Raw genomic sequence first — 45,789 nt, 5'->3', positions numbered from 1 at the left:
GCGCAGCGACCGTGCGGCGCAGCCGCATGCATCGAGAGGAGGTGCAGCGAAGCAAACCGTAGGCGATGCCCCCGGATGAATCCCGGAACGAAGGAACACCGAGCCAAAGCGAGGTGCCGAACGCCGGGGCCAAGACCTTTTGGTTCCTTTGGGCTGGGCCGGCATTCCGGCGTTTGCCAAAAGGGACTCGCCGTAAGGGCGAAACCATAAGCCGCCGTTACCGCAGCAACGGATATTCACCCAACCCAAACCGAGAACAACAAAAAACCCGCTGAAATCACTCTCAGCGGGTTTTCCCGTTCCAGCAGCAAGGAAGATTAAAAATCCTCCAACCGCCAAACCTCATAAGCCGGCGTCTCGTAAGGATGGCTAGCCTTCAAAGCCTCCACCACCTCACGAATCAACTCATCGCCAACAACAAGCTCAACCTTCCACTCCTCGACCCGCTCAACCTGCCCCGCCTGACCAATAAACGGCTGACTCCCGTCCAAAGGCCGAAACTGACCAGATCCAAGCACCTGCCAAGCACAGTGGTCATAGTCACCGATCCGCCCACCACCGGCAGCGAATACAGCGTCCTTGACCACCTCGACATGGCTGTCGGGAACAAAAAACGCGAGCTTGTACACAGCGCTTAGTTCACCCACACACGAGCGTTACGGAACATACGCATCCAAGGAGCGTCTTCGTTCCACTCTTCCGAACGCCACGAGTTCTGCACGGCACGGAACACACGCTCCGGGTGCGGCATCATGATCGTTACGCGACCGTCGCGGCTGGTGAGGCCGGTGATCCCGCGCGGCGAGCCGTTCGGGTTGGCCGGATAGGCTTCGGTGACCTTGCCGTGGTTGTCGACGAAACGCATCGCCACGCAACCGGACAGATCGGCTTCGAGCAGTGCCTCTTCGCTTTCGAATTCGGCATGGCCTTCACCGTGAGCGATGGCGATCGGCATGCGCGAACCGGCCATGCCCTGCAGGAAGATCGAGTTCGATTCCTGAACCTGAACCATCGCCACGCGCGCTTCGAACTGCTCGGAGCGGTTGCGCACGAAGTGCGGCCAGAACTCGCTGCCCGGGATCAGTTCGTGGAGGTTGGACATCATCTGGCAACCGTTGCACACGCCGAGGGTGAAGCTGTCGTTACGCTCGAAGAAGCCCTGGAACGCATCGCGGGCACGGCTGTTGAACAGTGCGGACTTGGCCCAGCCTTCACCGGCGCCGAGTACGTCGCCGTAGGAGAAACCACCACACGCCACCAGACCTTTGAACTCGTTCAGGTCGACACGGCCGGCCAGAATGTCGCTCATGTGCACGTCGATCGCGTTGAAACCGGCGCGGTCGAACGCCGCCGCCATTTCCACCTGACCGTTGACGCCCTGCTCACGCAGCACGGCAACCTGTGGGCGAATGCCTTTCTTGATGTAAGGCGCGGCGATGTCCTGGTTGACGTCGTAGCTCAGCTTGACGCTCAGGCCCGGATTGTCTTCTTCCAGCAGGACGTCGAATTCCTGCTGGGCGCAGTCGGCGTTGTCACGCAGACGCTGGATCTGGTAGCTGGTCTCGGCCCACTGACGTTGCAGCAGACGACGCTGGCCTTCGAACACAGTGTCACCGTTGAAGGTGATGTTGATCTGGCCGTTGTTGATCGGCTGACCGATCACGGAAACGCAGTCGCCCAGACCGGCAGCGCTGAATTGCGCGAGGATGTCCGGGGTGGCGTCCTGGCGAACCTGGATCACGGCACCCAGTTCTTCGTTGAACAGGATGGCGGCGATTTCAGCGGAGCTTTCGGCAACGCTGTCCAGATTCAGGCTCAGACCGCAGTGGCCGGCGAAGGCCATTTCCACCACGGAGGTCAGCAGACCACCGTCGGAACGGTCGTGGTAAGCCAGCAGGTGACCGTCGGCGTTGAGGCCCTGGATCACTGCGAAGAAGGCTTTCAGGTCTTCGGCGTCGTCGACGTCCGGAGCCTGCTTGCCGAGCTTGCCGTGAACCTGAGCCAGGATCGAGGCGCCCATGCGGTTCTGGCCACGACCGAGGTCGATCAGGATCAGATCGGTGGTGCCTTTGTCCATGCGCAGTTCCGGGGTCAGGGTCTGACGGATGTCAGCCACTGGCGCGAAACCGGTCACGATCAGGGACATCGGCGAGGTGACAGTTTTGTCTTCACCGTTGTCGTTCCAGCGGGTGGCCATGGACATCGAGTCCTTGCCCACCGGGATGGTGATGCCCAGCTCAGGGCACAGTTCCATACCGACCGCTTTCACGGTGTCGTACAGACGCGCGTCTTCGCCCGGGTGGCCGGCAGCGGACATCCAGTTCGCCGACAGTTTGATGTCGGAGAGCTTGTTGATGCGCGAAGCGGCAATGTTGGTCAGGGTTTCGCCGATGGCCATGCGGCCCGACGCCGGAGCGTCCAGCAGCGCCAGCGGAGTGCGCTCGCCCATCGCCATCGCTTCACCGGTGTAGACATCGAAACTGGTGGCGGTGACGGCCACGTCGGCCACCGGAACCTGCCATGGGCCGACCATTTGGTCACGGGCCACGAGGCCGGTGATGGTGCGGTCGCCGATGGTGATCAGGAAGCTTTTGCTCGCCACGGCCGGGTGGTGCAGAACGCGTTCGATGCTTTCGCTGATGTCGAGGTTCGACGGATCGAAGTCATCGCCCAGCTCGGCTTCGCGAACCACCGAACGGTGCATGCGCGGTGCCTTGCCCAGCAACACTTCCAGTGGCATGTCCACCGGGTTGTTGCCGAAGTGGCTGTCGGTCACGGTCAGTTGAGGCTCGGCGGTGGCTTCACCGACAACGGCGAACGGGCAACGCTCACGTTCACAGATGGCCTTGAAGCGCTCGAAGTCGGCCGGGCCGACTGCCAGAACGTAACGTTCCTGGGATTCGTTGGACCAGATTTCGTGCGGGGCCATGCCCGGCTCGTCGTTTGGAATGTTGCGCAGTTCGAAACGGCCACCGCGGTCGCCGTCGTTGACCAGTTCCGGGAAGGCGTTGGACAGACCGCCCGCACCCACGTCGTGGATGAAGCTGATCGGGTTCTTGTCACCCAGCTGCCAGCAACGGTCGATGACTTCCTGGCAGCGACGTTCCATTTCAGGGTTTTCGCGCTGAACCGATGCGAAGTCCAGATCCGCCGAGCTGGTGCCGGTCGCCATTGAGGACGCTGCACCGCCACCCAGACCGATCAGCATCGCCGGACCGCCGAGAACGATCAGCTTCGAGCCGACCAGAATCTCGCCTTTCTTGACGTGCTCTTCACGGATGTTGCCCATGCCGCCAGCCAGCATGATCGGCTTGTGGTAACCGCGAACTTCATCACCGTGCGGGGTGGTGATCGACTGTTCGAAGGTACGGAAGTAACCGGTCAGGGCCGGACGACCGAATTCGTTGTTGAACGCAGCGCCGCCCAGCGGGCCTTCGATCATGATGTCCAGCGCGGTGACGATGCGCTCAGGCTTGCCGTACGGCACTTCCCACGGCTGTTCGAAACCCGGGATCTGCAGGTTCGACACGGTGAAACCGGTCAGGCCAGCCTTCGGCTTGGCGCCACGGCCGGTTGCACCTTCGTCGCGGATCTCGCCACCGGAACCGGTAGATGCGCCCGGGAACGGTGCGATCGCGGTCGGGTGGTTATGGGTTTCAACCTTCATCAGGATGTGCACCGGCTCCTGCACCGCGCCGTACTGGCGGGTTTCCGGATCCGGGAAGAAGCGGCCGGCAACGTTGCCGACGATCACCGAAGCGTTGTCCTTATAAGCGGACAGCACGCCTTCGCTGTGCATCTGATAGGTGTTCTTGATCATGCCGAACAGGCTTTTTTCCTGGCTCTCGCCGTCAATATCCCAACTGGCGTTGAAGATCTTGTGGCGGCAGTGCTCGGAGTTGGCCTGGGCGAACATCATCAGCTCGATGTCGTGCGGGTTGCGCTTGAGACCGTTGAAGGCGTTGACCAGGTAATCGATCTCGTCTTCGGCCAGGGCCAGGCCCAGCTCGACGTTGGCCTTTTCCAGCGCGGCGCGACCACCGCCGAGGATGTCGATGGCGGTCAGCGGCTTCGGTTCGGCGTGACTGAACAGACCGGCGGCCTGCTCGAGGTTGGCCAGAACGATCTGCGTCATGCGGTCATGCAGTACATCGGCAATCTGCTGTGCTTCGGCTTCGCTGAACTGACCGGCCACGTAGAACGCGATGCCGCGCTCCAGGCGCTGGATCTTGCTCAGGCCGCAGTTTCGGGCGATGTCGCTGGCCTTGCTCGACCATGGCGAGATGGTGCCGAAACGCGGCAACACCAGGAACAGACGACCGGTCGGCTCTTGAACCGGAACGCTTGGACCGTACTTCAGAAGGCGCGCAAGCACCTGCTGTTCGTCGCCGGTCAGGACGCCGGTGACTTCGGCGAAGTGAGCGAATTCAGCATACAAGCCACTGACAGCCGAAACCTTCTGGCTCAGTTGCTCAAGGAGTTTGCTGTGGCGAAAGGCAGAAAGGGCAGGAGCGCCGCGCAGGATCAACATCTTCGGGACAGCCTCGGGAAGGGGTGTGCTTTGAGGCCGTGCATTCTAGCCTAAACCGCCCTCAACATCACCCGAAACGCTACGCACGGTTGCACCCGGATGTCGAGTGGTGTTCTTGCCTCGAAGGTCAAATTTATCGGGTGTTGGAACGCGGGTTATTTTTTCTGTCACAAAATGCCTTTCGGGCCCATTCCTGCGGGGTTTCGAGCGGTTTTGTGATCCCTAGCAGACAAGCCCTCGACTGTCGAGATATGGCGCCCGTTGTCCTTTGCGTATACTGCGCACATGTTTTCCCCAACGGCTTTGCGTCCGCGGTACGCCAAATGGCTGATCGCAACCGGACTCTTCCTGATGCTCAGTGGCTGTGTTGATAAACCCAACACCCTCGAGCGCGTAAAGGAGGATGGTGTGCTGCGGGTGATCACCCGTAACAGCCCCGCCACCTACTTTCAGGATCGCAGCGGCGAAACCGGCTTCGAATACGAGCTGGTGAAGCGCTTCGCCGACGATTTGGGGGTGGAGCTGAAGATCGAGACCGCCGACAACCTCGACGACCTGTTCGACCAGGTCGGCAAACCCAACGGTCCGGTACTGGCCGCCGCCGGCCTGGTCAGCAGCGATCAGCGCAAGAAGCAGGTTCGGTTCTCCCACGCCTATCTCGAAGTCACCCCGCAGATCATCTATCGCAACGGTCAGTCCCGCCCGACCGACGCCAGTGAACTGGTCGGCAAGAAGATCATGGTGCTCAAGGGCAGCACCCACGCCGAGCAACTCGCCGAGCTGAAACAGAAATATCCCGGGATCGAATACGAAGAATCCGACGCCGTTGAAGTAGTCGACCTGCTGCGCATGGTCGATGAAGGCCAGATCGACCTGACCCTGGTCGACTCCAATGAAGTGGCGATGAACCAGGTGTACTTCACCAATATCCGCGTGGCCTTCGACCTCGGCGATGCGCGCAGCCAGAGCTGGGCAGTGGCCGCCGGTGAAGACAACAGCCTGCTCAACGAGATCAACAGTTATCTGGACAAGGTGCAGAAGAACGGCACCCTGCAACGCCTGAAAGACCGCTACTACGGCCACGTCGACGTCCTCGGCTACATGGGCGCCACCACCTTCGCCCAGCATTTGCAGCAGCGGTTGCCCAAATACGAACAGCACTTCAAGACTTACGCCAAGAAAGAGAAAGTCGACTGGCGCCTGCTCGCGGCCATCGGTTATCAGGAATCGCTGTGGCAACCGGCCGTCACTTCGAAGACCGGCGTGCGCGGCCTGATGATGCTGACCCAGAACACCGCCCAGGCCATGGGCGTGTCCAACCGCCTCGATCCGAAGCAGAGCATCATGGGCGGCGCGAAGTACCTGGCTTACATGAAGGATCAACTCGACGACTCGATCCAGGAGCCGGATCGTACGTGGTTTGCACTGGCCGCCTACAACGTTGGCAGCGGCCACCTGGATGACGCGCGCAAACTGGCGTCCCGGGAAGGCCTGAACCCGGACAAGTGGCTGGATGTGAAGAAGATGCTGCCGCGCCTGTCGCAGAAGCAGTGGTACAGCAAGACCCGCTATGGCTACGCCCGTGGCGGCGAACCGGTGCATTTCGTGGCGAACATCCGTCGCTACTACGACATCCTGACCTGGGTGACCCAGCCACAACTCGAGGGCGATCAGGTCGCCGAAGGCAATCTGCATGTGCCGGGGATCGACAAATCCAAGCCAGCGCAGGAAAACCCGCCGCTCTGATAAATACTGTGGGAGCGAGCTCCCACAGGATCTGCGTTGATGCTTAGGCCTTTGCAGCCGCCAGGATCAGCGCCTTCATCTCCGACACTGCCGACTTGAAGCCGACAAACAAGGCATGCGCCACCAGCGCATGACCAATGTTCAGTTCGTTGATGCCCTTGATCGCGGCCACAGCTTCAACGTTGTGGTAGTGCAGACCGTGACCGGCATTGACGATCAGGCCCTGGGCCAGACCGAATGCCACGCCGTCCGCCACACGCTTGAGCTCTTCAGCCACTTCGGTCGGTGTTTCGGCATCTGCGTAGCGCCCGGTGTGCAGCTCGATGGCCGGTGCGCCGACTCGTTTCGAAGCAGCGATCTGCCGCTCGTCAGCGTCGATGAACAGCGACACTTCGCTGCCGATCTTCGACAGACGCTCCACCGCCGCCCTGATGCGCTCTTCCTGCCCCGCCACGTCCAGACCGCCTTCGGTGGTCAGTTCCTGACGCGTCTCCGGCACCAGACAGATGTGGGCCGGACGGATGCGCTCGGCGAACGCCATCATTTCTTCGGTGACGCCCATTTCGAAGTTCATGCGGGTTTGCAGCACATCCTTGAGCAACAGTACGTCGCGCTCCTGAATGTGGCGACGGTCCTCGCGCAGGTGCACGGTGATGCCGTCGGCGCCCGCCTCTTCCGCGTCCAGCGCGGCCTTGACCGGATCCGGATAGCGCGTGCCCCGAGCCTGACGCAGGGTGGCGACGTGGTCGATGTTCACGCCAAGAAGAATGCGATTGCTGGTGGTCACGGATGCGCTCCTGAAGGGAAAGATTCGGCGCACAGCATACACGGTGAAGGGTCTGTTGACGTCTGGGCGCGGCGGCGACGGGATGCTCACTGAGCACAGGGCAAGGCGCGAGGAACGAAGTTTGGTTTCCCCAAATGAGTTCCGAGCAACGCAGCCCTGGGCGCAGTGAGCGCCCGTCGCGCCGTGCCCAGACGTCAACAGACCCTTAGGGCTTGCGAAACAGCTCGCGACTGACAAGGGGACGACCGCCCAGGTGAACAGCCAGTGCCTGACGCATCAAGCGTTTGGCGGCGGACAACGCGCCTGGGGCCGACCAGTCCGCTTCGGCCATGGCCAGCAGCTCGGTGCCGTTGAACAGACCGGGTTGCAGCAGGTAGACCCGCTCAAGTCCGGCATCCACCTGCAAGCGATAGAGGCCGTCCGGAGCAATGGGCTCGTCATTGATGTCGGTGTCCAGGGAGAAGCCGTAACCGAGGTCGTCAAGCAGGCGCCATTCGAAGGAACGCAGCAACGGTTCCAGTGGCCGGCCTTCAGCCAAGGCCAGCAAGGTGGCCGCGTAATGATCGAACACCGCGGGGTGCGGGTCTTCGGCTGGCAGCAGGCGGATCAGCAACTCGTTGAGATAGAGGCCACTGAACAGCGCCTCGCCGACCATCCACGTCGCATTGCCGGCACTTTCCATTCGCCCGACATTCTTCAACTCACCCTTGCCACGGAATTCCACTTCCAGCGGCACGAACGGACGCGCCAGCGTCCCGGCCTTGCCCCGCGCGCTGCGCAACACCGCCCGCAACCGACCTTGCGGCGTGAGGAAGTCCACCAACGCGCTGGTTTCGCGATAGGCGCGGGAGTGCAGGACGTAGGCGGGTTGGGCGGGAGGCATTTGAGACATGGATTTCTCGTTGAGGGAAACGCGGTTTTACTCATCACCCAAAACCAATGTGGGAGCGAGCTTGCTCGCGAAAGCGGTGCAACAGTCAACATCAATGCTGAATGTTACATCGTCTTCGCGAGCACGCTCGCTCCCACAATGGATCGATGTAATGCCAGACGCTTTACAGGTCGCCGTAACCCAGCGAACGCAGCGCACGTTCGTCGTCGGACCAGCCGCCCTTAACCTTCACCCACAGGTTGAGCATGATCTTGGAGTCGAACAGCAGCTCCATGTCCTTGCGCGCCTCGGTGCCGATGCGCTTGATGCGCTCGCCCTTGTCGCCAATGATGATTTTCTTCTGGCCGTCACGCTCGACGAGGATCAGCGCGTGGATGTGCAGAGTCTTGCCCTGTTGCTTGAACTCTTCGATTTCCACGGTGATCTGGTACGGCAGCTCGGCGCCCATCTGGCGCATGATTTTCTCGCGCACCAGTTCGGCGGCGAGGAAACGGCTGCTGCGGTCGGTGATCTGGTCTTCCGGGAAGAAGTGATCGTTCTCCGGCAGATGGTCAGCGATGACCTTTTCCAGTGCATCGAGGTTATGCCCGTGCTGCGCCGAGATCGGAATGATCTGCGCATTCGGCAGCTGTTCCTGCAACCAGGACAGGTGCGGCATCAGCTCGGCCTTGTCCTCGATGCGGTCGGTCTTGTTCAGAGCGACGATCAGCGGGCCGGTCACGTACTGCACACGCTCCAGCACCATCTGGTCTTCTTCGGTCCACTTGGTGCGGTCGACCACGAAGATCACCACGTCGACGTCTTTCAACGCCGCCGAAGCGGTTTTGTTCATGTAACGGTTCAGGGCCTTTTCGCCACCCTTGTGCATGCCCGGGGTGTCGACGTAGATCGCCTGCACGTCGCCCTCGGTCTTGATCCCGAGCATGTTGTGGCGAGTGGTCTGCGGCTTGCGCGAAGTGATCGCGAGCTTCTGGCCGAGGATGTGGTTCAGCAGCGTGGACTTGCCCACGTTGGGACGGCCGACGATGGCAACATAGCCACAGCGAGTTGCGTTTGTATCAGTCATTGCCATTCTCCACACCCAGGGCAATCAGTGCTGCGGCGGCCGCTACCTGTTCGGCAATGCGACGGCTCACACCTTGACCCCGGCTTTTTTCATTCAATAGGACAACTTCGCACTCGACGAAGAACGTACGGCAGTGCGGCTCACCCTGGATATCCACCACTTCATAGCGTGGCAGGTCGCAACCGCGCGATTGCAGGAATTCCTGCAGGCGGGTCTTGGGATCCTTGTTGGTGTCGACCAGTGTCAGACCTTCGAACTCGCCAGCCAGCCAGGCCAGAACGCGCTCGCGGGCGACTTCCATGCCGGCGTCGAGGTAGATCGCGCCGATCAGCGCTTCGAGGGCATCGGCCAGAATCGATTCGCGACGGAAACCGCCGCTTTTCAGCTCACCGGAACCCAGGCGCAGGTATTCGCCCAGATCGAAACCACGGGCCAATACCGCCAGGGTCTCACCTTTCACCAGACGTGCACGCAAACGCGACAACTGGCCTTCGCGGGCCAGCGGGAAGCGGTCGAAGAGTGCCTCGCCGGCGACGAAGTTGAGGATCGCATCGCCGAGGAATTCCAGACGCTCGTTGTTGCGTCCGGCAAAGCTGCGGTGCGTGAGGGCCAGGACCATCAGTTCCTGGTCCTTGAAGGTGTAACCGAGCTGACGCTCGAGACGGCTTAGAGAAACGCTCACGGTTTACCCACGCTGAGTTCGTGGCTGGATTCCACTGCCATCGCCGGGATACGGCGCAGGCCTGGGACAATTAACGCTGTGTTCAAAAATGACGTCCTGAATATCGTGGCTTCATGCCCCGGAGCCGGTTGTGCCGACGCCAGAAATGCATTCGGCGCTGTGGTCAACAGCGCCGTGATTGTTTACTTGATCAGGCCGACCCGCGAGAAATTCGGCAGGTGGCTGAGTTTCGGTTCCGGCCAGCTCATCCAGACCGCGAAGGCCTTGCCGACGATGTTCTGGTCGGGAACCATGCCCAGCAGATCCTTGGGAATGTTCGGATCATCCCAGTAGCGACTGTCGTTCGAGTTGTCGCGGTTGTCGCCCATCATGAAGTAGTGCCCGGCCGGCACGGTCCAGGTATGGTCCGGCGTGGCGCGGTAGCGGCTCATTTCCTTGCGGATCAGGTGCTCGGCGGCGCCGAGTTTTTCCTTGTAGAGCTCGGCGCTGCCAAGGGTGCCCGGTTCGGAACCGACCAGTTGCTCGGCAATCGACTCGCCATTGACGAACAGACGCTTGTCGGAGGTGTAACGCACCGTGTCACCCGGCAGACCCACCACACGCTTGATGTAGTTGACGTTCGGGTCGCTCGGGTAGCGGAACACCATCACATCGCCGCGTTGCGGATCACCGACTTCGATGACTTTCTTGTCGATCACCGGCAGGCGGATCCCGTAAGAAAACTTGTTCACCAGAATGAAGTCGCCAACGTCCAGGGTCGGCTTCATCGAACCGGACGGAATCTGGAACGGCTCCACCAGGAACGAACGCAGCACCAGCACGATGAACAGCACCGGGAAGAACGACTTGCCGTATTCGACCAGCAGCGGTTCCTTGTTCAGCTTCTCGACCACCACCACGTCAGGCTGGCTGACGCTGCCCTGATAGGAAGTGATGGCGGCGCGCCGACGCGGTGCCAGGATCAACAGATCGAGCAACGCCAACAGGCCGCAGACGAACACGGCGATAACCAGCAACAGCGGGAAATTTAGTGACATAGGACCTGACTATTCCAACCTGAGCACGGCAAGGAAGGCTTCTTGTGGAATTTCCACGTTGCCGACCTGCTTCATGCGTTTCTTACCGGCCTTTTGCTTCTCGAGCAGTTTCTTCTTACGACTGACGTCACCGCCGTAGCATTTGGCCAATACGTTCTTTCTGAGCGCCTTGACGGTTGTCCGGGCGACGATCTGACCGCCAATGGCAGCCTGGATGGCCACGTCGAACATCTGACGAGGAATCAGTTCTTTCATCTTCTCGGTCAACTGGCGACCTTTGAAGTGCGAATTGTCACGGTGCACGATCAGCGCCAGGGCGTCGACCTTGTCGCCGTTGATCAGCACGTCCAGTTTCACCAGATTAGCCGATTGGTAACGATCGAAATGGTAATCCAGCGAAGCATAGCCGCGGCTGGTGGATTTCAGACGGTCGAAGAAGTCCAGGACCACTTCGTTCATCGGCAGGTCGTAGGTCACCTGGACCTGGTTGCCGAGGAACAGCATGTCGACCTGAACACCGCGTTTTTCGATGCACAGGGTGATGACGTTGCCCAGGTGCTCCTGCGGTACCAGGATGTTGGCACGCACGATTGGCTCGCGCATGTCTTCGATCGCGGACACGTCCGGCAGCTTCGACGGGTTGTCGACGTAAATCGTTTCACCGGTTTTCAGCACCAGTTCGAAGATTACGGTCGGTGCCGTGGTGATCAGGTCCAGGTCGTATTCGCGCTCCAGGCGCTCCTGGATGATCTCCATGTGCAGCATGCCGAGGAAGCCGCAACGGAAGCCGAAGCCCAGGGCGTCGGAGCTTTCCGGGGTGTACTGCAGCGACGAGTCGTTCAGGGTCAGTTTCTGCAGCGCTTCGCGGAAGTCCTCGAAGTCGTCGGAGCTGACCGGGAACAGACCGGCGTAAACCTGTGGCTGAATGCGTTTGAAACCCGGCAGCACCGGAACATCCGGCGTCGAGCTCAAGGTCAGGGTGTCACCGACCGGTGCACCGTGAATGTCCTTGATGCTGGCGATGATGAAGCCCACTTCGCCGGCCTTCAGGTCAGCGGTGGCGGTGTGTTTCGGGTTGAAAACACCGACACTGTCGACCAGGTGGACCTTGCCGGTGGATTTCACCAGGATCTTGTCGCCCTTCTTCACGCGGCCATGACGCACGCGCACCAGGGAGACAACGCCCAGGTAGTTGTCGAACCAGGAGTCGATGATCAACGCTTGCAGCGGATCTTCGATGTTGCCGGTCGGCGCAGGAATGGTCGCGACCAGACGCTCGAGCACTTCGTCGACACCCAGGCCGGTCTTGGCGCTGCAGGTGACGGCGTCGGTGGCGTCGATGCCGATGATCTTCTCGATCTCGTCCTTGACGCGGTCGGGCTCGGCCTGCGGCAGGTCGATCTTGTTCAGTACCGGCATGACCTCGAGGCCCTGCTCGATGGCGGTGTAGCAGTTGGCCACGGACTGGGCTTCAACACCCTGACCCGCGTCGACCACCAGCAAGGCACCTTCACACGCGGCCAGGGAACGGCTGACTTCGTAGGTGAAGTCGACGTGGCCCGGGGTGTCAATGAAGTTCAGCTGGTAGGTGACGCCGTCTTTGGCTTTGTAATAGAGGGTAACGCTGTGGGCCTTGATGGTGATCCCGCGTTCGCGCTCCAGATCCATGGAATCCAGTACCTGGGCTTCCATTTCACGCTCGGCCAGGCCACCGCACATCTGGATGAAACGGTCAGCCAGCGTCGACTTGCCATGGTCAATGTGGGCGATGATGGAGAAATTGCGGATATGACTCAAATCACTCACGGATCAACACTCAAAAAGGCTGCAGGCTTGGCCCGCCGAAAAATAGCCGGGAATTGTACCTGATACACGGCGCAAGCGTCACGTTCGCCTGTCACCCGGATTGCATGCAAAAACGCCCCGGTCTTGCGACCGGGGCGTTTTCAAGGCTGGAGCAAGGGTGAAACCTTGTTCATCAACCGGCTCGACGCAGCAACCAGACACCCGCCAGGGCACAGACACCTGCAGGTACCAGCACCGCGAACAGCGGCGAGAAGCCGAATACCAGACTGGACGGACCGAGCAGATCCTGAACGATGCGGAAGGTGAACCCCACCAGCACACCGGTAAACACCCGCTGACCGAGGGTTACCGAGCGCAGCGGGCCGAAAATGAAGGAGATCGCCATCAGCACCAGCGCGGCGGTCACCAGTGGCTGCAACACCTTGACCCAAAAGGCCAGCCAGTAACGGCCGTTGCTCAGACCTTGATCGGCCAGGTAGTGGATGTAGCCCCACAACCCGGTAATCGACAGCGCTTCCGGCGCCATGACCACGGTATTCAGCAGCTGCGGGCTGATGGACACATCCCAATCTTCGGTCGGTTTGTTGACAACTTCGGTGCTGCGCTCATGGAACAGCGTGGTGGTCACGTCGGTGAGCTGCCAGCGAGTGCCATCGAACTCGGCGCGCTTGGCGAAGCTCGAGCTCAGCAGGTGGCGCTCCTTGTCGAAGTGATAGCGGGTCACGCCATACAACAGGCCATCGGGTTGCACGGCGTTGATATGGATGAATTCCTCACCCTGACGGTGCCACATACCGTGCTTGGCGCTTTGCGCGTCACCACTGCCTTGAGCCAGCGAACGATTGGCCTGAGCCATGCTCTCGGTAGCCGGCGCAACGTACTCGCCGATCAGCACGCCGGCCAGCATCAGCACCAGCATCGGCTTCATGACCGCCCAGACGATGCGCCCGATGGACACACCCGCCGCACGCATCACCGTCAGCTCACTGCTGCTCGCCAGACTGCCGAGGCCGATCAGACAGCCGATCAGTGCTGCCATCGGCAACATGTCATAAAGCCGGCGCGGTGCGGTCAGCAGTACAAAACTCAGCACATCAGCCAGGGTGTAGGTATCGCTGACGTCGCTCATCTCGTCGATGAAGGCAAACAACGTAGCCAGGCCAAGGATGATCACCAGCACGGCGATGATCGCCATGAACACGCTGCTGCCGATGTAGCGGTCGAGTTTAACCACGAGCCACCTCCAGCGCAGCGCTGCGACGGCTGGCCATTTTCAGGCGCAGCGGTTCCCAGTACAGCAGGCCGATACCGATGACCAGGAAGATCCCGTGTACCCACCACAGACCCAGGCTCGCCGGAATCTTGCCTTTTTCGAGGGCGCCGCGAGCGGCAATCAGGATGGTCAGGTAAGCCATATAAAGAAGAATCGCCGGCAGCAACTTGAGGAAGCGCCCCTGGCGCGGATTGACCCGCGACAGCGGCACCGCCATCAGAGTCACGATAAATACCAGCAGCGGCAGCGACAGGCGCCATTGCAGTTCGGTCTTGGCGCGGATGTCATCACTGGCCATCAGGGTCGACGTCGGCATGGCGTCACGGTCGGTGACTTCCTCGCTGACATCGGGCTTGGGCAGCAGAACACCATAGGTTTCGTAGTGGATGGCGCGGTAGTTGGCCAGTCCCGGGCTGCCGTCGTAGCGGTAGCCGTTGTGCAGGATCAGGTAACGGTTGCCGTCAGGACGGACTTCCTGCCGGCCTTTCTCGGCCACCAGCACGGAAATCCCGCGATCCGCCTGGTTGGCACCGAGGTTTTTCTGCGAGATGAACACGCTGCCCAGGTTGACCCGGTCGTCGCTCAGGTTTTCGGTGTAGGTCACCCGCGTGCCATCGCGCAACGCCTGGAAGCGGCCCGGCTCAAGGGTGTCGAATTCGGTCAGGGCGTCCTGCTTGTTCAGCAGCAGCTGGAACTGGTTGGCACCTTGCGGGGCCAGACTCAGGCTGAGCCATGCCACCACCAGTGCCACCAGCGTGGCAGGGAACAGGGTCATGCGGAACAGGCGCTGTTGGCTCATGCCTGTGGCCGACAGCACGGTCATTTCACTTTCGAGATACAACCGGCCGTACGCCAGAAGAATTCCGAGGAACAGGCCCAGCGGCAGAATCAACTGCATGAAGCCCGGCAGACGGTAGCCCATGATCAGGAACAGCGATCCCGGATCGAGCTGGCCCGCAGCGGCCTGGGCAAGGTATTTGATGAAGCGACCGCTCATGATGATGACCAGCAGTACGGCACTCACCGCACTCAGGGTCAACAGGACTTCGCGGGACAGATAACGGAAGACGATCAAACCAGACACTCCAGGGTTGTCAGGCTAAGGCGGCCAAACAAGCAAACGTATCGACAGGCCCGCCAGGCAGAGCCGTCGAAAAAAGATGCGGCATTATCCTGTGATTGAGGGCGCCTGTCACTGCGCACACTCACGCAAGCGTGCAATCGGTTGAAGATCGTTCCGAGGAGGGTTGTCAGGCGCAGGGAGCGAGGTTCAAACTGCGGCCCTTGTCGCAGGCGCTGGCCTGCGCCTTTTCTCTCTATAAGCAGGCGACTGCGGACACCGCCGAACGCCTGCGTGTTGACCATTCATTCAGGGATCCGGACATGGAACTGGTTGTAAAAAGCGTTAGCCCAGAAACGTTGAAAACCGCCACCCTGGTGGTTGCCGTCGGTGAAGGCCGCAAACTCGGCGTCGCCGCCAAGCAGGTCGACGAACTGAGCGGCGGCGCCATCAGCGCTGTCCTCAAGCGTGGCGATCTGGCCGGCAAAGTCGGTCAGAGCCTGTTGCTGCACAGCCTTCCGAACCTGAAAGCCGAACGCGTGCTGCTGGTCGGCGTGGGCAAGGATGAAGAACTGGGCGACCGCCCGTTCCGCAAGATCGTTGCCGGCATCCTCAACACCCTCAAGGGTCTGGGCGGCAGCGATGCCGTGCTGGCGCTGGATGAAATCATCGTCAAGGGCCGTGACAGCTACGGCAAGACTCGCCTGTTGGCCGAAACCCTGGTCGACGGCGAATACACCTTCGACCAGTTCAAGAGCCAGAAAGCCGAACCGCGCGCTCTGAAGAAAATCTCCCTGCTGACCATCAAGGCCGCTCAAGCCGAAGTGCAACGCGCCGTGAATCACGCCACCGCGATCGCCAACGGCATGGCGTTCACCCGCAACCTGGGCAACCTGCCGCCGAACATCTGCCACCCGACCTTCCTCGGCGAGCAAGCCAAGGACCTGGGCAAAGAGTTCAAGGATCTGAAAGTCGAAGTGCTCGACGAGAAGAAAATCAAATCCCTGGGCATGGGTTCGTTCTACGCCGTCGGTCAGGGCAGCGCCCAGCCGCCGCGCCTGATCGTCATGCAATACAACGGCGGCAAGAAATCCGAGAAGCCGTACGCACTGGTCGGTAAAGGCATCACCTTCGACACCGGCGGCATCAGCCTGAAACCGGGCGCCGGCATGGACGAGATGAAGTACGACATGGGCGGCGCCGCCAGCGTGTTCGGTACCCTGCGCGCCGTGCTGGAACTGAAGCTGCCGATCAACCTGGTGTGCATCCTGGCCTGCGCCGAGAACATGCCGAGCGGCACCGCTTCGCGTCCGGGCGACATCGTGACCACCATGAGCGGCCAGACCGTGGAAATCCTCAACACCGACGCCGAAGGCCGTCTGGTGCTGTGCGACGCACTGACCTACTCCGAGCGCTTCAAGCCGCAAGCGGTGATCGACATCGCCACCCTGACCGGCGCCTGCGTGGTTGCCCTGGGTGCGCACACCTCCGGCCTGCTGGGCAATAACGACGAACTGATCGGCCAACTGCTGAGCGCCGGCAAGGCTGCCGACGACCGCGCCTGGCAACTGCCGCTGTTCGATGAGTACCAGGAGCAACTGGACAGCCCATTCGCCGACATCGCCAACATTGGCGGGCCGAAGGCCGGCACCATCACCGCCGCGTGCTTCCTGTCGCGCTTCACCAAGAACCTGAACTGGGCGCACCTGGACATCGCGGGCACCGCGTGGACCAGCGGCGGCAAGGACAAGGGTGCCACCGGCCGTCCGGTTCCCCTGCTGACCCAGTACCTGCTGGATCGCGCCAAAGCCTGAAACCGATGACTGCGAGCGGCGCCTCTTTCGAGGGGCGCCGCTTTCAGCTCAGGAACCGCAATGACCAAAGTCGACTTCTACATCCTGCCCAGTGCCGATCCTTCGGCGCGTCTGGATTTTGCCTGCAAGCTCACCGAGAAAGCCTGGCGCATGGGCCACCGCATCTACCTGCATTGCAGCGATGCCGCCCAACGCGAAGACCTCGATGCGCGACTGTGGGCGTTCAAGGGCGAAACCTTCGTGCCCCATGGCCCGGCCGAGAGCGAACCGGAAGGTTTGATTGTGTTGGGATTGGGCGATGACTGCGGCCAGCACGCGGACTTGCTGGTCAACCTCGACCTGAAGGTCCCGGCCTTCGCCAACAAGTTCGCCCGAGTGGCGGAAGTGGTGGTGGAAGATCCGGCGATCCGTGCGGCTGCGCGGGAGAGTTTCCGTTTCTACCGGGAACAGGGCTATCCTCTGCAAGACCACCGTTTACAGCGACTCTGAGTACGCCGATGGACACTCCAAAACCGCTGCAAAAACCCGCGCACTTGCTGGATGACCTCGAGTCGATCCGCCAGTTGCTGGGCGATGACAACCTGCAACCGCCGCTTTTGACCGATACGGTCGATGATGGCGAACAGGAACAGATTCCGATGCTGTTCGACTCGGTCGCCACTGAGCCACCCGCCGTCGAACCGCCACCTGCTACCGTCGCGAAACCCGCCACCGCGCCCGTCGCACCTGTGGACAAAGGCCCCGACGCGCTGCTGCACCTGGACAGCGAACTGCGCGCCGCTGCGCAACTGATCATGCAAGACGTGATCGACGACTTCGCCCCGCACATCGAAACCGAAATCAAACGTCGCCTCGAGGCACGGATGGAACGGCTTCTGAGCCAGTACGAATAATCGACGGTGGGAGCCGTCGCACGGTTGCTCCCACTTTTAGATCCCCACCCGGCCCGCCCCGCTCGCCCTGCGCCCCATGCCCCGCTATACTTCCCGGCTTTTCCTGAATAAATGCCAATAGGGTCCCGCCGCGCATGGATAAGACCTACCAGCCGCACGCCATTGAAACTTCCTGGTACAACACCTGGGAGTCCGAGAACTACTTCGCCCCGCAAGGCGCGGGCGACTCCTACACCATCATGATCCCGCCGCCGAACGTCACCGGCAGCCTGCACATGGGTCACGGTTTCAACAACGCGATCATGGACGCCCTGATCCGTTTCCGCCGCATGCAGGGTCGCAACACCCTGTGGCAACCGGGCACCGACCACGCCGGTATCGCCACGCAGATGCTGGTGGAGCGTCAACTCGAAGCCCAGGGCCAGAATCGCCACGATCTGGGCCGCGAAAAATTCCTCGAGAAAGTCTGGGAGTGGAAGGAACAGTCCGGCGGCAACATCAGCCGTCAGATCCGCCGCCTCGGCTCGTCCGTGGACTGGAGCCGCGAGCGCTTCACCATGGACGACGGCCTCTCGGAAGCCGTTAAAGAAGCATTCGTGCGCCTGCACGAAGACGGTCTGATCTATCGCGGCAAGCGCCTGGTCAACTGGGACACCAAGCTGCACACGGCGATTTCCGACCTCGAAGTGGAAAACCACGACGAGAAAGGTTTCCTGTGGAACCTGAAATACCCGCTGGCCGACGGCGCAAAAACTGCTGAAGGCAACGATTTCCTGATCGTCGCGACCACCCGTCCGGAAACCATGCTCGGCGACTCCGCCGTCGCGGTGAATCCGAACGACGAGCGCTACAAAGCCCTGATCGGCAAATTCGTCGAGCTGCCGCTGGTCGGCCGCCGCATTCCGATCATCGCCGACGATTACTGCGATCCTGAATTCGGCACCGGCTGCGTGAAAATCACCCCGGCCCACGATTTCAACGACTACGAAGTCGGCAAGCGCCACAACCTGCCGCTGCTGAACATCTTCGACAAGAACGCCAACGTGCTGCCGGCAGCGCAGGTGTTCAACCTCGACGGCACGCTGAACGACAGCATCGACGGCAAGATTCCGGCCGAGTACGCCGGTCTCGAGCGTTTCGAAGCGCGCAAGCAGATCGTGGCTGCGTTCGACGCCGCCGGCCTGCTGGTCAGCGTCGACGACCACAACCTGAAAGTGCCGAAAGGCGACCGCTCCGGCACCGTCATCGAGCCGTGGCTGACCGACCAGTGGTACGTGTCCACCAAGCCGCTGGCCGAGCCTGCGATTGCTGCCGTTGAAGACGGCCGTATCCAGTTCGTGCCGAAGCAGTACGAAAACATGTACTTCTCGTGGATGCGCGACATCCAGGATTGGTGCATCAGCCGTCAACTGTGGTGGGGCCACCGGATTCCGGCCTGGTACGACGAGTCGGGCAAGGTCTACGTCGGTCGCGACGAAGCCGAAGTGCGTGCCAAGCACAACCTCGGCCCGGACGTTGCGCTGCAACAAGACAACGACGTTCTCGACACCTGGTTCAGTTCGGGCCTGTGGACCTTCTCCACCCTGGGCTGGCCGGAAAAGACCGAGTTCCTGAAGAAATTCCACTCCACCGACGTTCTGGTCACCGGTTTCGACATCATTTTCTTCTGGGTCGCCCGGATGATCATGCTGACCATGCACCTGATCAAGAACGAGGACGGCACGCCGCAGGTTCCGTTCAAGACCGTTTACGTGCACGGCCTGGTGCGTGATGGTCAGGGCCAGAAGATGTCCAAGTCCAAGGGCAACGTCCTGGACCCGCTGGACATCATCGACGGTATCGAGCTCGAAACCCTGGTGCAGAAACGCACCTCCGGTCTGATGCAGCCGAAACTGGCGAAGAAGATCGAGAAGCAGACCCGCGACGAGTTCGCCGACGGCATCGCCAGCTACGGCACCGACGCCCTGCGCTTCACGTTCTGCTCGCTGGCGTCCACCGGTCGCGACATCAAGTTCGACATGGGCCGCGTCGAAGGCTATCGCAACTTCTGCAACAAGATCTGGAACGCTGCGCGCTATGTTCTGGACAAGGGCGAAGACTGCGGCCAGAACGGCGAAGCTTACGAGCTGTCGCTGGCGGATCGCTGGATCATCTCGCAGCTGCAACGCACCGAAGCCGAAGTGACCCGCCAACTGGATCAGTTCCGTTTCGACCTGGCGGCACAAGCGCTGTACGAGTTCATCTGGAACCAGTACTGCGACTGGTACCTGGAACTGTCCAAGCCTGTGCTGTGGGACGAAAACGCGCCGGTCGAGCGTCAGCGCGGCACTCGCCGCACGCTGGTTCGCGTACTGGAAGTGGCGCTGCGCCTGGCGCATCCGTTCATGCCGTTCATCACTGAAGAAATCTGGCAGCGCATCGCGCCGCTGGCCGGCATTCAGGGCAAGACGATCATGCTGCAAGCCTGGCCGGTGGCCAACGAAGAGCGCATCGATCCGGCAGCCGAAGACGACATCGAATGGCTCAAGGGCCTGATGCTCGGCACGCGTAACATCCGTGGCGAAATGAACATCGGCCCGGGCAAACCGCTGCCGATTTACCTGAAAAACGTCACCGCTGAAGACCAGCGCCGCCTGACCGAGAACGAAGCGCTGCTGAAGAAGCTGGCGCGTCTGGAATCGATCACCGTACTGGCGGCCGGCGAAGAAGCGCCACTGTCCGCCACCGCACTGGTTGGCGAGATGGAAGTGCTGGTGCCGATGGCCGGTCTGATCGACAAGAACGCCGAACTGGCGCGTCTGGACAAGGAAATCCTGCGTCTGCAGGGCGAAGTCCAGCGTGTCGGCGGCAAGCTGTCCAACGCCGGTTTCGTTGACAAGGCTCCGGCCGAAGTCATCGAGAAGGAACGCGCCAAGCTGGCCGAGGCCGAACAGGCCCTGGGCAAACTGGCCGAGCAGCACGCGCGGATTGCCAGCCTGTAACGGCAAATCGCACTGAAAAAGGGAGGCCATGCGGCCTCCCTTTTTTGTGCCCGGCACTTTTCCGGCCTACAACCCGGTTCCCTGTGGGACAATAGCCGCCACTTTCAGCCATACCCGAATCGACCACGCCCATGAACGCCCCCCGCACACCTCGCCCCGCGCGCAAGAAGCCTGACTCCGCTACCCCGGCCAAGCCCGTGGAGCCGCGCAAAGAGGCCAGCCTGCACCCGCGCAATCGCCATCAGGGTCGTTACGACTTCCCGGCGCTGATCAAGACTACGCCGGAGCTGGCGAAGTTCGTGATCACCAACCCGTACGGCAAGGAAAGCATCGACTTCGCCAGCCCCGACGCGGTGCGCGTGTTCAACCGGGCGTTGCTCAAGTCGTTCTACGGCATCCAGCATTGGGATATCCCGGCCGATTACCTTTGCCCGCCAGTACCGGGTCGTGCCGATTACGTGCACTTCCTGGCTGACCTGCTGGCCAGCAACAACGACGGCGTGGTTCCGCGCGGCGCCATCGTCAACGTGCTGGACATCGGCATGGGCGCCAACTGCGTGTATCCGCTGATCGGCAACAGCGAATACCGCTGGCACTTCCTGGGCTCGGAAATCGACCCGACGGCCGTGGCTGCCGCAACAGCCATCGTCCAGTCCAACGATCTGAACAAGGTCATCAAGCTGCGCCAGCAAGAGAACCGCAAGCACATCCTGATCGGCCTGCTGGAGCCCGGCGAGCGTTTTGACCTGACCATGTGCAACCCGCCGTTCCACGCGTCGATGGAAGAGGCCACCAAGGGCAGCGAGCGTAAGTGGCGAGCCCTGGGCAAGGCCGACCCGAAACGCAAGTTGCCGGTGCTGAACTTCGGCGGCCAGTCGGCCGAACTGTGGTGTGAAGGCGGCGAAGCGCGCTTCGTGACGCAACTGATCGCCGAAAGTGCGAACTTTGCGCACAAGGTATTGTGGTTCAGCACCCTGGTTTCGAAAGCCTCGAACCTGCCCGCCATCGAAACCGCGCTGAAAAAGGTCGGCGCCCTGGAAAGCCAGGTAGTGGAAATGTCCCAGGGCCAGAAGCAGAGCCGCTTCGTCGCCTGGACCTTCCAGACCAAGTCCGAGCAGCAGATCTGGCGTCGCGAACGCTGGGTTCGCAAGTAATACGTTTCAACTGGGGCGGCGCTTGATCGCAAAGCAGCCGCCACTTCTGCTGAAACACAATCGGCAGGCACAAAAAAACCGTGCTCGGATCACTCCGGCGCACGGTTTTTTTTATCGCTGCGTCTTACTTGTTCACAGCGTCGGTCAGGCCTTTGGCCACAACCAGCTTGATCACTTTCTTGGCAGGGATTTCGATGGCAGCGCCAGTCGATGGGTTACGGCCAGTGCGGGCAGGACGCTCGGTCACTTTCAGCTTGCCGATACCTGGCAAGGTGATTTCGCCGCCGTTTTCCAGCTGATCAGCAACGATTTGGCCCAGTTGGTCCAGAGCGTTACGCGCGGTGGTTTTCGGCGCGTCGATAGCTTCAGCGATGTCGGCGATCAGTTGGTCTTTAGTAAGAGCCATGTAGTGTTCCTTCCCTATCAAATTCATATGGATTGCAGAGTGCAGTGTCAGCCATCGAGCCCGATCTTCTGGATCTGGCACCCTCGGCGATAACCACGACGAGTCGGGGTTATAGATGCCGAAATCAGGGTTTGGTTCGACCTGACAAATGCTGAATGCACGCTTAACGCAGTGACTACGCGTAAGACCGGGCAAAACTAGCACAGAGACAAGGAAATATCCGCCTCTAGCTAGCCAAATGGTCAGGTTTATTGCGCTAAATCGGTAAATAAATGCATAAGCGCCACCCCATGACCCCGAATTGCCCTTCAGCCCGCGCCAAAACCAGTGGTTGCGGTACACTGGGCGCTTTTTCGGGGGAGCCCGCCCTCCTCCCTTCCACTTGCCGAGAAGCCCATGCCGATCCGTCATTGCATCGTCCACCTGATCGACAAAAAACCCGATGGCACGCCCGCCGTTCTGCACGCCCGTGACTCTGAACTGGCCGAATCCGCCGCCATCGAGAACATGCTCGCCGACCTCAACGAGAGCTATAACGCCAAACAGGGCAAAGCCTGGGGGTTGTTTCATCCGGAGTCCGGTGCGTTTCCGTTCAGCGGCTGGCTGAAGGAATACATGGAAGGCGGCAAGGACTTCACCGCGTTCAGCAAAGTCGCGGTCGAGCATCTGCAAAAGCTGATGGAAGAGTCGAACCTCTCCGTCGGCGGCCACGTACTATTCGCCCACTACCAGCAAGGTATGACCGATTACCTGGCCATCGCCCTGCTGCACCACAGTGAAGGCGTGGCCGTGACCGATCAACTGGACGTGACCCCGTCGCGCCACCTCGACCTCGGTCAACTGCACCTGGCGGCGCGGATCAACGTCTCCGAGTGGCAGAACAACAAGCAGTCCAAGCAGTACATTTCGTTCATCAAGGGCAAGAACGGCAAGAAGGTCTCGGAATACTTCCGCGACTTCATCGGCTGCCAGGAAGGCGTCGACGGCCCGGGCGAGACCCGCACGCTGCTCAAGGCTTTCAGCGACTTCGTCGAGAGCGAAGACCTGCCGGAAGATTCCGCCCGCGAGAAGACCAAGACCCTGGTCGACTACGCCAGCAGCCAGGCCAAGCTCGGCGAGCCGATGGGCCTGGAAGAACTCTCGGAGCTGATCGACGAAGAACGCCCGAAGGCCTTCTACGACCACATCCGCAACAAGGACTACGGCCTGTCGCCGGAGATCCCGGCGGATAAGCGCACGCTCAACCAGTTCCGGCGCTTCACCGGCCGCGCCGAAGGCCTGTCGATCAGCTTCGAGGCGCACCTGCTGGGCTCGAAGATCGAATACGACGAAGAGGCCGGCACGCTGGTCATCAAAGGCCTGCCAACTTCGCTCACCGATCAGCTGAAGCGCCGCAACTGATGCTCGGCAATGTGCTGAAAAAGGTCGCACTGGTTCTGCTGGTGGTCGTGGTCTATCAGAACTGGGGCAAGATCGAGCGGGTGTTCAACCCGTCGCAGATGGCGTCCGAGCAGGTCCGCGCCAACGCCAACGTCGTGCTGTACACCACGGACTGGTGCGGCTACTGCAAGCAGACCAAGCGCTTTCTCGATCAGAAAGGGATTGCGTTCAAGGAATTCGATATCGAGAAGGACGCCGAGGCGCGCAAGGCGTACGAAGCGCTGGGCGGGCGCGGGATTCCGCTGATCGACGTCAATGGCACGTTGATTCGCGGGTTTGATCCGGACGAAATTCTTGCTGCACTGAAATGAACGAGGGAGCCATTGAGCTCCCTCATTTGTTTCAGCGTTTCTCGATACGGAAACCGAAACGCGGGAAGTGCACATGCACCGCACCACCGCGTTCGTCTTCACGGCGCAGGATCAGCTCTTCGCGACCGGCAAACACCAATTCCCCAGCAACCGGATCAACGCCGTAATCAGTAGCCGCGATCACGACCTGCTGACCCGCTGCAAATCCGTTCGGATCGACAAACTGCTCATCAGGCAACGCCGCCGGCGTCGAATGGCGCGCAACCTCCAGCGCTTCTTCGGAACTCATGGCGCTGGCTGCACCGTGACCGAAGCCGAGCACCCGCCCGAGCCACGCGGACACTGCAGGGTAGTCATCCACCAGCGGTGCGGTGACGTGCGTAGCCTTGAGGAACCACAGCGGATGCGCCATGGCGAAGTCGGCAATCGATGGCTCGCCGAACAGGAAGTCTCCGTCCTCGCGCTGCAACTGCTGCTCCAGGCGCGCCATGATGGTCGGCCATTGATGTTTGGCCTGCTCGGCCGACAGTCTGGTCGCGCTGCCACCGCTGAACAGCCCGGCACGATCGGCCAGAAACGCCTTGATCGCTTCCGGCGGCAACTTGCCGAAACGCACCGCCACCGACTCTGGCTGAAACACCAGGCTCACCGCATGCTGGAACACCACCGAATCGGCCCAGGCAGCGAAACTGGCGGCGATCATTTCCTGACCTTCCGGGAAGAACGAAGGCTGGGCCTTCTCCTGCTCGAGGCGGCGGGCGATCAACGCGGTGTCGCAATAGATGTCGGCGCCGATCTGCAGCACCGGGGTCTTGCGGTAGCCGCCGGTCAGGGCAGTCAGGTCCGGTTTCGGCATCACCGGCGAGATGTGCACCGAACGCCAGGACAAACCCTTGAAACCCAAAAGCAGCCGGGCCTTTTCGGCGAATGGAGAGGTCGGGTAATGATGCAGAATCAACTCGGACATGCTCGGCTCCGCCGCACAGAAAGTGAATCAGCAGCTTAGCGCGCAATTCGTTGGCGGCCTACGGATCCGGCTGATGGGAACCGATCAGTCAGGTTGATAAGACGACCGAAAACTCCAGGATGAAAAAACCGCCTCAGCCGAAACCGAGACGGTTGTTCTCACATCGACAATCCTTACATCAGGTCATCGAAGTGATCTCGCAGGAACTCGTAAAAGCGAAACGCTTTGAACGACCTCCATACGAGGCTCAGAGTACGTAGCAAAAGCTTCATACGTTTTGGCCTCCGGTTGGGGGCCAAACCTCCAGCGCGCTTACCGGACCACGTACGCCTTCGGAAGACACGTCAATATCTCCTGTGAGGCGGCCGGTTGTGATACCCCCTGAAAAATCATTCCGGCACGGGAGCAACTCCGTGTCAGAGGGCATGAAACCGTTACGCCGATCGGCCAGACCTCAATGGTTGCACTGCCATGTGAGCGGACGGATCGTAACCGGGTTTCTGAACCTTCGCTTAAACAAATAAACTCAAAATTGAGTTTATTGGGTAGGCGTGCCTTCAGGCTTGCTCAGTGACGCAAAGAGGAATATTCTCCGCCTACGTCAATGTCTCCTGTGAGATCAGTAAACCCGGCCGCAAACCGAGGTTTACAGAAAAAACCGCCCCGCAAAGGCGGTTTTTTTTCGCCTGTCGTTTGTCTGAGGACACCGCTTCAACGTGCAGTGATTTCTACCGCTCGCAAACACCTGATCAATCAGGCCGATAAGACGCCACCAGGCATTCCTTCGCGCTCTTCCGCAGCTTCTTGATCAACCGCTCCTGACGCAACGCATCACTCTTGTCACGGCACAGCTCGGTGTAGACCAGAGCCATTGCCGGGCTGGACAGAAAGAATCGCGCGCCCTTGCCGCTCTGGTGCTTGGCGAAGCGGCGCACGGGATCATCGCTGATCCCGCAGTACAGCGAACCATTGGCGGCGCGAACGAGGTAGACGAACCAGGATTTGCTCACTGGAACGTCGGCATCGAGGGGATTTTCGCTGAGGCTGGTCACTGGGCAATAAAGGCGTGTGAGGAACAGGCCGCGATCTTATCAGCGACTCGCCTGAAATGCCTTCAGCCCTTTCAGCGCCTGGGCGCGGACGGCATTGCGCACCAGTGGCGTCCAGCCCAGCAACAGGCCTTTGAAACCCAGGGCCTGACGGGACCAGCGCCACAGGTCGAAGTGGTCGTGGTGTTCGCAGATCTTGCCGTCGCGGAAGACGAAGCGTGCCTGGATGTCGTTGATCACGATGTTGCCGGTCTGACTGAACAGGTAAGTCGCCACCCAGTGGGCGCCGCCGCTGCGCTCGTCGGCGCGGACGTTGTCGAAAGTCAGGGAGAAGTCCTTGGCCCGAGTGGTGAGCATGCGCCACATGTCGCCGGCATCGCGGCCGCGCAGCTCGCCGAAGGCCGGATCGCTGAACACCACGTCGTCGGTGTAGCAGGCGGCCATGGCCTCGGCGTCAAGGCGTTGGAAAGCCTGATAGAAACGGGTGATCAACGCGCTGTGGGCTTCTTCACTCATGGGCAATCTCCAGGAAAGGTACAGATTGCCAGCACGATAATCCGCAAACGCCCGAAACACTATCGGCATTCGCATTCCGAATACCGACAGTGTGCGCGCGTCAGACCTTTTCGCTTTCGACCTGCACGTACAACGCGCGCCCGGCACCGAGGCCGGCAAGGATCGCACCCGCTCCGACGATGCCGAAGATCCAGCCCACGGCGTTCCAGCCGCCGGTCCAGTCATGCACCACGCCGACCGCGAACGGCCCCATGGACGCGAGGGTGTAGCCGAAGCCCTGGGACATGCTCGACAGATTGGCCGCGACATGGGAGTCCCGCGAGCGCAGCACGATCAGGGTCAGCGCCAGGCTGAACGTACCGCCCTGCCCCAGGCCCAGCAGGATCGCCCAGCCCCACAGGCCTTCGATCGGCGCGTAGAGACATCCGAACAGACCGCCGAGGGTCAGTGCCATCACCACCACGATCGCCAGCCGTTGATCCTTGCCACGCGTGGCCAGCCACGGCGCTGCCAGAGAACTGGCGAGCTGAATGATCACTGACCCGGACAACACCAGACCGGCCTGAGTCGGGGTCAGCCCGCGTCCAATCAGAATCGACGGCAGCCAGCCAAACACGATATAGGCCAGCGACGATTGCAGGCCCATGTACAAGGTCACCTGCCAGGCCAGCGGATCACGCAGCAGCCCGCGCACCCGATACGCAACGTTGTGCGCACCGTGCTTCTGACCGATTTGCGGCAGCCAGAACACCGCAGCGACCAGCGCCGGAATCACCCAGAAGCCGAGGCCCATGGCCCAGCTGTGGTCGAAGTGTTCGCTCAACGGCACGCTCGAACCCGCTGCCATCGCCGCGCCCAGGCACAGGGCCATGGTGTAGACACCGGTCATGGTGCCGGCGTGTTTGGCGAAGTCGCGTTTGACGATGCCGGGCAGCAAGACACCGATGATGCCGATACTCGCGCCACCCAGAACGCTGCCGGCGAACAGACCGATTTCACCGAAGTTGCTGCGCAGGATGATGCCGCCGGCCAGTGTCAGAAGAATCCCCAGCACCACCCGCTCGGCACCGAAACGTCGCGCCAGCACCGGAGCCAAAGGGGCGAACAGACCGAGGCACAACACCGGCAACGTCGTCAGCAACCCCGCCTGAGCGGCGGACAAGCCAAGGCTTTTCGACACTTCACTGAGCAGCGGCGCCATGCTCGACAGCGCCGGACGCAAGTTCAGCGCCACCAGAATCAGGCCCAACAGCAACAGCCATGGGCGACGTACCAGGGGATGACTTTGCTGCACCTGCTCGTCGTCGGCCTCGGCATCGATCAGCAACTCCTCCAGTTCGGCGGTGCGCTTCGGGGCGTTGACGGCTTCAGGGCGGGACATGGTTTTCTCGGTTTCAGGGTTCATTGATCAGTTGCCTCGACAGGGCTTTGGCCCGTTCCGGATCACGCTGTTCGACGGCTTCGAACAGGGCGATGTGCAAATCGAAGACTTCCTGTCGACGAGGGACGATGTTCAGGGTCTGGCGCAATTGCGCGCCGACGATGCTGGAGAAATAGCGATACAGCTCGCTGAGCGTCGGGTTGTGCGCGGCATCCACCAGGCGGCGGTGAAACACCAGGTCACAGGCGATGTAGCTGTCGAGATCGCCGTGATAGTGGCTGCCGGCAACGCCAAGCGCCTCGCGCAGGCCCGCCAGATCCTCATCGGTGCGGCGCAACGCCGCCAGACCGATGGCTTCGACTTCAAGGATGTGCCGGGTTTCCCGAGCCTGATCCAGTGAGCACTTGGACAGCGCCTTGAGCGTGTCCATCGGATCGACCACCGCCCGCAGATAACTGCCATCGCCCTGACGGATCTCGATCAATCCGGAAAACGCCAGCACCCGCATCGCCTCGCGCACGGTGTTACGGCTGATACCGAGTTCGGCGCACAGCTCGGGCTCGGTCGGCAAGCGCTGACCGACCTGCCAGGTGCCGTCGGTGATGCGCTGTCGTAATAGATCCAGGGCCTGATCGACCAGGGATCGCTTAATAAGTGGAGAAATGTCTGACATAGGATTCGCCATTTCATCCAATCATAGGATGAATTTTCTGACATGTTAGTCAGCTCCGTGTAGGACGGCAACCACCTAGGTTGATTAGGAGGCAAATGAAGCGGGATTTTCGATTGGTCAAAATTACCCTTTAAGGGTAATTTCAGGGACAGGGTTTTGGTTTCTTATGGAAAAGAACACACCCCATTACGACTTGGCGGTGATCAAGGCTGAGGTCAGACGACGTGGAAGACAGGCATTCACCAAGAGCGCAGAAAAAACCGGACTGGATCTCGGTTTCAGCATCCTGGAGATGCAAGAGATCGTTTTCGAATTGCAGAACAGGATGTTGTACAAGTCAATGACCACCTATGACGATCATCGAGTCTGGCAAGACGTGTATCACATCCACTCACACGATCTGGAGATTTACATCAAGGTGACATACCGCCCCGAAGGTGGCCCACCGGTAATCTCCTTCAAGGAGAAAAACCAATGAAGACCCGGCAATGTTTCAGCTGCGGTGCACGTGAGGGAATGACACATTTCGAGGGCCGCGGCGAAACCATCAGTGTCAAAGGCATGGAACGTCGTATCGATGATCTTGCTGGCTGGGAATGTCGGAAATGCGGTGAGGTCGAGTGGGACGCCGATACCGATAGTGCAGAACGCTACACGCAAGCCGGTGATGATCTGGTGATCGCTGCCCGACAAATGATCGGTAACGAAATGAAGCGCATCCGGCGCAAATTGCACCTGACGCAAAAAGAAACGGTGCAACTGCTGTCAGGTGGCGGACACAACGCATTTTCCCGCTATGAGCGCGGCGAAGTGCTTCCGCCGAAGGCGTTGATGTTGCTGATGCGCCTGCTCGATCGCTATCCGCACTTGCTCGCCGATGCGAAAGCCTTGGGTGAAGGGGCGGATCTGAGGAACGCCTTCAAGTATGCCGAGCACAAAGAACACGAAACCCTCACCATGTCCTGATCCCTCAAAAAACAAACCCGGCACAAGGCCGGGTTTGTTTTACCCATCTGATATCAATGCAGAATCTGACTCAGGAACAACTTGGTCCGCTCATTCTGCGGATTGTCGAAGAAGTCGTTCGGTGCCGCCTGCTCGACGATTTCGCCTTTGTCCATGAAGATCACGCGGTTGGCCACGGTGCGGGCGAAACCCATTTCGTGGGTCACGCAGAGCATCGTCATGCCGTCTTCGGCCAGGCCGATCATGGTGTCCAGAACTTCTTTCACCATCTCCGGGTCGAGCGCCGAGGTCGGTTCGTCGAACAGCATGATTTTCGGTTTCATGCACAGCGCGCGAGCAATCGCCACACGCTGTTGCTGACCGCCGGACAGTTGCCCGGGGAACTTGTGCGCCTGCTCCGGAATGCGTACGCGTTCCAGATAATGCATGGCGATTTCCTCGGCCTTGCGCTTGGGCATCTTGCGCACCCACATCGGCGCCAGGGTGCAGTTCTGCAGAATGGTCAGGTGCGGGAACAGGTTGAAGTGCTGGAACACCATGCCGACTTCACGACGGATCGCTTCAATCTGCTTGAGGTCGTTGGTCAGCTCGACGCCATCGACCACGATGCGGCCCTGCTGGTGTTCTTCCAGACGGTTCAGGCAGCGGATGGTGGTGGACTTGCCGGAACCCGACGGGCCGCACAGCACGATACGCTCGCCTTGCTTGACGTTGAGGTTGATGTCTTTCAGCACGTGGAACTGGCCGTACCACTTGTTCACGCCCTGCATCTGAATGATGCCTTCAGGGCCCACTGGCTTTTTGATTGCTTCGCTCATCGAAAAAACTCCTAACGCTTGTGGCCAGTGTCGAGCTTGCGTTCCAGATGCATGGAATAGCGCGACATACCAAAACAGAAAATCCAGAACACCAGGGCGGCGAACACGTAGCCTTCGGTGGCCATGCCCAGCCATTTCGGATCGGCAGCGGCTTGCTTGACGCTGTTGAGCAGGTCAAAGAGGCCGATGATGATCACCAGGCTGGTGTCCTTGAACAGCGCGATGAAGGTGTTGACGATGCCGGGAATCACCAGCTTCAGGGCTTGCGGCAGAATCACCAGGCCCATGGCGCGCCAGTAACCGAGGCCCATCGCGGCAGCGGCTTCGTACTGACCTTTGGGGATCGCTTGCAGACCGCCGCGCACCACTTCGGCGACGTAGGCCGACTGGAACAGGATCACGCCGATCAGCGCCCGCAGCAGCTTGTCGAAGTTCATGCCTTCAGGCAGGAACAGCGGCAGCATCACCGAAGACATGAACAGCACAGTGATCAGCGGCACGCCGCGCCAGAACTCGATGAACGTCACGCAGACCACACGAATGGCCGGCATGTTCGAACGCCGTCCCAGCGCCAGCATGATCCCCAGCGGCAACGCGCCGGCGATGCCGACGGTGGCGATCACCAGGGTCAGCATCAGGCCGCCCCACTGGCTGGTGGCAACGGCGCTCAGACCGAACACGCCGCCATGCAGCAGGCACCAGGCAACAATCGGATACACCACCAGGAAGCTCAGCCCGTATACCGCTTTACGCGGCACGCGCTTGATGAACAGCGGGGCCACACCGATGACCGCCAGCCACACGGTCAGGTCCACGCGCCAGCGCAGATCCGCCGGATAGTAGCCGTACATGAACTGACCGAAACGCTGTTCGATGAACACCCAGCAAGCGCCCGCCTTGGTGCAGTCGGCGCGGGTAGTGCCGACCCAGTTGGCATCGAAGATCGCCCAGCTGAGCAACGGCGGAATCACCAGGTAGATCAGGTAGAACGCAAACAGGGTCAGCAGGGTGTTGAGCCAGCTGGAGAACATGTTCGCGCGTATCCACGCCATCGGGCCGAAGACCTTGGCCGGCGGTGGCATGTCGGGTTTGAAAGTATGAGTACTCATGCGCTATTCCTTACCGCTCGATCAGCGCAATGCGCTTGTTGTACCAGTTCATCAGCAGGGAAATGCTGATACTGATCGCCAGGTACACGCTCATGGTGATGGCAATGACTTCGATCGCCTGACCGGTCTGGTTCAGCACGGTGCCGGCGAACAGCGAAACCATTTCCGGGTAACCGATACCGGCCGCCAGCGAGGAGTTCTTCGCCAGGTTCAGGTATTGGCTGGTCAGCGGCGGAATGATCACGCGCAGCGCTTGCGGAATGATCACCTTGCGCAAGGTCGGGCCGTTGCGCAGGCCGAGGGAACGGGCCGCTTCGGTCTGGCCGTGGCTGACCGACTTGATCCCCGAACGCACGATCTCGGCGATGAACGCCGCGGTGTACACGGTCAGGGCCAGGGTCAGGGCCAGCAGTTCCGGGATCAGTACCCAGCCGCCGACGAAGTTGAAGCCTTGCAGCTTCGGCATTTCCCAATGCAGCGGCGCGCCGAAGATCAGCGCACACAGCGTCGGAATGACCAGCAGGATTCCCAGGCCGACCCAGAACTTGTGGAACGGCTCGCCGGTTTCCTCGAAGCGCTTGTTGGCCCAGCGGCTCATCAGCACGATGCCGACGATAGCCACCACGACACTGACCACGAACGCCCAGAAGCCGTCGGCCATCTGCGCGGCCGGCATGTTCAGGCCACGGCTGCTGACGAAGAAAGTGTCGCCGAAGTTGTGGCTGTTACGCGGCCCCGGCATGGTCAGGAACACCGCGAAATACCAGAACAGGATTTGCAGCAGCGGCGGAATGTTGCGGAAGACTTCCACATACACAGTCGCCAGCTTGCTGATGATCCAGTTCGGCGACAGCCGCGCCACACCGATGATGAAGCCCAGCAGGGTCGCCAGGATCACGCCGATGAAGGTCACCAGCAAGGTGTTGAGCAGGCCGATCACGAACACGCGGGCATAGCTGTCCGCTTCTGTGTAGGAGATCAGGTGTTGAGCGATGCCGAATCCGGCACTGCGCTCCAGAAAGCTGAACCCGGACGTGATGCCCCGGTGCTGAAGGTTGGTCTGGGTGTTGTCGAACAGATACCAGCCCATGGCGACCACCGCCACAACGGTGATGATCTGGAATAGCCACGCACGCACACGTGGATCGCTGAGGCTGAACCTCTGCTTTGGTGCGCCGATTGAATTTTGCATGAAGTGCCCCGCAAGAAATGGAACAGAACATCACCCGGCGGTTGGCCCGCCGGGTGATAGAACCATTAGCGCACTGGTGGTGCGTACTGAATGCCGCCGTTGTTCCACAGCGCGTTCAGGCCACGGTCGATTTCCAGCGGAGTGCTCTTGCCGAGGTTTTTCTCGAAGATTTCGCCGTAGTTACCCACCTGGGAAACGATTTTCACGACCCAGTCCTTCGGCAGTTTCAGATCCTTGCCGTACTCGCCGTCGCCACCCAGCAGACGGGCAACGTCCGGGTTCTTGGTAGACTTGGCTTCTTCGAGTACGTTTTTCGAAGTGATGCCGGCTTCTTCAGCGTTGAGCAGCGCGTAGCCGACCCAGCGCACGATGGCCAGCCACTCGTCGTCGCCGTTACGCACGACCGGGCCCAGAGGTTCCTTGGAAATGGTTTCCGGCAGAACCACGTAGTCCTTCGGCGAGGCCAGCTTGCTGCGCTGGGCGAACAGTTGGGACTTGTCGGAGGTCAGCACGTCGCAACGACCGGATTCCAGCGACTTGGCGCTTTCATCGGAGGTGTCGAAAGTGATCGGGGTGTACTTCAGGCCGTTGGCGCGGAAGTAGTCGGACACGTTCAGCTCGGTGGTGGTACCGGCTTGAATGCAGATGGTCGCGCCGTCGAGTTCCTTGGCACTTTTCACGCCCAGCTTGTTGTTGGCCAGGAAGCCCACGCCGTCGTAGTAAGTGATGAAGCCAGGGAATTTCAGGCCCATGCCCGCGTCACGGGAGCTGGTCATGGTGGTGTTGCGCGACAGGATGTCGATCTCGCCGGACTGCAGAGCAGTGAAGCGCTCCTTGGCGTTCAACTGACTGAACTTGACCTTGGTCGCATCGCCGAACACGGCAGCGGCCACGGCACGGCAGACGTCGGCGTCGATGCCGAGGATCTTGCCGGTCGAATCCGGTACGGAGAAGCCCGGCAGACCGTCGCTGACGCCACACTGCACGAAACCTTTCTTCTGTACCGCATCCAGGGTTGCACCCGCCTGAGCGAACCCGCTGACGCCGAGGACTGCTGCAGCAGTCACGACCGCCAGAGTGGATTTCAACATCTTCATTCAAACCTCCAGTTTTGCTCTTGTTGTGTCGGAGCTTGAGTCCAGTCGCACCCTTTTGAGGCGTTGTTGACCCGTGTTGGCTTTTTATGGGGTCAACCGACGCAGGACCTTCGCTATGAGTCTAGTAGGAGAAAATCCACATCATGGACAACTCACTTCTCACCAGTCGGCCGAACGGGCTGTAGCCCTTTCACGTTCGCGAAGCCCATTGCGGCCATTGGCGAACATCCATCACCGGATTCTTTGCTATCCCGTCGCCGGGCGTTCACTGATAGTGTTACCGCCAGGCGCGAGATCGATTGCACGACTACCTCATAGCAAAGCCCGTACCACACCGCTCGCTGAAGCGATTGAGCGACAGGTCAATAGCAAAACTTGTAGCCTTGCGACATCTTCTTAACGGATCAACCGGGCGCGCACCCCAATCACGCACTTAATGAGAGCGCCCGCACATTTTTGGAGCAGCCATGACCGAGCCCTTGATTCTTCAGCCTGTTAAGCCCGCAGACGCCTGCGTGATCTGGCTGCACGGCCTCGGCGCCGACCGCTATGACTTTCTGCCGGTGGCCGAGGCCTTGCAGGAAAGCCTGCTGAGCACGCGCTTCGTTTTGCCCCAGGCACCGACCCGCCCGGTGACAATAAATGGCGGTTATGCCATGCCGAGCTGGTACGACATCAAGGCGATGAGCCCGGCTCGTGCCATCGACCGCGATGAGCTGGAAGCGTCCGCCGATCACGTCATCGAATTGATCGAACAACAGCGCGCCAGCGGAATAGACGCTTCGCGGATTTTCCTTGCAGGATTTTCCCAGGGCGGCGCCGTGGTCTATCACACCGCGTTTCTGAAATGGCAGGGGCCGTTGGGCGGCGTGTTGGCGTTGTCGACCTACGCGCCGACGTTCAGCGACGAACTGGAGCTGTCCGCCAGCCAGCAACGGATTCCGGTGCTGGCGCTGCACGGCCAGTTCGACAACGTGGTGCAAAACTCGATGGGCCGCACGGCGTATGAGTATCTCAAGGCCCATGGTGTCACCGTGACATGGCAGGAATACCCAATGGAGCACGAAGTGTTACCCGAAGAAATTCGCGACATCGGCGTGTGGCTGAGCGAACGCCTGCGCTGATCGTCCGGGGCTCGATTTTCCAGTGGTCGGGCCCCTTTGATCATCCCACTACGCCGCGCCCGTTTCTTGCATTACACTGGCCGGCGTACATTCCTTAACCAATTGATGAGATGACCGTGCTCAAAGCACTCAAGAAGATGTTCGGAAAAAGCGAGGCTGAGCAACTCGCGCCAGCTCCCAGTGCGCCGTCGCACGCCCCCGGTCATCGCAGCGATGCCAAACCGGCGGACCGCCAGGCTCCCGTAGCCACACCGAAACGCGAACCGGCACCCGCTGCTGTTTCCGCTCCCGCTCCAGAAAGCGCCCGCAGCGAAACACCCAAACCGGCCAAACCACGCCGCGAACCGAAGCCCAAGGCCCCGGTCATTCCCTGGAAACTCGAAGACTTCGTCGTCGAGCCACAGGAAGGCAAGACCCGTTTCCACGATTTCAAACTCGCCCCGGAACTGATGCACGCCATCCAGGACCTGGGTTTCCCGTATTGCACGCCGATCCAGGCGCAGGTGCTGGGTTTCACCCTCGCCGGTAAAGACGCCATCGGCCGCGCCCAGACCGGCACCGGCAAGACCGCCGCGTTCCTGATCTCGATCATCACCCAGCTGTTGCAGACCCCGCCGCCGAAAGAGCGCTATATGGGCGAGCCTCGGGCGCTGATCATCGCGCCGACCCGTGAGCTGGTGGTGCAGATTGCCAAGGACGCCGCCGACCTGACCAAGTACACCGGCCTCAACGTCATGACGTTCGTCGGCGGTATGGACTTCGACAAGCAGCTCAAGCACCTCGAAGCGCGCCATTGCGACATCCTCGTCGCCACCCCGGGCCGTCTGCTCGACTTCAACCAGCGCGGTGACGTGCACCTGGACATGGTCGAAGTGATGGTGCTGGACGAAGCCGACCGCATGCTCGACATGGGCTTCATCCCGCAAGTACGGCAGATCATTCGCCAGACCCCGCCGAAAAGCGAACGCCAGACCCTGCTGTTCTCCGCGACCTTCACCGAAGACGTGATGAACCTCGCCAAACAGTGGACCACCGACCCTGCCATCGTCGAAATCGAAGTCACCAACGTGGCCAACGAGAACGTCGAACAGCACATCTACGCGGTGGCCGGTGCCGACAAATACAAACTGCTCTTCAACCTGGTCAACGACAACGGCTGGGAGCGGGTCATCGTGTTCGCCAACCGCAAGGATGAAGTGCGGCGCATCGAAGAACGCCTGGTACGCGACGGCATCAACGCCGCGCAACTGTCCGGCGACGTGCCGCAGCACAAGCGGATCAAGACGCTGGAAGGCTTCCGCGAAGGCAAGATCCGCGTTCTGGTTGCCACCGACGTGGCCGGTCGCGGCATTCACATCGACGGCATCAGCCACGTGATCAACTTCACCCTGCCGGAAGTCCCGGACGACTACGTGCACCGCATCGGCCGTACCGGTCGGGCCGGCGCCGATGGCGTGTCGATCAGCTTCGCCGGTGAAGACGACTCCTATCAGTTGCCGTCCATCGAAGAAAAACTCGGTCGCAAGATCAGCTGTGAAACGCCACCAACGCATCTGTTGCGGGCGGTTGAGCGCAAGCGCCCACAGTAAGCGACGCCATAAAGAGAAGCGCAGCCGGCAACGGACTGCGCTTTTTTTTCGCCCGGATATTGTTCAATAAAACTAAAAGTCCATAATGGACAAATTAGTTTAGATACAGTCTCCGGAGTCCGACATGTCCAGTACGCCTTACGTGATCGACCAAACCCAGGCCCGTGAGCTTCTGGCCCGGATCGATGTGCCGCAGATCCTGCGCAAGCTGTTCCGCGATCTGGCGGCCGGGCACGCGGTGCAACCGGCGCAGCAACTGGTGGAATTCCCCCAAGGCGCCGGGGACTTCATCAACTATCTGGGCGTGCTGGCCGAAGACGGCGTGTACGGGGTCAAGACTTCGCCCTACATCGTCCGCGAACAAGGCCCGCTGGTGACGGCGTGGACGCTGCTGATGTCGATGCAGACCGGCCAGCCGCTGCTGCTCTGCGATGCCGGCGAACTGACCACCGCACGCACGGCGGCAACCACAGCTGTCGCCGTCGACGCCCTCGCCCCTTTGAAAGCCTCGCGCCTGGCGATCATCGGCAGCGGCAAGGTCGCCCAGGCGCACCTGCATTACGTCAAGACGTTGCGCGAATGGCAGAGCATCCGCGTGTATTCGCCCACGTTGAATGAAGACCCGGCAACCGCCCGCCTGCTGCAAACCCTCGATCCGCGCGTGAGCATCGCTGACAGCCGCGAAGCCGCCATTGCCGACGCAGACGTGATCATGCTCTGCACCTCGTCCGCAGGACCTGTGATCGACCCAGCAACCTTGAACAAACCGGCGCTGATCACCTCGATCAGCACCAACGCACCGCGCGCCCACGAAGTGCCGCCGCAGAGCCTCAACGACATGCAGGTGTTCTGCGACTATCGTCTGACCACGCCAGGTTCGGCCGGCGAGATGCTGATCGCCACCGAACAGCATGGCTGGGACAACAGCGCGATCATCGGTGACCTCGCGGATCTGCTCAGCGAGAAAGTGCAGCGTCCGGGTTACGACCGTCACGTGTTCTTCCGCTCCATCGGTCTGGGTCTGGAAGACATCGCCCTGGCCAACGCCGTCTATCAATTGCAGCGCTGACACCGGAGATTTTCATGAGTCATGCAGATTTCATCATCATCGGCGGCGGAATTGCCGGCGCGTCCACCGGTTTCTGGCTGTCGCAACATGGCAAGGTCGTGGTGCTGGAGCGCGAGTCGCACCCTGCCTATCACTCAACGGGACGTTCGGCTGCGCTGTTCACCGCCGCTTATGGAACCCCGCAGGTTCGGGCGCTGACCCAGGCCAGCCGAGCGTTTTTCGATCACCCGCCCAGCGGCTTCTGTGAACACCCGCTACTGACTCCGCGCGGCGAAATGACTGTGGACTTCACCGGTGACGCCGCCGAACTGAACAATCAATACCTCAGCGCCAAGGCCACGGTGCCGGAGATGCAACTGCTCAGCGCGGAAGAAGCCTGCGTGCGGCTGCCGATCCTGCGCCGGGAAAAAGTCCACGGCGCGATCTACGACCCGACCGCCAGCGACATCGACACCGACGCTCTGCACCAAGGCTATCTGCGTGGTATCCGTCGCAACAACGGGCAAGTCCTGACCGATTGCGAAGTGCTCGGGCTGAGCCGTGATGCCGACGGCGTCTGGCAAGTGCAGACCAACGGCCAGACCTTCAGCGCGCCCATCGTGATCAACGCGGCAGGCGCCTGGGCCGACAAGATCGGTGCCCTGGCCGGCGCCCGGCCGCTGGGCCTGCAACCAAAACGCCGTGCCGCGTTCATCTTTGCCGGCCCCGAAGGCGTGGACATTCACCACTGGCCGATGCTGGTCAGCCTCGACGAATCGTTCTACATGAAGCCCGACGCCGGCATGTTCCTCGGCTCGCCGGCCAACGCCGACCCGGTCGAGCCGCACGACGTGCAGCCGGAAGAACTGGATATCGCCATGGGCATCTACCAGATCGAAGAAGCGACGACCCTGACCATCCGCCGCCCGACGCGCACTTGGGCCGGCCTGCGCAGTTTCGTCGCCGATGGGGATTTGTTGTCCGGGTTCGATCCGCAGGTGCCAGGACTGTTCTGGGTCGCGGCCCAGGGCGGTTACGGCATCCAGACTTCGCCGGCGATGGGCCAGGCCAGCGCGGCGCTGGTGCGCGGTGAGTCGCTGCCCGAGCACCTCAAGCAGTTCGGTCTGTCCGCCGCCATGCTCTCCCCCGCCCGCCTGGCCTGATTGCCCCCGGATGACGCGCCCAACGGATTGCGGCACACTCGCAACGCCCCCGGACCACGGGGGCGTTGACGTTGCCTGGAGCTCCACAGTAATGACCACCCCCGAACAATCTCCCGAGCTGAATGACGCCGCGCTGGATAACTACCACGCCATCGCCGACGCCATTGCCACGCTGTTCTTTCCACATGCCGAAGTGGTGTTGCATGACCTGCGCACACAGAAGGTCGACTACATCGCCAACAACCTGTCGAAACGGGTGGTCGGTGATGAATCGTCGCTGGAAGATATGCTCAGCGAAGACGTCAGCGAACGGAACATAGGCCCGTACGAAAAGCTCAACTGGGACGGTCAGAAGATTCGCAGCCTGAGCACTGTGCTGCGGGACAGCGAAGGGCATCCGCTGGCGGTGCTGTGCATCAACCTGAATATTTCGCTGTTCGAGAACGCCAAGGCTGCGCTGGACCTGTTCCTCTCGCCGAGCAAGCTGATCCCGCAACCGGACTCACTGTTTCGCGATGACTGGCAGGAGCGCATCAACACCTTCCTGCACGCCTGGCTGCGCGAGCGGCAACTGAGCCTGAATCTGCTGACCCGCGACCACAAACGTGAGCTGGTACTGGCGCTGCACGCCGAGGGGGCGTTCAAGGGCAAGAGTGCCTCGAACTATGTGGCCAATGTGCTGAACATGGGGCGGGCGACGGTGTACAAACACTTGAAGGAATTGAAGGGCTGAAGCCGTGCAGCCTGCAAAGGCTGCACGGTTTTCAAGATCAGTCGCCGTAGATGTCCGACTTGAAGTACTTCTCGGAAATCTTCTGGTACTCACCACTGGCACGAATGCCGTCGATGGCGGTATTCAACTGGCTGACCAGTTCAGCGTTGCCCTTGCGCACCGCAATCCCGGCGCCCTCGCCCACGTACTTCGGATCCTTCAGTTCCGGCCCGACAAACGCGTAACCCTTGCCGCGCGGCATCGACAGGAAGTCGGTCAGTGGAATGGTGTCGGCGAAAATCGCGTCGAGACGCCCGGCCGCCAGGTCCATGTAGATTTCTTCGTTGTTGCCATAGCGCTTGACGTTGATGCCCTTGGGCTCGAACACCTCGGTGGCGTAACGATCGGTGGTGGTCGCACGCTGCACGCCGACCGTCTTGCCCTTGAGGCTGGCGTACTGGTCATCGACGGTCGCGCCTTCCTTCATTACCAGCCGCGACGAGGTGAAATAGTACTTGTGGGTGAAGTCCACCGACTTCTTGCGATCTTCGTTGATGGTCATGGACGACAGCGCCATGTCGATTTTCTTCACTTTCAGGGAAGGAATCAGACCGTCGAACTCGCCCTCGACCCACACGCACTTGACCTGCATCTGCGCACACAGGGCGTTGCCGATGTCGTAGTCGAAACCGACAATTTCACCCTGGTCGGTCTTTGAGGCGAAGGGCGGATACGCCGCTTCGATACCGATGCGCAGGGTTTTCTCGGCGGCAAACACGCTACTGCACGCCAACAGGCTCAGCGCCAGACCGGTGATGAGGGGGAATTTCTTCATGTTCGTTCTCTCGCGGGTTGTTGTTGGTTTGGCAAGACAGAAGAAAGAGCTGAAACAGGGAAAAGCTTTATTTGTACTTGTAAATCCATACTGGACTTTTACGTATAAGCCGTCAATTGGACAAACGCCATCGGCGTCAGCCGATGGTCGGGAGTCGAGGGGAGATTGATTGAGGAGAGGAATTACTGCTTCCAGCGATCCGCCGCCGCATGATCGCTGTCACGACCTTCGACCCAACGCGGGCCGTCGCTGGTGTTCTCTTTCTTCCAGAACGGCGCGCGGGTTTTCAGGTAATCCATGACGAAGGCGCAGGCGTCGAATGCCGCCTGACGATGGGCACTTGCGGCGCCGACGAACACGATCGGCTCACCCGGCTCCAGCGCGCCGATGCGGTGCAGCACTTCCAGCTTCAACAGTGGCCAGCGCTGTTCGGCCTCGACGGCAATCTTGCCCAGGGCCTTTTCGGTCATGCCCGGATAGTGCTCCAGAAACATTCCGGCAACATCGAGGCCATCGTTGAAGTCGCGCACGTAGCCGACAAAACTCACCACCGCGCCGACGCCGACATTGGCCGCGTGCATCGCGTTGACTTCAGCGCCGGGATCGAACGCCGTGGACTGCACACGAATCGCCATGTCTCAGCCTCCGGTCACGGTGGGGAAAAACGCCACTTCGTCGCCATCGACCACCGGCTCGTCGAGCTGGCAAAGGTCTTCGTTGCGCGCGCACATCAGGTTCTGTTCACTCAGCACCTCGGCGCCGTCACGCTTGGCGAGCAATGCGCGCACATCGTCGACCGTCGCGAAATCGCCCTCGACCTTCACCGAATCCACGCCCAGCGCCTCACGGTAACGGGCAAAAAACTTCACGGTCAGGTTCATGGCTGCTCCGCCTGGAAATGCCCGCTCTTGCCGCCGACTTTCTCCAGCAGACGCACGCTTTCGATGGTCATGCCGCGATCCACGGCCTTGCACATGTCGTAGATGGTCAGGGCGGCGACGCTGGCGGCGGTCAACGCTTCCATCTCGACGCCGGTCTGCCCGGACAGTTTGCAGCGAGCCACGATGCGCACGGCGTCGTCGCCTTCGGCGCTGAGTTCGACCTTGACGCCGGTCAGCATCAGCGGATGGCACAGGGGAATCAGATCACTGGTTTTCTTCGCTGCCTGAATGCCGGCAATGCGCGCCACGGCGAACACGTCGCCCTTGGGGTGGCCGCCGCTGACGATCATCTGCAGGGTGTCGGGCAGCATGCGCACCAGCGCTTGGGCCGTCGCCTCGCGAAACGTCACGGCTTTTTCGGTGACGTCGACCATGTTGGCGCGACCTTGGGAATCGAGATGAGTCAGCACGGGATTACTCCTGATCAGGAGCCCCGATTGTAAACCTGCGGGTCAAATTTCCGCACATAAAAAACCGGGCGACTTTGCAGTCGCCCGGTTCCTTTGTAAGGGTTACAGATGCGATTCGGCGTATTCGGCCAGAATCGAACGCGGTACCCCTTGCAGGGTGATGTGCACACCGTTGGGGAAGTCTTTGAAACGTTCGGTCAGGTAGGTCAGCCCGGAACTGGTCGCGGACAGGTAAGGGGTGTCGATCTGTGCCAGGTTGCCCAGGCACACCACTTTGGAACCGGCGCCGGCCCGGGTGATGATGGTTTTCATCTGGTGCGGCGTGAGGTTCTGGCATTCGTCGATCAGGATCAGGCTCTGCTGGAAGCTGCGACCGCGAATGTAGTTGAGCGATTTGAACTGCAACGGCACTTTGCTGAGGATGTAGTCGACGCTGCCATGGGTGTTTTCGTCATCCATGTGCAAGGCTTCGAGGTTGTCGGTGATGGCCCCCAGCCAGGGCTCCATTTTTTCCGCTTCGGTGCCGGGCAGGAAGCCGATTTCCTGGTCCAGGCCCTGCACGCTGCGGGTGGCGATGATGCGGCGATAACGCTTGCTGACCATGGTCTGCTCGATCGCAGCGGCCAGCGCCAGGATGGTCTTGCCGGAACCGGCGGCGCCGGACAGGTTGACCAGATGAATGTCCGGATCCAGCAGCGCATACAGCGCCAGGCTCTGATAGATGTCACGCGGCTTGAGGCCCCAGGCTTCCTGATGCAGCAGCGGTTCCTGGTGCAGATCGAGAATCAGCAGCCGGTCTTCTTCAATCTCCTTGATCCAGCCGACGAACCCCTGCTCATCGATGATGAACTCGTTGATGTGCACGGCCGGCAGGTTGTCGATCAATTGCACCTGGTGCCAGGTGCGGCCATGGTCCTGACGGGTTTCGACCTTGCTCACGCGGTCCCAGAAGGAGCCGGTCATGTTGTGGTAGCCGTTGGGCAGCAGGGACACGTCGTCGACCAACTGGTCGGTGCTGTAGTCCTCGGCCGCAATCCCGCAGGCGCGCGCCTTGAGGCGCATGTTGATGTCTTTGGTGACCAGCACCACCGGTTTCTTCGGATCGCGGGTGTGCAGATCGATCAACTGGTTGATGATTTTGTTGTCGTTCAGGTGCTCGGGCAGAATCAGGTTCGACTCCGCCTGCTTGCTCATCAGAATTGACAGCAACCCCTTCGGCCCGCTCTTTCCGCGCTGGATCGGCACCCCTTGCTCGACGTCTTCGGGCGAGGCATCGCCCAGCGTCTTGTCGATCAGCCGGATGGCCTGGCGGCATTCGGCGGCCACGCTGTGATGCCCGCTCTTGAGCTTGTCCAGCTCTTCAAGCACGGTCATCGGGATCGCGACGTGGTGTTCTTCGAAATTCAGCAGGGCGTTTGGATCGTGAATCAGTACGTTGGTATCGAGTACATAAAGGATTGGCTGGTTGGAGGAAGGGCTACGTCCGTGATCATCCATACTCGGTCACCTTTGTGGGAGCCATTCGACGCAATACCTGGACGGTGCTGCGCCTCGAAGTGACTGCCGAATCCACCTGCACAGCTTTTGTCGGGATAGCAGGTGAACCGCACACAAAATGGGTCTTGGAAGACGCCACCTGTGTTGCAGGTTTCGGCGGTCTGACTTCGTAATACTCCAAAACCCGTGACAGAAAAAAGCACTTTGACGCTTTTTTGAAGTTTATTTTGCAAAGTGACGAAAAGCCCTTGGCGGACCGCCCCGCCCCCGTTAGAGTCGGAAGTCCGCCTGCATCGATTTTTGCAAAAAATTCACCCCAAGCCCAATGTTTCCGGGCTTTCGCCGCTTGTCAGCGAAAAGCGTCCTGACAGTCCTCCCAGCCGATGCCGCTTTGCGCGGTTTGCGTGATCAGCCACGGCAACGCCGTCTTCACCGCATCCTGCTTCATGTTGAAATTGATCACCCCGTGGCGCCACAACAGCATCAGGGTCAGCACCCGCTGTGCGCTCGGATTGCCCTTGAGCTTGCCGGCACCGTCCTGGGCATCGATGTCCCACAGCGCCACTTGCAGGCCCTGATTGCGGAAGAAACTGCCGGCATCACTGCGGCGCTGGCCATCCGGTGGACGGAACAGCGGCACGTAGTTCTCCGGCAGCTTGTTCTTCACCAGATCGCTGCTGCGGCGCACCGAGTCCTGCCAGTCCTGCCAGTGGCTGTGGGAGCGGAACTCCCAGCCCTGCACGCCCACGCAGAGTTTCGAGAATTCCGATTGCAGGTTATTCACCGAGCGATCCGCCAGCCGCGCCTGCACATCCTTGCCGAGCAAAAAGAAGGTGCCGCTCAGACTGGATTTGCGCAGGTAGTCGGCGATCCAGTCGGTATTGTCCGGCTGCAGGTTCGCAGCGCTGTCGAAACTGAGCAGGAACAATCGGTCATGCATCTCGTCGCCGTTGCGCTCGTAGTCGCCGAAATGATCGACTTCGCTGGTGGTCTGCGGCGACAGCGCCGCCTTGCGCATCAGTTCGTCCAGGTATTGCAGATGGAAGATCCGGCTCGGCTCGGCCCATTGGGTGTAATAGCTTTCGTCGCTGACCACGAACTTGGTCGCCTGCTCGCGCAGGGTCGGCAGGTCTTCGACAAGGAAGCAGAACGAGGCATCCTGATCGCAGCTCTGTTGGGCGAAGTTGTAATTGGCGAGCAGCCGCTGCCACAGACGCTCACGCAGGCTGTTGATCGCCTCCAGATTGACCGTGCGCAGCCCCAGACGCTGGGCCAGCGCGGCCTCATCCAGCGACTCGCTGCCCAGCAGGCCCCGGGCGAACATCAGGATTTCTGCCCGCGAGGCGACGTCGAACAGGGTCGGGTTGTCGAGTTTCTCCGGCCAGGTGCTGCGATCCAGCGTGGCGATATCGCCCGGTGCCGCAACGGCCCCGAAGCTCAACAGCCACACGGTGAATAAAAGAACAATGCGCAAAGGGGTGTCTCCATAACAAAACCCGCGCGGCACTATAGCCGATCCGGCCCGCAAACCGCCGATCACCTATGGACCTGATAGCTGGAGTCATCCGCCTCAACCCCCTAGAATCGCCCCCACGATTAAAGGAGACGACTTCATGCTGATGGTGATTTCCCCCGCCAAGACTCTCGATTACGAAACACCGCCGGCGACCCAGCGCTTTACCCAGCCGCAATACCTCGACCATTCCCAGGAGCTGATCCAGCAATTGCGCGAGCTGACACCTGCGCAGATCAGCGAACTGATGCACGTCTCCGACAAGATCGGCGGCCTCAACGCCGCGCGTTTCGGCAGCTGGACACCGGCGTTCACCCCCGAGAATGCCAAACAGGCGCTGCTGGCCTTCAAGGGCGACGTCTACACCGGGCTCGACGCCCAGAGCTTCAGCGAAGCCGATTTCGATTACGCGCAACAGCACCTGCGCATGCTCTCCGGCCTCTACGGCCTGCTGCGCCCGCTCGACCTGATGCAGCCGTATCGTCTGGAAATGGGCACCAAACTGGCCAATGCCCGGGGCAAGGACTTGTACGCATTCTGGGGCACGCGCATCAGCGAATGGCTGAACGAAGCGCTGGTCGATCAGGGCGATGACGTGCTGCTGAACCTGGCCTCCAACGAGTACTTCTCGGCGGTCAAGCGCACGGCCCTGAACGCGCGGATCATCAACACCGAGTTCAAGGACCTGAAGAACGGCCAGTACAAGATCATCAGCTTCTACGCCAAGAAGGCCCGCGGCCTGATGAGTCGCTTCGTGATCCAGGAGCGCATCAACGATCCGGCCGCTCTCAAACAGTTCGATGCTCAGGGTTATCGCTACAGTGCCGAACAGTCGAAACCGGACAATCTGGTGTTTCTGCGCGACCACGCCCCGGAATAAAGCATGCTCATTGCACGACTCTTTATAGTGAGAGTCGTGCAGCTCGCACGACGTCAAAAAAACCTCCCCTCTTTTCGCCGATTTATTGGCGCCATAAAAACATCGCCTCGATTTCTATCTTTTCTTTCACTCGACAGTTGTCATTTTTTTCAGTAGTGGCACGTAAATTTTTTACCGGTAGTGGCACAAAACCATCTAACGCGATTATCTGCCTATCAATAAAGGGCGAAATCGAAAGTGCTATCAATATGAGAGCAGTGCCATCTTTCTCAATATTTCAAGAAATTTCAGATTTGGCGATGGGCGGACTGGAACTATGTCCAAATGCATAGCTCATACCACCGGTAACGATTCTCGCCGAACATGTACGAGATAACTTACGCAGAGATCAAAACCATGTAACCAAGTTGTCACAGCAACTTGCCTGAAT

The 45,789-nt window shown here is 60.5% G+C and carries 42 protein-coding genes; 16 read left to right on the top strand and 26 right to left on the bottom strand.

Annotated features, from left to right (window positions below; genetic code table 11):
- Nucleotides 1-317 precede the first annotated feature (317 nt).
- Nucleotides 318-629 (bottom strand): NGG1p interacting factor NIF3, encoded by a 312-nt coding sequence (locus AC1RME_RS26625; RefSeq protein ID WP_493091974.1) that lies wholly within the window; start codon nt 627-629, stop codon nt 318-320.
- Nucleotides 630-634: 5 nt separating this feature from the next.
- On the bottom strand, nt 635-4,531 hold the full coding sequence (gene purL, locus AC1RME_RS26620) for a phosphoribosylformylglycinamidine synthase (protein WP_096819219.1): 3,897 nt from the start codon (nt 4,529-4,531) through the stop codon (nt 635-637).
- A gap of 285 nt (nt 4,532-4,816) precedes the next feature.
- On the opposite strand from purL, the gene mltF reads away from it, so the two are divergent.
- The gene (gene mltF, locus AC1RME_RS26615; protein WP_096819217.1) at nt 4,817-6,277 is read left to right on the top strand and encodes a membrane-bound lytic murein transglycosylase MltF; all 1,461 of its coding nucleotides are present in this window, start codon (nt 4,817-4,819) and stop codon (nt 6,275-6,277) included.
- 43 nt (nt 6,278-6,320) lie between these two features.
- On the opposite strand, the gene pdxJ is transcribed toward mltF, so the two are convergent.
- The 8 genes from pdxJ to lptF all read right to left on the bottom strand — a co-directional run bounded on the left by pdxJ (nt 6,321) and on the right by lptF (nt 14,895).
- The gene (gene pdxJ / locus AC1RME_RS26610) at nt 6,321-7,064 is read right to left on the bottom strand and encodes a pyridoxine 5'-phosphate synthase (protein ID WP_007957371.1); all 744 of its coding nucleotides are present in this window, start codon (nt 7,062-7,064) and stop codon (nt 6,321-6,323) included.
- 205 nt (nt 7,065-7,269) lie between these two features.
- Complete coding sequence (recO, locus tag AC1RME_RS26605; RefSeq protein WP_493091973.1) at nt 7,270-7,956, bottom strand: DNA repair protein RecO; 687 nt, start codon at nt 7,954-7,956, stop codon at nt 7,270-7,272.
- A 163-nt stretch (nt 7,957-8,119) separates the two neighbouring features.
- Complete coding sequence (era, locus tag AC1RME_RS26600; protein ID WP_003221935.1) at nt 8,120-9,022, bottom strand: GTPase Era; 903 nt, start codon at nt 9,020-9,022, stop codon at nt 8,120-8,122.
- A complete protein-coding gene (gene rnc / locus AC1RME_RS26595) occupies nt 9,015-9,704 on the bottom strand; it encodes a ribonuclease III (protein WP_096819215.1) in 690 nt (229 codons plus the stop codon). The genes era and rnc overlap by 8 nt, the downstream gene beginning before the upstream one ends.
- Before the next feature lie 182 nt (nt 9,705-9,886).
- Nucleotides 9,887-10,741 (bottom strand): signal peptidase I, encoded by an 855-nt coding sequence (lepB, locus tag AC1RME_RS26590; protein ID WP_493091972.1) that lies wholly within the window; start codon nt 10,739-10,741, stop codon nt 9,887-9,889.
- Nucleotides 10,742-10,750: 9 nt separating this feature from the next.
- Complete coding sequence (lepA, locus tag AC1RME_RS26585) at nt 10,751-12,547, bottom strand: translation elongation factor 4 (RefSeq protein WP_085608162.1); 1,797 nt, start codon at nt 12,545-12,547, stop codon at nt 10,751-10,753.
- A gap of 172 nt (nt 12,548-12,719) precedes the next feature.
- A complete protein-coding gene (gene lptG / locus AC1RME_RS26580; protein ID WP_493091970.1) occupies nt 12,720-13,781 on the bottom strand; it encodes an LPS export ABC transporter permease LptG in 1,062 nt (353 codons plus the stop codon).
- Complete coding sequence (lptF, locus tag AC1RME_RS26575) at nt 13,774-14,895, bottom strand: LPS export ABC transporter permease LptF (protein WP_096819209.1); 1,122 nt, start codon at nt 14,893-14,895, stop codon at nt 13,774-13,776. The genes lptG and lptF overlap by 8 nt, the downstream gene beginning before the upstream one ends.
- 308 nt (nt 14,896-15,203) lie before the next feature.
- Between lptF and AC1RME_RS26570 the strand changes: the two genes are divergently transcribed.
- The 5 genes from AC1RME_RS26570 to rlmF all read left to right on the top strand — a co-directional run bounded on the left by AC1RME_RS26570 (nt 15,204) and on the right by rlmF (nt 21,722).
- Nucleotides 15,204-16,694, top strand: coding sequence for a leucyl aminopeptidase (locus AC1RME_RS26570; RefSeq protein WP_493072715.1), 1,491 nt, complete (start codon nt 15,204-15,206; stop codon nt 16,692-16,694).
- Between the two features lie 60 nt (nt 16,695-16,754).
- Nucleotides 16,755-17,183, top strand: a complete 429-nt coding sequence (locus AC1RME_RS26565; protein ID WP_493072714.1) for a DNA polymerase III subunit chi — start codon at nt 16,755-16,757, stop codon at nt 17,181-17,183.
- Between the two features lie 8 nt (nt 17,184-17,191).
- Complete coding sequence (locus AC1RME_RS26560; protein ID WP_192559852.1) at nt 17,192-17,587, top strand: DNA polymerase III subunit chi; 396 nt, start codon at nt 17,192-17,194, stop codon at nt 17,585-17,587.
- 134 nt (nt 17,588-17,721) lie between these two features.
- The gene (locus AC1RME_RS26555; protein WP_096819202.1) at nt 17,722-20,568 is read left to right on the top strand and encodes a valine--tRNA ligase; all 2,847 of its coding nucleotides are present in this window, start codon (nt 17,722-17,724) and stop codon (nt 20,566-20,568) included.
- Between the two features lie 131 nt (nt 20,569-20,699).
- Complete coding sequence (gene rlmF / locus AC1RME_RS26550) at nt 20,700-21,722, top strand: 23S rRNA (adenine(1618)-N(6))-methyltransferase RlmF (RefSeq protein WP_096819200.1); 1,023 nt, start codon at nt 20,700-20,702, stop codon at nt 21,720-21,722.
- Nucleotides 21,723-21,846: 124 nt separating this feature from the next.
- Here rlmF and AC1RME_RS26545 read toward each other — a convergent pair whose 3' ends face one another.
- On the bottom strand, nt 21,847-22,128 hold the full coding sequence (locus AC1RME_RS26545) for an HU family DNA-binding protein (RefSeq protein ID WP_003221909.1): 282 nt from the start codon (nt 22,126-22,128) through the stop codon (nt 21,847-21,849).
- 396 nt (nt 22,129-22,524) lie between these two features.
- Between AC1RME_RS26545 and yejK the strand changes: the two genes are divergently transcribed.
- The gene (gene yejK, locus AC1RME_RS26540) at nt 22,525-23,529 is read left to right on the top strand and encodes a nucleoid-associated protein YejK (RefSeq protein ID WP_007957356.1); all 1,005 of its coding nucleotides are present in this window, start codon (nt 22,525-22,527) and stop codon (nt 23,527-23,529) included.
- A complete protein-coding gene (locus AC1RME_RS26535) occupies nt 23,529-23,879 on the top strand; it encodes a glutaredoxin family protein (protein WP_096819198.1) in 351 nt (116 codons plus the stop codon). Before yejK ends, AC1RME_RS26535 begins: the two co-directional genes overlap by 1 nt.
- A 31-nt stretch (nt 23,880-23,910) precedes the next feature.
- Here the strand turns inward: AC1RME_RS26535 and AC1RME_RS26530 are convergent, their stop codons facing one another.
- The 5 genes from AC1RME_RS26530 to AC1RME_RS26510 form a co-directional block, all read right to left on the bottom strand.
- On the bottom strand, nt 23,911-24,846 hold the full coding sequence (locus AC1RME_RS26530; RefSeq protein WP_096819196.1) for a glutathione S-transferase family protein: 936 nt from the start codon (nt 24,844-24,846) through the stop codon (nt 23,911-23,913).
- A 749-nt stretch (nt 24,847-25,595) separates the two neighbouring features.
- Nucleotides 25,596-25,898: a GIY-YIG nuclease family protein gene (locus tag AC1RME_RS26525; protein WP_085698557.1), complete on the bottom strand. Its 303-nt coding sequence runs from the start codon at nt 25,896-25,898 to the stop codon at nt 25,596-25,598.
- Nucleotides 25,899-25,937: 39 nt separating this feature from the next.
- Nucleotides 25,938-26,411 (bottom strand): nuclear transport factor 2 family protein, encoded by a 474-nt coding sequence (locus tag AC1RME_RS26520; protein WP_085608154.1) that lies wholly within the window; start codon nt 26,409-26,411, stop codon nt 25,938-25,940.
- Between the two features lie 100 nt (nt 26,412-26,511).
- Nucleotides 26,512-27,816, bottom strand: coding sequence for a CynX/NimT family MFS transporter (locus AC1RME_RS26515; protein WP_096819194.1), 1,305 nt, complete (start codon nt 27,814-27,816; stop codon nt 26,512-26,514).
- Nucleotides 27,806-28,465, bottom strand: a complete 660-nt coding sequence (locus AC1RME_RS26510) for a FadR/GntR family transcriptional regulator (RefSeq protein ID WP_096819192.1) — start codon at nt 28,463-28,465, stop codon at nt 27,806-27,808. The genes AC1RME_RS26515 and AC1RME_RS26510 overlap by 11 nt, the downstream gene beginning before the upstream one ends.
- A 166-nt stretch (nt 28,466-28,631) precedes the next feature.
- On the opposite strand from AC1RME_RS26510, the gene AC1RME_RS26505 reads away from it, so the two are divergent.
- Both AC1RME_RS26505 and AC1RME_RS26500 read left to right on the top strand, forming a co-directional pair.
- Nucleotides 28,632-28,943: a type II toxin-antitoxin system MqsR family toxin gene (locus AC1RME_RS26505; RefSeq protein ID WP_096819190.1), complete on the top strand. Its 312-nt coding sequence runs from the start codon at nt 28,632-28,634 to the stop codon at nt 28,941-28,943.
- Nucleotides 28,940-29,431, top strand: coding sequence for a type II TA system antitoxin MqsA family protein (locus tag AC1RME_RS26500; protein ID WP_096819188.1), 492 nt, complete (start codon nt 28,940-28,942; stop codon nt 29,429-29,431). The genes AC1RME_RS26505 and AC1RME_RS26500 overlap by 4 nt, the downstream gene beginning before the upstream one ends.
- A gap of 53 nt (nt 29,432-29,484) precedes the next feature.
- On the opposite strand, the gene AC1RME_RS26495 is transcribed toward AC1RME_RS26500, so the two are convergent.
- The 4 genes from AC1RME_RS26495 to AC1RME_RS26480 form a co-directional block, all read right to left on the bottom strand.
- Nucleotides 29,485-30,249, bottom strand: a complete 765-nt coding sequence (locus AC1RME_RS26495) for an amino acid ABC transporter ATP-binding protein (RefSeq protein WP_008080191.1) — start codon at nt 30,247-30,249, stop codon at nt 29,485-29,487.
- Between the two features lie 11 nt (nt 30,250-30,260).
- A complete protein-coding gene (locus AC1RME_RS26490) occupies nt 30,261-31,358 on the bottom strand; it encodes an amino acid ABC transporter permease (protein ID WP_096819186.1) in 1,098 nt (365 codons plus the stop codon).
- A 10-nt stretch (nt 31,359-31,368) separates the two neighbouring features.
- Nucleotides 31,369-32,550, bottom strand: a complete 1,182-nt coding sequence (locus AC1RME_RS26485; RefSeq protein WP_102619510.1) for an amino acid ABC transporter permease — start codon at nt 32,548-32,550, stop codon at nt 31,369-31,371.
- Nucleotides 32,551-32,615: 65 nt separating this feature from the next.
- Nucleotides 32,616-33,647: an amino acid ABC transporter substrate-binding protein gene (locus AC1RME_RS26480; RefSeq protein ID WP_096819182.1), complete on the bottom strand. Its 1,032-nt coding sequence runs from the start codon at nt 33,645-33,647 to the stop codon at nt 32,616-32,618.
- 467 nt (nt 33,648-34,114) lie between these two features.
- Here AC1RME_RS26480 and AC1RME_RS26475 point away from each other — a divergent pair, with 467 nt between their 5' ends.
- From AC1RME_RS26475 to AC1RME_RS26455, 5 genes are all read left to right on the top strand, one after another.
- Nucleotides 34,115-34,771: an alpha/beta hydrolase gene (locus tag AC1RME_RS26475; protein ID WP_096819180.1), complete on the top strand. Its 657-nt coding sequence runs from the start codon at nt 34,115-34,117 to the stop codon at nt 34,769-34,771.
- A gap of 110 nt (nt 34,772-34,881) precedes the next feature.
- A complete protein-coding gene (rhlB, locus tag AC1RME_RS26470) occupies nt 34,882-36,360 on the top strand; it encodes an ATP-dependent RNA helicase RhlB (RefSeq protein ID WP_096819178.1) in 1,479 nt (492 codons plus the stop codon).
- A 124-nt stretch (nt 36,361-36,484) separates the two neighbouring features.
- Nucleotides 36,485-37,429 (top strand): ornithine cyclodeaminase family protein, encoded by a 945-nt coding sequence (locus AC1RME_RS26465; RefSeq protein WP_096819176.1) that lies wholly within the window; start codon nt 36,485-36,487, stop codon nt 37,427-37,429.
- A 14-nt stretch (nt 37,430-37,443) separates the two neighbouring features.
- The gene (locus AC1RME_RS26460) at nt 37,444-38,571 is read left to right on the top strand and encodes an NAD(P)/FAD-dependent oxidoreductase (protein WP_096819174.1); all 1,128 of its coding nucleotides are present in this window, start codon (nt 37,444-37,446) and stop codon (nt 38,569-38,571) included.
- A 91-nt stretch (nt 38,572-38,662) separates the two neighbouring features.
- Nucleotides 38,663-39,304: a helix-turn-helix transcriptional regulator gene (locus AC1RME_RS26455; RefSeq protein WP_096819172.1), complete on the top strand. Its 642-nt coding sequence runs from the start codon at nt 38,663-38,665 to the stop codon at nt 39,302-39,304.
- Between the two features lie 37 nt (nt 39,305-39,341).
- On the opposite strand, the gene AC1RME_RS26450 is transcribed toward AC1RME_RS26455, so the two are convergent.
- The 6 genes from AC1RME_RS26450 to AC1RME_RS26425 form a co-directional block, all read right to left on the bottom strand.
- Nucleotides 39,342-40,118 carry an ABC transporter substrate-binding protein gene (locus tag AC1RME_RS26450; RefSeq protein WP_096819170.1) on the bottom strand — a complete coding sequence of 259 codons (777 nt, stop codon included), beginning with the start codon at nt 40,116-40,118 and terminating at the stop codon, nt 39,342-39,344.
- A gap of 182 nt (nt 40,119-40,300) precedes the next feature.
- Nucleotides 40,301-40,753, bottom strand: coding sequence for a molybdopterin synthase catalytic subunit MoaE (gene moaE, locus AC1RME_RS26445; protein WP_085711692.1), 453 nt, complete (start codon nt 40,751-40,753; stop codon nt 40,301-40,303).
- A 3-nt stretch (nt 40,754-40,756) separates the two neighbouring features.
- Nucleotides 40,757-40,999: a molybdopterin converting factor subunit 1 gene (gene moaD, locus AC1RME_RS26440; RefSeq protein WP_096819168.1), complete on the bottom strand. Its 243-nt coding sequence runs from the start codon at nt 40,997-40,999 to the stop codon at nt 40,757-40,759.
- Nucleotides 40,996-41,469, bottom strand: a complete 474-nt coding sequence (moaC, locus tag AC1RME_RS26435; RefSeq protein WP_007957321.1) for a cyclic pyranopterin monophosphate synthase MoaC — start codon at nt 41,467-41,469, stop codon at nt 40,996-40,998. Before moaC ends, moaD begins: the two co-directional genes overlap by 4 nt.
- Before the next feature lie 102 nt (nt 41,470-41,571).
- Nucleotides 41,572-42,966: a PhoH family protein gene (locus tag AC1RME_RS26430; RefSeq protein WP_096819166.1), complete on the bottom strand. Its 1,395-nt coding sequence runs from the start codon at nt 42,964-42,966 to the stop codon at nt 41,572-41,574.
- Between the two features lie 349 nt (nt 42,967-43,315).
- On the bottom strand, nt 43,316-44,440 hold the full coding sequence (locus AC1RME_RS26425; protein WP_096819164.1) for a polysaccharide deacetylase family protein: 1,125 nt from the start codon (nt 44,438-44,440) through the stop codon (nt 43,316-43,318).
- Between the two features lie 139 nt (nt 44,441-44,579).
- Here AC1RME_RS26425 and yaaA point away from each other — a divergent pair, with 139 nt between their 5' ends.
- Nucleotides 44,580-45,359: a peroxide stress protein YaaA gene (gene yaaA / locus AC1RME_RS26420; RefSeq protein ID WP_096819162.1), complete on the top strand. Its 780-nt coding sequence runs from the start codon at nt 44,580-44,582 to the stop codon at nt 45,357-45,359.
- Nucleotides 45,360-45,789 lie beyond the last annotated feature (430 nt).

Source organism: Pseudomonas sp. GW822-FHT03F08 (genome assembly GCF_058801265.1).
The sequence above is the reverse complement of the archived record's forward strand: the minus strand, read 5'-3'. Positions and strand labels throughout refer to the sequence as shown.

Bases quoted from the DNA above. Each gene is read 5' to 3' on its own strand.
- AC1RME_RS26535 (WP_096819198.1), top strand. From the start codon at position 23,529: ATGCTCGGCAATGTGCTGAAAAAGGTCGCACTGGTTCTGCTGGTGGTC.
- AC1RME_RS26485 (WP_102619510.1), bottom strand. From the start codon at position 32,550: ATGCAAAATTCAATCGGCGCACCAAAGCAGAGGTTCAGCCTCAGCGAT.
- AC1RME_RS26555 (WP_096819202.1), top strand. From the start codon at position 17,722: ATGGATAAGACCTACCAGCCGCACGCCATTGAAACTTCCTGGTACAAC.
- AC1RME_RS26480 (WP_096819182.1), bottom strand. From the start codon at position 33,647: ATGAAGATGTTGAAATCCACTCTGGCGGTCGTGACTGCTGCAGCAGTC.
- AC1RME_RS26500 (WP_096819188.1), top strand. From the start codon at position 28,940: ATGAAGACCCGGCAATGTTTCAGCTGCGGTGCACGTGAGGGAATGACA.
- AC1RME_RS26465 (WP_096819176.1), top strand. From the start codon at position 36,485: ATGTCCAGTACGCCTTACGTGATCGACCAAACCCAGGCCCGTGAGCTT.
- AC1RME_RS26455 (WP_096819172.1), top strand. From the start codon at position 38,663: ATGACCACCCCCGAACAATCTCCCGAGCTGAATGACGCCGCGCTGGAT.
- recO (WP_493091973.1), bottom strand. From the start codon at position 7,956: ATGTCTCAAATGCCTCCCGCCCAACCCGCCTACGTCCTGCACTCCCGC.
- AC1RME_RS26530 (WP_096819196.1), bottom strand. From the start codon at position 24,846: ATGTCCGAGTTGATTCTGCATCATTACCCGACCTCTCCATTCGCCGAA.
- purL (WP_096819219.1), bottom strand. From the start codon at position 4,531: ATGTTGATCCTGCGCGGCGCTCCTGCCCTTTCTGCCTTTCGCCACAGC.
- lepB (WP_493091972.1), bottom strand. From the start codon at position 10,741: ATGTCACTAAATTTCCCGCTGTTGCTGGTTATCGCCGTGTTCGTCTGC.
- AC1RME_RS26505 (WP_096819190.1), top strand. From the start codon at position 28,632: ATGGAAAAGAACACACCCCATTACGACTTGGCGGTGATCAAGGCTGAG.
- AC1RME_RS26450 (WP_096819170.1), bottom strand. From the start codon at position 40,118: ATGAAGAAATTCCCCCTCATCACCGGTCTGGCGCTGAGCCTGTTGGCG.
- AC1RME_RS26515 (WP_096819194.1), bottom strand. From the start codon at position 27,816: ATGAACCCTGAAACCGAGAAAACCATGTCCCGCCCTGAAGCCGTCAAC.
- AC1RME_RS26475 (WP_096819180.1), top strand. From the start codon at position 34,115: ATGACCGAGCCCTTGATTCTTCAGCCTGTTAAGCCCGCAGACGCCTGC.
- era (WP_003221935.1), bottom strand. From the start codon at position 9,022: ATGACTGATACAAACGCAACTCGCTGTGGCTATGTTGCCATCGTCGGC.
- AC1RME_RS26495 (WP_008080191.1), bottom strand. From the start codon at position 30,249: ATGAGCGAAGCAATCAAAAAGCCAGTGGGCCCTGAAGGCATCATTCAG.
- AC1RME_RS26510 (WP_096819192.1), bottom strand. From the start codon at position 28,465: ATGTCAGACATTTCTCCACTTATTAAGCGATCCCTGGTCGATCAGGCC.
- yejK (WP_007957356.1), top strand. From the start codon at position 22,525: ATGCCGATCCGTCATTGCATCGTCCACCTGATCGACAAAAAACCCGAT.
- AC1RME_RS26520 (WP_085608154.1), bottom strand. From the start codon at position 26,411: ATGAGTGAAGAAGCCCACAGCGCGTTGATCACCCGTTTCTATCAGGCT.
- rhlB (WP_096819178.1), top strand. From the start codon at position 34,882: ATGACCGTGCTCAAAGCACTCAAGAAGATGTTCGGAAAAAGCGAGGCT.
- rlmF (WP_096819200.1), top strand. From the start codon at position 20,700: ATGAACGCCCCCCGCACACCTCGCCCCGCGCGCAAGAAGCCTGACTCC.
- moaD (WP_096819168.1), bottom strand. From the start codon at position 40,999: ATGAACCTGACCGTGAAGTTTTTTGCCCGTTACCGTGAGGCGCTGGGC.
- AC1RME_RS26560 (WP_192559852.1), top strand. From the start codon at position 17,192: ATGGACACTCCAAAACCGCTGCAAAAACCCGCGCACTTGCTGGATGAC.
- moaE (WP_085711692.1), bottom strand. From the start codon at position 40,753: ATGGCGATTCGTGTGCAGTCCACGGCGTTCGATCCCGGCGCTGAAGTC.
- AC1RME_RS26570 (WP_493072715.1), top strand. From the start codon at position 15,204: ATGGAACTGGTTGTAAAAAGCGTTAGCCCAGAAACGTTGAAAACCGCC.
- AC1RME_RS26490 (WP_096819186.1), bottom strand. From the start codon at position 31,358: ATGAGTACTCATACTTTCAAACCCGACATGCCACCGCCGGCCAAGGTC.
- AC1RME_RS26565 (WP_493072714.1), top strand. From the start codon at position 16,755: ATGACCAAAGTCGACTTCTACATCCTGCCCAGTGCCGATCCTTCGGCG.
- AC1RME_RS26460 (WP_096819174.1), top strand. From the start codon at position 37,444: ATGAGTCATGCAGATTTCATCATCATCGGCGGCGGAATTGCCGGCGCG.
- mltF (WP_096819217.1), top strand. From the start codon at position 4,817: ATGTTTTCCCCAACGGCTTTGCGTCCGCGGTACGCCAAATGGCTGATC.
- AC1RME_RS26430 (WP_096819166.1), bottom strand. From the start codon at position 42,966: ATGGATGATCACGGACGTAGCCCTTCCTCCAACCAGCCAATCCTTTAT.
- yaaA (WP_096819162.1), top strand. From the start codon at position 44,580: ATGCTGATGGTGATTTCCCCCGCCAAGACTCTCGATTACGAAACACCG.
- AC1RME_RS26545 (WP_003221909.1), bottom strand. From the start codon at position 22,128: ATGGCTCTTACTAAAGACCAACTGATCGCCGACATCGCTGAAGCTATC.